Annotated in this window: 37 protein-coding genes (1 of these 37 running past the window's edge); 17 read left to right on the top strand and 20 right to left on the bottom strand. The window is 72.7% G+C overall.

Annotated elements, in window-relative coordinates; genetic code table 11:
* Nucleotides 1-125 carry the beginning of an FAD-binding oxidoreductase gene (locus PKF00_RS30065; RefSeq protein WP_271221048.1) on the bottom strand. It extends 1,303 nt beyond the left edge of the window, so 125 of the gene's 1,428 nt are visible here — the first part of the coding sequence; the start codon lies at nt 123-125; the stop codon falls past the left edge of the window.
* A 398-nt stretch (nt 126-523) separates the two neighbouring features.
* Here PKF00_RS30065 and PKF00_RS30060 point away from each other — a divergent pair, with 398 nt between their 5' ends.
* Together PKF00_RS30060 and PKF00_RS30055 are read left to right on the top strand one after the other, a co-directional pair.
* Nucleotides 524-1,549 (top strand): helix-turn-helix transcriptional regulator, encoded by a 1,026-nt coding sequence (locus tag PKF00_RS30060; RefSeq protein ID WP_271221047.1) that lies wholly within the window; start codon nt 524-526, stop codon nt 1,547-1,549.
* A gap of 267 nt (nt 1,550-1,816) precedes the next feature.
* Complete coding sequence (locus PKF00_RS30055) at nt 1,817-2,236, top strand: ester cyclase (RefSeq protein ID WP_271221046.1); 420 nt, start codon at nt 1,817-1,819, stop codon at nt 2,234-2,236.
* A 95-nt stretch (nt 2,237-2,331) separates the two neighbouring features.
* Here PKF00_RS30055 and PKF00_RS30050 read toward each other — a convergent pair whose 3' ends face one another.
* A complete protein-coding gene (locus PKF00_RS30050) occupies nt 2,332-3,003 on the bottom strand; it encodes a TetR/AcrR family transcriptional regulator (RefSeq protein WP_271221153.1) in 672 nt (223 codons plus the stop codon).
* Nucleotides 3,004-3,485: 482 nt separating this feature from the next.
* On the opposite strand from PKF00_RS30050, the gene PKF00_RS30045 reads away from it, so the two are divergent.
* Nucleotides 3,486-3,908, top strand: coding sequence for a hypothetical protein (locus PKF00_RS30045; protein WP_271221045.1), 423 nt, complete (start codon nt 3,486-3,488; stop codon nt 3,906-3,908).
* Between the two features lie 197 nt (nt 3,909-4,105).
* Here the strand turns inward: PKF00_RS30045 and PKF00_RS30040 are convergent, their stop codons facing one another.
* The 3 genes from PKF00_RS30040 to PKF00_RS30030 form a co-directional block, all read right to left on the bottom strand.
* On the bottom strand, nt 4,106-8,509 hold the full coding sequence (locus PKF00_RS30040; protein WP_271221044.1) for a caspase, EACC1-associated type: 4,404 nt from the start codon (nt 8,507-8,509) through the stop codon (nt 4,106-4,108).
* Nucleotides 8,510-8,513: 4 nt separating this feature from the next.
* A complete protein-coding gene (locus PKF00_RS30035; protein WP_271221043.1) occupies nt 8,514-8,894 on the bottom strand; it encodes an effector-associated constant component EACC1 in 381 nt (126 codons plus the stop codon).
* Between the two features lie 336 nt (nt 8,895-9,230).
* Nucleotides 9,231-10,466: a beta-ketoacyl-[acyl-carrier-protein] synthase family protein gene (locus tag PKF00_RS30030; RefSeq protein WP_271221042.1), complete on the bottom strand. Its 1,236-nt coding sequence runs from the start codon at nt 10,464-10,466 to the stop codon at nt 9,231-9,233.
* Nucleotides 10,467-10,544: 78 nt separating this feature from the next.
* On the opposite strand from PKF00_RS30030, the gene PKF00_RS30025 reads away from it, so the two are divergent.
* Complete coding sequence (locus tag PKF00_RS30025; RefSeq protein ID WP_271221041.1) at nt 10,545-11,177, top strand: TetR/AcrR family transcriptional regulator C-terminal domain-containing protein; 633 nt, start codon at nt 10,545-10,547, stop codon at nt 11,175-11,177.
* 49 nt (nt 11,178-11,226) lie between these two features.
* On the opposite strand, the gene PKF00_RS30020 is transcribed toward PKF00_RS30025, so the two are convergent.
* Entirely contained in the window at nt 11,227-12,027 is an 801-nt protein-coding gene (locus tag PKF00_RS30020; protein ID WP_271221040.1) for an alpha/beta fold hydrolase, read from the bottom strand.
* Between the two features lie 414 nt (nt 12,028-12,441).
* Between PKF00_RS30020 and PKF00_RS30015 the strand changes: the two genes are divergently transcribed.
* Together PKF00_RS30015 and PKF00_RS30010 are read left to right on the top strand one after the other, a co-directional pair.
* Nucleotides 12,442-12,978 carry a hypothetical protein gene (locus PKF00_RS30015; RefSeq protein ID WP_271221039.1) on the top strand — a complete coding sequence of 179 codons (537 nt, stop codon included), beginning with the start codon at nt 12,442-12,444 and terminating at the stop codon, nt 12,976-12,978.
* A 451-nt stretch (nt 12,979-13,429) separates the two neighbouring features.
* Nucleotides 13,430-16,261 (top strand): AfsR/SARP family transcriptional regulator, encoded by a 2,832-nt coding sequence (locus tag PKF00_RS30010; protein WP_271221038.1) that lies wholly within the window; start codon nt 13,430-13,432, stop codon nt 16,259-16,261.
* Between the two features lie 37 nt (nt 16,262-16,298).
* Here the strand turns inward: PKF00_RS30010 and PKF00_RS30005 are convergent, their stop codons facing one another.
* Nucleotides 16,299-17,108 carry a DUF1028 domain-containing protein gene (locus PKF00_RS30005; RefSeq protein ID WP_271221037.1) on the bottom strand — a complete coding sequence of 270 codons (810 nt, stop codon included), beginning with the start codon at nt 17,106-17,108 and terminating at the stop codon, nt 16,299-16,301.
* Nucleotides 17,109-17,528: 420 nt separating this feature from the next.
* Between PKF00_RS30005 and PKF00_RS30000 the strand changes: the two genes are divergently transcribed.
* The 4 genes from PKF00_RS30000 to PKF00_RS29985 are packed head-to-tail and all read left to right on the top strand — an operon-like array spanning nt 17,529 to nt 21,521.
* Nucleotides 17,529-18,581 carry an iron-siderophore ABC transporter substrate-binding protein gene (locus tag PKF00_RS30000; RefSeq protein ID WP_271221036.1) on the top strand — a complete coding sequence of 351 codons (1,053 nt, stop codon included), beginning with the start codon at nt 17,529-17,531 and terminating at the stop codon, nt 18,579-18,581.
* Nucleotides 18,582-18,598: 17 nt separating this feature from the next.
* Nucleotides 18,599-19,636: a FecCD family ABC transporter permease gene (locus PKF00_RS29995; RefSeq protein ID WP_271221035.1), complete on the top strand. Its 1,038-nt coding sequence runs from the start codon at nt 18,599-18,601 to the stop codon at nt 19,634-19,636.
* An 8-nt stretch (nt 19,637-19,644) separates the two neighbouring features.
* Nucleotides 19,645-20,709, top strand: coding sequence for a FecCD family ABC transporter permease (locus PKF00_RS29990; RefSeq protein ID WP_271221034.1), 1,065 nt, complete (start codon nt 19,645-19,647; stop codon nt 20,707-20,709).
* The gene (locus tag PKF00_RS29985) at nt 20,688-21,521 is read left to right on the top strand and encodes an ABC transporter ATP-binding protein (protein ID WP_271221033.1); all 834 of its coding nucleotides are present in this window, start codon (nt 20,688-20,690) and stop codon (nt 21,519-21,521) included. Before PKF00_RS29990 ends, PKF00_RS29985 begins: the two co-directional genes overlap by 22 nt.
* 46 nt (nt 21,522-21,567) lie before the next feature.
* Here the strand turns inward: PKF00_RS29985 and PKF00_RS29980 are convergent, their stop codons facing one another.
* The 12 genes from PKF00_RS29980 to PKF00_RS29925 form a co-directional block, all read right to left on the bottom strand.
* Entirely contained in the window at nt 21,568-22,662 is a 1,095-nt protein-coding gene (locus PKF00_RS29980; RefSeq protein ID WP_271221032.1) for a FecCD family ABC transporter permease, read from the bottom strand.
* On the bottom strand, nt 22,659-23,825 hold the full coding sequence (locus PKF00_RS29975; RefSeq protein ID WP_271221031.1) for a FecCD family ABC transporter permease: 1,167 nt from the start codon (nt 23,823-23,825) through the stop codon (nt 22,659-22,661). Before PKF00_RS29975 ends, PKF00_RS29980 begins: the two co-directional genes overlap by 4 nt.
* Before the next feature lie 110 nt (nt 23,826-23,935).
* Nucleotides 23,936-24,748 carry a siderophore-interacting protein gene (locus tag PKF00_RS29970; protein WP_271221030.1) on the bottom strand — a complete coding sequence of 271 codons (813 nt, stop codon included), beginning with the start codon at nt 24,746-24,748 and terminating at the stop codon, nt 23,936-23,938.
* A 9-nt stretch (nt 24,749-24,757) separates the two neighbouring features.
* Nucleotides 24,758-25,720 (bottom strand): ABC transporter substrate-binding protein, encoded by a 963-nt coding sequence (locus tag PKF00_RS29965; protein WP_271221029.1) that lies wholly within the window; start codon nt 25,718-25,720, stop codon nt 24,758-24,760.
* A 79-nt stretch (nt 25,721-25,799) separates the two neighbouring features.
* Complete coding sequence (locus PKF00_RS29960; RefSeq protein ID WP_271221028.1) at nt 25,800-26,609, bottom strand: siderophore-interacting protein; 810 nt, start codon at nt 26,607-26,609, stop codon at nt 25,800-25,802.
* A gap of 12 nt (nt 26,610-26,621) precedes the next feature.
* On the bottom strand, nt 26,622-28,298 hold the full coding sequence (locus PKF00_RS29955; protein WP_271221027.1) for an ABC transporter ATP-binding protein: 1,677 nt from the start codon (nt 28,296-28,298) through the stop codon (nt 26,622-26,624).
* Nucleotides 28,291-29,973 (bottom strand): ABC transporter ATP-binding protein, encoded by a 1,683-nt coding sequence (locus tag PKF00_RS29950; RefSeq protein ID WP_271221026.1) that lies wholly within the window; start codon nt 29,971-29,973, stop codon nt 28,291-28,293. Before PKF00_RS29950 ends, PKF00_RS29955 begins: the two co-directional genes overlap by 8 nt.
* Before the next feature lie 2 nt (nt 29,974-29,975).
* Nucleotides 29,976-30,185, bottom strand: coding sequence for an MbtH family protein (locus PKF00_RS29945; protein ID WP_271221025.1), 210 nt, complete (start codon nt 30,183-30,185; stop codon nt 29,976-29,978).
* Nucleotides 30,182-45,607: a non-ribosomal peptide synthetase gene (locus PKF00_RS29940; RefSeq protein WP_271221024.1), complete on the bottom strand. Its 15,426-nt coding sequence runs from the start codon at nt 45,605-45,607 to the stop codon at nt 30,182-30,184. Before PKF00_RS29940 ends, PKF00_RS29945 begins: the two co-directional genes overlap by 4 nt.
* 38 nt (nt 45,608-45,645) lie before the next feature.
* Entirely contained in the window at nt 45,646-47,106 is a 1,461-nt protein-coding gene (locus tag PKF00_RS29935) for a tryptophan 7-halogenase (protein WP_271221023.1), read from the bottom strand.
* Entirely contained in the window at nt 47,103-47,342 is a 240-nt protein-coding gene (locus tag PKF00_RS29930) for a phosphopantetheine-binding protein (RefSeq protein WP_271221022.1), read from the bottom strand. Before PKF00_RS29930 ends, PKF00_RS29935 begins: the two co-directional genes overlap by 4 nt.
* A 44-nt stretch (nt 47,343-47,386) precedes the next feature.
* Nucleotides 47,387-48,733 (bottom strand): lysine N(6)-hydroxylase/L-ornithine N(5)-oxygenase family protein, encoded by a 1,347-nt coding sequence (locus PKF00_RS29925; RefSeq protein ID WP_271221021.1) that lies wholly within the window; start codon nt 48,731-48,733, stop codon nt 47,387-47,389.
* Between the two features lie 256 nt (nt 48,734-48,989).
* Here PKF00_RS29925 and PKF00_RS29920 point away from each other — a divergent pair, with 256 nt between their 5' ends.
* The 4 genes from PKF00_RS29920 (at nt 48,990) to PKF00_RS29905 (ending at nt 52,864) form a co-directional block, all read left to right on the top strand.
* Complete coding sequence (locus PKF00_RS29920; RefSeq protein ID WP_271221020.1) at nt 48,990-50,126, top strand: isochorismate synthase; 1,137 nt, start codon at nt 48,990-48,992, stop codon at nt 50,124-50,126.
* A 328-nt stretch (nt 50,127-50,454) separates the two neighbouring features.
* The gene (kynU, locus tag PKF00_RS29915; protein WP_271221019.1) at nt 50,455-51,735 is read left to right on the top strand and encodes a kynureninase; all 1,281 of its coding nucleotides are present in this window, start codon (nt 50,455-50,457) and stop codon (nt 51,733-51,735) included.
* 102 nt (nt 51,736-51,837) lie between these two features.
* Nucleotides 51,838-52,047: a hypothetical protein gene (locus PKF00_RS29910; RefSeq protein WP_271221018.1), complete on the top strand. Its 210-nt coding sequence runs from the start codon at nt 51,838-51,840 to the stop codon at nt 52,045-52,047.
* Between the two features lie 133 nt (nt 52,048-52,180).
* The gene (locus PKF00_RS29905) at nt 52,181-52,864 is read left to right on the top strand and encodes an alpha/beta hydrolase family protein (protein WP_271221017.1); all 684 of its coding nucleotides are present in this window, start codon (nt 52,181-52,183) and stop codon (nt 52,862-52,864) included.
* A gap of 61 nt (nt 52,865-52,925) precedes the next feature.
* Here PKF00_RS29905 and PKF00_RS29900 read toward each other — a convergent pair whose 3' ends face one another.
* Entirely contained in the window at nt 52,926-53,657 is a 732-nt protein-coding gene (locus PKF00_RS29900) for a tyrosine-protein phosphatase (protein WP_271221016.1), read from the bottom strand.
* Between the two features lie 235 nt (nt 53,658-53,892).
* Here PKF00_RS29900 and PKF00_RS29895 point away from each other — a divergent pair, with 235 nt between their 5' ends.
* From PKF00_RS29895 to PKF00_RS29885, 3 genes are all read left to right on the top strand, one after another.
* Nucleotides 53,893-54,489, top strand: a complete 597-nt coding sequence (locus PKF00_RS29895) for a PadR family transcriptional regulator (protein WP_271221015.1) — start codon at nt 53,893-53,895, stop codon at nt 54,487-54,489.
* Complete coding sequence (locus tag PKF00_RS29890; protein ID WP_271221014.1) at nt 54,486-55,709, top strand: FAD-dependent oxidoreductase; 1,224 nt, start codon at nt 54,486-54,488, stop codon at nt 55,707-55,709. The genes PKF00_RS29895 and PKF00_RS29890 overlap by 4 nt, the downstream gene beginning before the upstream one ends.
* Before the next feature lie 323 nt (nt 55,710-56,032).
* Nucleotides 56,033-57,637, top strand: a complete 1,605-nt coding sequence (locus PKF00_RS29885; protein ID WP_271221013.1) for a multicopper oxidase family protein — start codon at nt 56,033-56,035, stop codon at nt 57,635-57,637.
* Nucleotides 57,638-57,671: the final 34 nt, after the last annotated feature.

The raw sequence follows: 57,671 nt of genomic DNA, 5'->3' as shown, positions 1-57,671 counted from the left end.
GCCTCGTCGTAACCGTCGTCCTCCCGAGTGACCAGAGGACCATGGAAGGCCATCCGGAGCCCTTCGAGCTTCTCGTCGTCCAGCATGTCGGTCTCGCCCGAGAGTGTCTCAACCTCGATGGGCATCGACTTCTCCCTCCTGATCGGCGGGCATTCCCTGATGCGGAGCCGTCCGCCTCCGCGGCGGGAGGCGCGGCGGCCCCTCGCCGAGAGGCGGGCGCACAGCACGCGCGGAAGCCGCAGGCACGGCGTGTCGACGCACCGTCGCCCGCGAGCCCGTACGGACCACCTGGAAGGGCCCGTGGCGGCGTTTTGAAATGTGCTCCCTCCCCTCAGGCTACGCCTGTCGCGTGGAGGCCTTCCGAGGGGCCCGGAGGCCGGGCCGTCTGGCTGGTCCCCGCCCCGGGGCGATCTTCGTGTGCCGGAGTCGCCAGCCGGCGCCTCCTGTGGCCGATGTAAGATCACGCATGAGGCGACGGGGAGTCCGCGTGGTCTCCGCCCGCACCGAAGCTGAGGGATCTCGTATGCGTGAGTCCAGCCTCAGACGGCTCCTGAGCGCGCTTCGCGAGTGCGAGCGGGCGGCCCCGGGCGAAGACCTGTTCCCCCGGATGCTGTCGGCGCTGTCCACGGTGGTGGAGACCGACGTCGTCGCCTACAAGGTCCTGGATCTGCGGGCCGGCCAGGTCGAGCAGCACCCCTGGCCTCCCGTCGCCCTTCCGGCGGAGCTGGCGCGGAACTTCACCCGGCTGTTCTCCCAGCATCCGTTCCTCGCCTCTCCTGGCTGGCCCGGCGGCCATGACTGCCCGCTCCGGCTCAGCGACCTGGTCACCCGCCAGCAGTGGCACAGCCTGGACATCTACCACGAGTTCTATCGCCCGCTGGGCGTCGAGTACCAGATGATGGGCGTTCTGGGAGTACAGCACGGCATGCTCACAGGCATCGGCCTCAACCGCGTCGACAGCGACTTCACCGACGCCGACCTGCAACTCCTCGAAGTGGCCCTTCCCCACCTGTCGGCTCTCCTGCGGGCCGCGCACGCCACCGCGTGGCTGGAGTCGGCGCTGGCCGCCCTCGACGCTCTCGACGACACCGCCCACGGCGTGCTCCTCCTCGGGCCGCACGCGACGGTCAAGGTCGCCAACCGCCTCGCCCACGTCCTGCTGACCGCCCATTTCCCCGGGCGCGTCCGTGACGGCGGCCCCCTTCCCGAGGAGATCACCGCATGGCTCGCGGCGCACCGCCGGACGCCTGAGCCGGGCGGCCCCGTCCCCGACTACACGGTCGAGCACGGCGGCCGCCGCCTGACCGTCCGTCTGGTCCCGTACCACTCCCACGGCGCGCTGCTCCTGTCGGAATCCACTCCCCCGTTGTCCGCCCGCGAGTCCGACGTGCTGCGGCTCGTCGCCGGCGGACGCACCAGTGAGGGAATCGCCCGAACCCTGGAGATCAGCCCTCGCACCGTCGAGAAGCATCTGACGAACATCTACGCCAAGCTCGGGGTCACCAACCGCACCGAGGCGGCCATGCGTGTCTTCGGCCGTAGTCCGTGACGCGGCCGCCGATGAGGAAAGCCGCGGCCGGTGAAGCGGGCGGCAGGGCGGGGGCGGGAAGGCGCCCGCGCCGGGACGGGGCCGTACGGCGGACTCGCCGGTGCCGGTGGACGTGCCCGGGTCATATGCTCGGGACTGGGGGGTTCGGCGAGGTGTTCGCCTCAGTCGTCGTGGCGATCAGCACAACAGGCCTCCTCTGGGAGGCGGCCGGCCGGGGGAAGGCGGCCGCGTCGCGTGCATCCACTCGCGGGGAGGAGGGGCGACACCATGACCGACGCCCGGGAAGTGCGCGACAAGTACACCGCCGCGTTCAACCTTCACGACATGGACGCGCTGCTGCGCACCGTCAGTCCGGCCGGGGTGACCGTCAGCCCGGAAGGCCTGTCCCAGGGGCGCGAGGAACTCTCCTCGTACCTCGGGGAGTTCTGGGCGGCCTTCCCTGACATCCACGCGGTGATCGTGGAGTCGTTCGACATCGGTGACGTGGCGATTGACGAGCTGATGCTGGTGGGCACCCACAAGGGACCGTACCCTCTGCCCGACGGCCGGGTGATCGAGGCGACGGGCCGCCCCGTGTCGGTGCGCTGCTGCTACGTCTGCACGGTCGAGGACGGGCTCATCGTGAGCCTGCGCCTCTACTTCGACCAGTCGGAGCTGCTCGCCCAGCTCGGCTCCCCGTGTGAGTGACCTCCTGCCGGCGCTCCCGCGCGGCTTCCTGACCCGTCGCGCGGTCTGGGCCGGGGAGGCGGGCGGCCGAGGAGGCCCGCGTCCGGGGCGGGACGCTAGGTGGCGGGGAAGTCGTACCACCGGGCGCTGTAACGCTCCCAGGTCGGCATGGCGCCGGGCAGTGCCGGTTGGCCGTGGTCGCGCAGGCCGTCGAGGGCTATCGCGAGCAGCCGCTCCGCCGCGTTGACCTCGTCTTCGGTGCGCCGGGGAAGCTTGCTGGCGAACTCGATCAGGTTGGCGACGTCGATCCAGCCGACGTCCCGCCGTACGGTGCGGTCGCGCTGGGCGTGCGCGACGAGCTCCTCCGACAGCCGGCGGCCGCGTTCGCTGGTGGCGGTCATCTCCGGGCTGACCGGGATGCTGCCGGCGATCGGGCCCAGCGCGCCGCCTCGCGCGTCCACGCAGCGGCGGACGAACAGGGCCAGCGCCCCCCATCCGTCGGTGTCGGCGGCCAGCGCCTCCTCCGCCGAGGCGATCGACTGCTCCATCGCGAGCACGCACAGTCGCTGGAGCAGCTCCTCCTTGCTGCCGTAGCGGCGGTAGAGCGTGCCCATGCCCACACCGGCCCGCGCGGCGACCGCGGACACCGGCGCGGCGCTGCCCTGCTCGGCGAAGACCTCCCTGGCCGCGTCCAGGACGAGCCTGTCGTTGCGTTCGGCCTCCGCCTGCCTGCCGTACCTGCGCTCACCCGGCCCGCCACGCCTGCGGGTCGGGTGCAGACCGTCCATGTCGTCCACGGACCGAAAGTCTATGGCGTTCGGAGTGACTCGTTCAGTCATGGTGATCGCACGGACTGAAACCCTCCGGCAGAGGGGACGCCTCAGCGGAACGCGTAGCCGCCGTCCGGGTAGAGCGTCGAGCCGGGGACGAGAATCGACCCGCCTCCCACGATCACCACGGGGATCGGCTCAGAGAGGTGCGCATCCGGTCGACGACCTCGCCGTGTCGTGGGCGATCCGGTCGAGGGCACGGGCGACGAGGCCGGGGGCGAGGGACGTAGGCGCCCTGCTTCTGGCACGACTATGTCATTTCACGAAATCTCATGAATAAAGGGCCAAGCTATATTAGACCCGGCAAACCCCCCCAGCCAAAGGATATAGTCGTGTACCAGACGAAACAGTCACACTTCCATCAACGCCGTATACCCAGAACCCTGACCACTGTCAAGACCCATGTCTCCACCATTCTCCACAGGCGTTTCCCGGCCATTATGCGAGGGACGCTGGGCCTGGTGTTCCTGTGGTTCGGAGCGCTGAAGGTGGCGGACGTCAGCCCGGTCAGCGACCTGGTCGCCGACACCCTGGCCTTCGTGCCGCTGCCGGCGTCGTTCGTGGTGCCCGCCCTGGGCGTGTTCGAGATCGCCGCCTCCCTGGCGCTGATCACCGGCCGGTGGGTGCGCCCGTTCCTGCCGGCGCTCCTGCTTCACCTGATCGGAACGTTCCTGGTCCTGGCGCTCCACCCCAGTGTCGCGTTCAAGGACGGGAACCCCCTCCTGCTCACGATGGAGGGCGAGTTCGTCGTCAAGAACCTCGTCCTGATCGCCGGGACGCTGATGGTGGCCGCCACGCTGCCCCCGCGGGGAGAGGCGGCTCATCCCTCGGACGGTCCGCCGGTTCCCGCCGCCCCGCGCTGACAGACCGAACCGCCGCGACACCCGTCACCCGTAGCGGTTCGGCTGTCAGGACGGAACAGCGGAAAGGCAGGTGAGAACACACGACGCCCGGACCTCGACATTCGCGGTCCGGGCGTCGTGTGTTCTTCCTCGCCGGGCGCGGGCCGCGATGCGGGTCGTCACCCCGAATACGGAACAAAGGCTCACGGAACAAAGGCTCATGGACAGGGAGGACTGTACGGTGCGCCGGAAACGTAGGTCCGCCATTCCTCCCGCGTGATCCCGCTTCCACTGTTCGCGCAGATCCAGGACGCGATCGCGTCCTTGTCGGTGTTCCAGAGCCGTACGGTGTTGTCCTCTCCCGCGGTCGCCAGGGAGGCGTCGACCGGACTGAAGGCCACGTCCCTGACGGGGGCCGTGTGCCCCTGGAGGGTGGCGACCGGTTCCGGGCTGCGGGGGTCCGTCACCTGGTACAGCCGGACCACCCGGTCGTCGCCGACGGTGGCCAGCCTGGTCCCGGTGCGGTCGAAGGCGAGGCGCGAGACGCTCCCCCTGGTGTCCGCCAGCGAGGACACGAGCCTGGGCGCCGCGCCGGCGGACACCTCCCAGAGCCGGACCGCCCCGTTGGAGAAGGCGGCCGCGAGCACCTTCCCCCGTGGGGAGAACGCGACGCTGTTCGCCCTCGCCGAATCCCCCGCGACGGAGGCGACGTCCCTGGGGCGGGCCGGATCCCCCACGTCCCAGACCCGGACCGCACCGGTCTCGGTTCCCGCGGCGAGCAGCCGCCCCGTGGGATCGAACCCCACACAGAGGGCTCCCGCCATGGGCCACTTCGACACGACGGCCCGGCGGCGTCCCTTCGCGTCGAGTGACCACAGCTCGATCCGGGAGGGGGCGACGACGGCCTCTCCGGTGTTCCGCATCGGTTCCATGGTCAGCGCGAGCATCCGGCCGTCCCCGCGAAGCGCCATGCCCGAGGCGGACTGCTGCGAACTGCCGTCGGACTCCCCGATCGGGACGGGACTTCGGCCCTTGAAGTGGTAGGGGTCGCCGTCCGCGATGCTGTTGGAGGTGTACAGCGTCGTGCCGTCCGGACCGAAGAGGGTCACCGACAGGGCGTCGCTCGTCTGCCCCTGCCCCACCGCTGCCTTTCTCAGCGCGGTTCCGCCGGAGACACGCCAGACGCGCAGGGCGTCCAGCCCCGTCGAGGCGAGAGTCTTACCGTCCGGCGAGAAGGAGACCGTGTTCGCGATGTCCGAGTGAACCCCGACGGGAAACGCGTCGAGCGGCCAGACGCGGACGACCCCGTCGTTTCCGCCGGTGGCGATCGAGTTCCCCTTCGCCGCGAAGTCCACGCTCCGGACGGCCCCGACATGGGGCAGGGAGAAGACGACCTTCTTCGAGGCCACGTCCCATATCCTCACCACGTCCTCGGAGGCGTAGGCGGCCCCCAGGCGGGAGCCGTCCTCGTTGAAGGACAGGCTCGCGGCATGGCTGGTGTCCTGGGCGCGTTCCAGCGCCGCGACCTTTCGCAGCGCGCCGATGTCCGAGACGTCGAAGACGGTGAGCTTCCCCTGGACACCGGAGATCGCCAGGCGGCGGCTGTCCCTGGAGAAGGCTGCGGCGTAGGTGCTGGCGGAGTCGGGGACGATGGACCTGAGCTTCGGGGTGCGGGGATCGCGCACATCCCACAGTCCCGCGTACGAGACGATCGGCGCCTCCAGCAGGGCCTTCCCGTCGGGTGAGAAGGCCAGCAGGTCGGCGGCGCCCCACATGTTCCCCTTCAGGACGGACGCGGGCACGCCGGGCGAGTCGCCGTCCCACAGAACGGTGGGCCCCCGGGGGCCGGAGACCGCGAGCACCCGTCCGTCGGGTCTCACCGCGGCGGTCCACGCCCCCGCCGTCGGCGACAGCTCCCCGACCAGGCGAAGGCGACCCAGATCCTGGACGTTCCAGAGCTGCCAGGGAGCCTCCCCCAGGGAGCCGACGAGGAGCATCGTCCCGTCGCCCGACCAGAAGAGCTCGCCGGGACCGCTCCTGGGAAGCCGCCCTCTGTCCAGGACGGCCACCTGGCGTCGCAGGCCCACGTCCCAGAAGCGAACGGTGTCGTCGCCTCCGGTGCTGGCGAGAACACGGGCGTCAGGGCGGAACGCCACATTCCTCACCGGGCCGTTGTGGCCGAGCAGCCGTATCGCGGTCGGCGACCCCGAGACGGACAGCAGGCTGTCGCCCGCCTCCCGGGTGGGCCGGATCCGGAAGGCGACGAGGCTGAGCTGCATCGCCAGGGACGGATCAAGGCCGCGTACGGCGTCCGCACGGGCGGCGACCTGCCGGGAGAGGGCGACGACGCGCTCCGCCTCCGCGTCCGAGCGCGCCCTGACGGCGATCCCCCCGCCTGTCACGGCAAGGATCAGCAGCACGACGAGGGAGGCGATCGCCTGGCGCCCGAGCCTGACACGTCGCCTCTCGGCCCGCCTCTCCCCGCGGTGGTTCTCGACGCCGGCCCGCAGGAACTCCTGTGCGAGCGGCCCCAGCTCGTCCGTGCGGCTCTCGGCCCACGTCATGGCCTCGTTCAGGCGCGGCCCGCGGTCGAGGAGGCTCGGGTGCCTGCCGTTCCTGTCCCACACCAGGGCGGACTCCTCGATGCGCTGGCGCACGAGGACGCCGCTCCGGTCCTCCTCGATCCAGGACCGCAGTCGCGGCCAGTGCCGGATCAGGGCTTCGTGGGTGATCTCGGCGAGGTCGCCGTCGACGGAGATGAGCCGGGCCTCGACGAACCTGCCGATGACGGCTCCCGCCTCCGGCCGTCCGGCCCGTTCGAGGTGCTCCTGCAGGTCGGCGAGCAGCACATGACGCCTGGTGTCCTCCAGGCCGTCCTCCACACGCACCATGCGGAGGAACATCCGCCGGACGAGCGGCTCGACTTCTTGGGGGAACTCGGCGAGGGTGGCGTCCGCCGTCTGGGAGAGGGATCTCGCGAGGCCTCCCGTGGCGCGGTAGCCCGCCAGCGTGAGGACGCCGCCCTGTCTGCGCTGCCAGGTCTCCATGAGCGCGTGCGACAGCAGGGGGAGAACGCCTCCCGGTCCTTTGGCCGTCGTCTCCCCGTCTCTGCCGCATTCCTCCAGAAGCAGGTCCGCCAGCCCTGTCTCCAACGTCAGCCCGACCAGCTCGGCCGGCTTCTCGATGACCTCGCGAAGCTCCGCCGTGGTCATGGGGGGAACCACGTCGGCGTGTTGCAGCGCGTGCAGGAGCTCGGGATGGTCCGCGCAGTGCCCGAAGAAGTCAGAGCGCAGGCCCAGCACCACCGTCACGTCGTGGCTCTCGCTCATGCTTCCCAGCGCTCCGACGAAGGCGAGCCGCTGCGCCGTGTCCTCGCACTCGGTGAAGACCTGCTCGAACTGGTCGACTATCAGCACCGTGCGGGAGGTCCCGAGGCCCGGATCCGGTTCGGAGCGCCCCCTTCGCCACGCCCCCTCGCCGAGTGAGGCCGGATCGCGTTCCAGCCGGGCGCGCATGACGCTCTCGTCGACCCCGCCGACGGCGGCCAGCCTCTGGGCGAGACGTCCCAGGGGATCGTTCCCCGGGGTCAGGTAGACGCAGGACAACCGCTCCCCGTTCGTCCCTCCCTGCGTGGAGGACTCAGAGGACAGGGCCGGGATCAGTCCGGCGCACAGCAGTGATGACTTGCCCGACCCGGAGGGCCCGGTCACCAACCACGGCCGACCGACGGACGGGTTCTCCCTGATCCGCTCGGACAGCGATCGGGTCAGCTCCCCGCGGCCGAAGAAGTAGACCCTGTCGTCGGGCCTGAAGGAGGACAGCCCCCGGTACGGGCTGTGCTGGCCGTCGTCGACCGAGGGCGGAACCCCGGGAGGAGCCGGGGAGACGTAGGCGGCGTTGTCCACGAACGGTTCCCGGTCCAGCCCGTCGGCCGCCTGGCGACGTGCCGGAGGAAGTCGCCTCCGGCTCAGGGCCCTGCCGAGGACGCGGGAGACGTCGTCCAGGGTCAGCAGCCTCGGGGCGAGGGGATCGCCTTCTCGCATGATCCGGATGAGCTCTCCGGAGAAGGCGGTGTGCCGCTCCCCCGGCGGCGCCCAGGCGAGTTGGTCGCGACCGGTGGAGGTCAGTAAATACGACCCGATCCACCCGGTGTTGTCGAACGCGTCGTCGGCGGCGCTTCCCGATATCCCCCGCGCGCGGCCGGAGAAACAGCAGTCGAGGACGACCAGCACGAGTCGGGCGCGACTTCGGGACAGGACCTCGCTCACCACCGAGTACGGGAGAGCCTGGTATCCCGCGGCTCCCTCGGTGAGGTCCGCGGTGGCGGCCGTCGCGAGGTGCAGCTCACCGCTGAGGCTCACCAGGCCGTGGCCGACGTAGTAGAAGACGAGAACGTCGGAGGCGTCCCTGGCTGTCCGCCGAAGGGTCTCGGCCACCTGCTGCGGCGTCTCCGCGTCCACCAGGACGGTGAGATTCGCGGGGTCGAGTCCGGCGCGCTCCACCAGACAGGCACCCAGGTCGACCACCGTCGTCCGAACCGAGGCGATCGGATCGAGCACCGAGTCCGGCCCGCACTTCCCCGATCCGACGACCAGCACCCGAGCCCCCTCGGCCGCGAGCATCCACCTAGTCTCCGGAGCCGTCACCGGAGGGTTCCTCTCCCAGGGCCTTGGTGAGTTGTCTCGTAAGCTCGCTGACCCCTCTGGCGGTCAGCGATTTCACCCCTTTACCGGTTACCTCAATCTGACTTTCGCCTTTTGTGAGCTTGATCGAGATCTCGCCGGGGCGCGTTCTCAACCAGGCGACCACCGCGCCGGATATCGCCGCGACCGCCCCGCCCGAGCCCAGGGCGATGCGAAGGGCGTCCATGGTCGGCCCAAGGCCGCCCTTCGGCGGAGGCCGCTCGATCACGCGCACCCGCCCGCGGATTTCCGGCTCCTCGGTCAGCCACGCGTAGAGCTCGCGGAGCTGGTCAGCGCCGGAGTCCATGGTCACGACGACGTCCATGCGACCTCACCCAATGATCGAAATCCGCCCTGCGGCACAGAAGGCCCCGTGAAGGGAAAGCAAAGATATCGCGATTTCACAATCCCCTCATGCGATAGGACCACATGAGCTCTTTTTGCCTTTTGTGAGCTTTCTGGCGAAAAAGAAATCGACCTCAAGGCGATCACCGAAAGCGCTGACGCGGAGTTATAAAGTATGAATTATCCCTATAATCTCACTTGACTTACTATCTGATGATGCGTGGCAGATTTGTGCTTCTTGAGTGGTCTCGTATGGAAGCCGCTCACCACACCGCCCGCCCCGGCTCCCCGCCGCACGCCCGAGGCCCCCGAGAGGTCAGGCGGCGGTGAAGAGCAGGGAGACGTTCTGCCCGCCGAATCCGAACGAGTTGGAGAGCGCCGCGCCGAGACGCCGTCTGCGCGGCTCCCCGGTGACGACGTCCAGCTCGACCTCCGGAGCCTTCCGCTCGAGGTTGAGAGTGGGCGGGATGACGCCGTCGACGACCGACAGCAGGGTGATGACGGCCTCGACGGCGCCGGCGGCGCCGACGAGGTGACCGATGCTGGACTTGGGCGCGGTGAGGACCACGTCGTCCCCGAGCGCCTGCCGGATCGCGGCCGCCTCGCCCACGTCGCCCACGACGGTGGAGGTCGCGTGGCAGTTGACGTGCTCGACGTCCGAGGGCCGGAGCCCCGCGGACGACACGGCCTTGAGGATCGCCCGGATCTGGCCCGAGCCCGTCGGATCCGGGCCGGTGATGTGATGGGCGTCCGCGGTGACGCCGAAGCCGGCCAGCCTGCCGATCAGGCGGGCTCCCCGCCCGGCCGCGAAGTCCGCGCTCTCCAGGACCATGACGCCCGCCCCCTCCCCGAGCACGAAGCCGTCACGGCCGACGTCGAACGGCCGCGAGGCGCGTTCCGGGTCGTCGTTGCGCTTCGACAGCGTGCGCGCCTGGGCGAACCCGGCGATGGTCAGCGGCGTGATGGCGGCCTCCGTGCCGCCGGCGATGACCACGTCGGCCTCGCCGGACCGGATCAGCCGGGCGGCGAGGGCGAGGGCCTCGGCTCCCGACGCGCACGCGGAGACCGGCGTGTAAACGCCGGCGCGGGCGCCGTACTCCAGGCTGATCCAGGCCGCCGGCCCGTTGGGCATCAGCATGGGGACCGCGAGGGGGGAGATCCGGTGGGGCCCCTTCTCCTCTATCAGGTCGTCCTGGTCCAGGAGGGTGCCGATGCCGGCGATGCCGGTGCCGATCACCACCGCGAGGCGGACGGGATCGACCTCGGGCTCGCCGGCGTCGGCCCAGGCCTGCCTCGCGGCGACGAGCGCGGCCTGCTGGCAGCGGTCCATGCGCCGGGCCTGGACGCGGGGCAGCACCTCGTCGGGGGAGACCGCCATGGGGGCGGCGATCCTCGTGGGCAGTTCGTCGGCGTGGCCGAAGGAGCCCACCAGGTCGTCGATCCTGCGCACGCCGGAGCGCCCGGCGAGCAGGCCTCGCCACAGGGAGTCGACGTCCCCGCCGAGCGGCGTGGTCGCACCCAGACCGGTGACGACGACGTCCTGAACGCTCATGCCGATCTCCTCATCGTGGAAGCAGTGGGTCCGGGCTTGCCCTCGCTTAGTTGTATCGCATACAAATATCGGGTGTCCATGAGCGAACCGCCCCGCAGCCGCGGCCGCCGCACCCGCGCGCAGCTCCTCGAACAGGCCGTGGCGCTCTTCGCCGAACGCGACTCCGGCTCCGTGAGCGTGGCCGAGATCGCGGCCGCGGCCGGCGCCCATCCGAACCAGGTCACCTACTACTTCGGGTCCAAGGACGCGTTGTTCGTCCACGCGGCGTTCCTGATGCTGCTCCGCGACGCCGAGCGGCTGGAGCCGATCGGCCGCAGGCAACGCACCCCCAAGGCGTTCCGCGAGGCGATGGCCCGCACGGCGCTGGCACTGCCCGCGGTGCCGATCGCCGTCCAGGCGATGTCGATCACCCGGCACCGGCCGGAGCTGCGGCCGGTGGCGCAGCACGACCTCGCCCTGCTGTTCCGTCAGGCGCAGCGGTACCTCACCGCGGTCCTCGAACGTCACGACTGGGTCATCGACCGGCCCGCCGAGACCGAGGCGCGGACCTTCTGGAGCGCCGTCCTCGGAGCGCGGCTGATCTCGGAGTCCGGCTTCGGCGGCCGTTCCAGCGACGTCGACCTCGCCGGGGTGCTCACCGTCCGCGCGAGGTCGGCGCACGAGCGGGCGACGCGGAGCACGCGCTCGCCCGCGGACGCCGCGCCGCCCTGACGGCCCGGCCCCGCCCGGTGCGGGGCCTGTCGTGGGGAGCGATCGTCTGTCACAGGCCCCGCAGAAAACCCGCCATCCGCTCGTGCAACGCGCGGGGGTCCTCGAGATGGAGATCATGACCGGCTCCGGCGACCACGGCGATCGGGATGTCGGGGCGCAGGTCGCGCATCCGGTCGCTCTCCCCGACGCCGACGATCCCCCTCTCCCCCAGCACCACCAGCGCCGGGCACCGGATCCGCCGCCACTCGTCCCAGTAGGACCGCTCGCACGCGGCGGTGAGCGACGCCACCACGACCTCGCGGTCGAAACGGGGCCACAGCCCCTCGTCGGTCTCCACGAGCCCGGACGCCCAGCCCCGTCCCACGCTCCCGCCCCCGAGGAAGTCGGCCGCCCGCTCCCGGTCGGGGAACGGCACCGGCCAGGAGTCCAGCCAGCCACCGATCTCGCCCGGCGCGGCGGGATCCGGCCGCCCGGGACCGGCCTCGACCAGGACCAGCCCCCTGACCAGGTCGGGAGCCGCCGCGGCGACCAGCAGAGCCGTGTTGCCGCCGAGCGACTGGCCGACCAGCGCCACAGGCCCCAGCCGCAGCGCGCCGATCACTTCGACGACGTCGGCGACGTGAGCGGCCCGGGAGACGTCGGCGGGACGCCTCTCGCTGTCTCCGTGCCCGCGCTGGTCGACGGCGACGGTCCGCCACTCCGGACCGAGCAGGTCCGCCACGGCCCTCCACTCGCTCGACGCCCCGGCCAGGCCGTGCAACAGCACGACGGCCGGGCCCGGCCCCCCGCCGTCCCGGCAGACCAGCCGGACCCCGTCACCGGTCACGACCTCACGCGCCGTTTCCTCCACCCGACGAGGCTAAAGGCCGGACGACCAGGTTCCGCCGCGTTCCGCCGGACGCGACGAGGACACCCGCCGGAGGTCAGGCGTCCGCGTTCCGCCGGTTTCTTCTCCTGACCTCTCCGCGGCCGGTGAAACGGCCGGGGTTTTCCTCAAGGAATGCCTTTCCCCATGCCGTCTCAGGGCTTTCGGGTGACGCGGCATGGACACCCGGCCGCGTTTCCCGCATTGGGGCCTCACGGCGGGAGGCGATCGGCGCGGAGCCTTTCCGCAGGCCTGGACACGCCGGGAGCGGAAAGCCGTCCGGCGACAACATATCGACAACATTCCATCCGCACCTCGACCGGAGCATGGGCGCGTCGGCTTCCCCGCCGTCGTCCGATCCGCCCACGAAGATCCGTCCCCGGTCAAGGAGTGGCTGCTGTGGATCACCGTTGCCCCGTCCCCGTCCCGCGTCTCCCGGCCCGCTTCTGGCGGGCCCTTGTCCTGCTGTCGGCCGTCGCGTGGCTGAGCGTCGGCCCCGCCGGCTCGGCTCATGCCGCCACCGTAACCACCACCGCCACCGCCACCGCGACCCGCCCGCTCACCGTCGCGAGCACCGCCACGGACGCCACCGCGCCCGTGTCGTCGGCGAAGGCCGCGGGCCAGCGAGTCCGCCGTGTCTGCGGCGGCGGCGCATGCGCCTTCTACTTCAGCTCGGCGACCACTCAGACGATCAGCACGTATCTGGACAAGCACGGCTGGGTCGTCGAGATCGCCGCGCAGATCATCTGCGTCAGGGTGCCCAACCGCGCCATCGCCGCGGCGTGCGCGGTCGCCACGCTCTATCCGTACGCCAGAGCGCTTCCCCACCTCAAGGACGCCTCCGAGCAGGGCGGCTGCTTCGTGGTGCGGGCGACTGTCCTGCCTCCCTCGGTCAGGTTCACCAGCGTCTCCCCCGAACACCGCTACTGCGGCTGACGAGCCGACAGAAGAAGGACCGACCGCCACCCGGCGACCACCGGGTGGCGGTCGCCGTCGAGCGGGAGACGGATCAGGGATCGAGTCGGGAGCCACGGCCGCACGGGGGGGCAAGACCCCGCCCTCCACCGCCCAGCGCCACCGTCCAGCGTCACCGCCCACCGCGTCGCCGCCGCGCGCCGACGTCACGACCGTCCGGCGTTCGACGGCATTCGGCGGGGCCGCAGTCAGGCCGTCGCCGATCTCCTCGGATCGCACCGACGACTGTTCATGAATTTCCGACCACAAGGAGAAAAAGCACCATATAGCACTTTTCTCGTAAGTGGATCTATATAAATAATTGAATGCTGTCAATTTCACATCACCGACTGCGATGATGTGGCCGCGAGGAGGTTGGTGAGCGCATTCGGACTTGAGGTGAAATATGGTCATTTTTCATCTTTTGGGACCAGTGGAGATCGTCACAGCGGAGGGGACGATCTCGGCCGGACCACCCCAGCGCTGCGCGGTGCTGGCGTCGCTGGCAGTGAACGCGGGCAGGCCGGTGACAGTCGAGACCCTCATCGACCGAATCTGGGAGGATCGGCCGCCTGAGCACGTCCGACGAGCCCTGCACGCCCACGTCGCCCGTATCCGGCGCCTGCTGGAACAGACCGGCGGCCCGGCGGGACCTTCGGCACGGCTGGTACGCCGCTCCGGCGGCTACCTGCTGGAGGTCGCCCCTGAGCGAGTGGACGTGCACCGGTTCCGGCACCTGCTCCAGGCCGCACGTGCCCCGAAGCTCCCGGACGTCGAGCGGGTGACGCTGCTGCGCGAGGCGCTCGGGTTGTGGCAGGGGGAGCCTCTCGGCGGTCTGACCGGGCAGTGGGCCGCCCGGACGCGGCAGAGCTGGCGTCAGCAGTACCTCGACGCGGTCACGGCATGGGCCCGCGCCGAGCTGCGGGTCGAGAACGCCGCCGCGGTGATCGGCCCGCTGACCGACCTGGTCGGCGAGAATCCGCTCCTCGAACCGTTGGTCGCGGTGCTGATGCGCGCCCTGTACACGGTGGGGCGCTCCACTCAGGCCGTCGACCTCTACTCCGTCACCCGCAGACGGCTGGTCGAGGAGCTGGGCGCCGAAGCCAGCGCGGAGCTCCGCCGGGTGCACCAGGCGATCCTGCGTGACGACCTCGACGGGCAGCGCCCGGCCGTGACGCCCCCGCACCCCAGGCCCGCATCCGTCGCCCTGGCCCAGCTGCCCCGGGACATACGCGGATTCTCCGGACGGAACGCCGAACTGGCCAGGCTCCACGCCGCCCTGCCCGCCTCGGACGAGCAGGCCGCCACCGTGGTCGTCAGCGCGCTGGCCGGCACCGCGGGAGTGGGCAAGACCGCGCTGGCCGTGCACTGGGCCCACCAGGTTCGCCACCGGTTCCCCGACGGGCAGTTGTACGTGAACCTGCGCGGGTTCGACCCGAGCGGTTCGATGATGGATCCGGCGGAGGCGTTGCGCGGATTCCTCGACGCCCTGCAGGTGACACCGCAGCGGATACCGATCGGCGTGGACGCCCAGTCCGCCCTGTACCGCAGTCTGCTCGCAGGCCGCCGGATACTCATCGTGCTGGACAACGCCCGCAACGCCGACCAGGTCCGCCCGCTGCTGCCCGGCGCCCCCGGCTGCCTGGCGCTGGTGACCAGCCGTAACCAGCTCGCCGGTCTGGTAGCCGACGGCGCCCTCCCGCTCACCCTCGACCTGCTCACCCCGGTGGAGGCACGGGAGCTGCTGACCCTGCGGCTGGGCGCCGACCGGATCGCGGACGAACCGCAGGCCGTCGAAGAGATCATCAGCCGATGCGCCCACCTTCCCCTGGCCCTGGCCGTCGTGGCCGCCAGGGCCGCCGCCCACCTCCGCTTCCCGCTGCACGCCCTGGCCACGGAGCTCGGCGACGTGCAGAACCGGCTGGACGTCCTCACCGGAGGCGACGCGGCCACCGATGTCCGCGCGGTGCTCTCCTGGTCGTACCGCACCCTCGCCCCCCAGGCGGCCCTGCTGTTCCGGCTCCTCGCCCTGCATCCGGGCCCGGACATCTCGGCCTCGGCGACGGCCAGTCTCGCCGGTCTTCCCAGGCGTCAGGTGCAGTCTCTGCTGGCCGAGCTGACCCGGGCGAACCTGATCGTCGAGCACGTTCCTGGCCGGTACGCCTTCCATGACCTGCTGCGCGCCTACGCCGCCGAACAGGCGCACGCCACCGACACCGACCAGCAACGCCGGGCCGCGATCCACCGGACGCTGGACCACTACCTGCACACCGCGTACGCCGCCGCTCTGCTGCTGCACGCGTGCCGGGACGCGATCCCCCTCGCCCCGCTCGGAGCGGGGGTCACCCCCGAACGACTCCCCGACCACAGGCAGGCGCTGACCTGGTTCACCACCGAGCATGCCGTACTGCTCGCCGCCGTCGAGCACGCGTCCGACGCCGGGTTCGACACGCACACCTGGCAGCTGGCCTGGACCCTCACCGACTTCCTCGACCGGCAGGGGCACTGGCACGACTGGATCGCCGCCCAACGCGCGGCCGTGACCTCCGGCCGACGGCTGTCCGATCCCGCCACGGAGGCCGGCGCCCACCAGCAGTCCGGCCACGCCCACATACAGCTCGGCCGTTTCGACGAGGCCCGCGCCCACCTCCAGGACGCGCTCGCCCTCTTCCGCCTGGCCGGCGAGAAGCCGGGGCAGGCCCAGACGCACTACAGCTTCGCCGTGCTGTCCGAGCGGCAGGGGCGCCACACGGAGGCGCTCCACCACGCCCGGCGGTGTCTCGAGCTGTTCGACGCGGCCGATCACCGGCACGGGAAGGCCCTCGCCCTCAGCACGCTCGGCTGGCTCCAGGCCCAACTCGGCGACCACCGGCGGGCCCTGACGAACTGCCAGCGCTCGCTCGCCCTGTTCCAGGAGATCGGTGACCTCCACGGACAGGGCGAGACGCTGGACCGCCTCGGTTACGTACACCACCATCTCGGTCATCACATCCAGGCCGTCGCGTGCTACCGGCAGGCCCTGGAGCTGCTCGGAGAGCTCAGGGACCGCTACTGGGAGGCGCGCATCCTCACCCACCTCGGCGACACCCACCACTCCGCGGGGGTCCCGAGTGCGGCCCGTGACGCCTGGCGAAAGGCGGTGGACATCCTCGACGACCTCGGCCTGCCCGGCGCGGACGGGGTTCGCGCGAAACTGGCCGCTCTCGAAGGGCTCTCCGCCCCCGCCTCACCACCTGACCCGCCCGGCAGGAGGAAGACTCCATGACGAGCCCAGGGGACTCCCGCGGAGGCCGGCCGGAGAGCTACCGCTCGCCCGCGGCCCGGAGGTGGGACAGGACCACCGGGTCGATCCGGCCTTCGACCAGACGGCCCTCGAGGTTCTCCACCCCGGCCCACTGGTCGAGCGTCGCGTATCCCAGCTGCTTCACCCGGGCCTCGATCTCCTCGGCCAGCTCTCCCCCCACCTCCAGCAGCGCCGCCGGGTCGGGCTTGCCGAACAGCAGTTCGTGGATCCCGAGCAGCCGCCCCAGCTCGGCCGCCGGATCCGGGTGATCGTCGACACGCAGGTCGCAGGCGACGTCGCCCCAGCCCGCGTAGCCCGCGCCCGCCTCGACCACGTACAGCGCCGCGCTCTGCCTGCCCCGGCGGTCGCCGCCCGCCGCGTCGCCCGCCGCGCGCGCGGCCGCCAACCGCCGGGCGAAGGGCAGCTCGGCCGACGCCAGCCAGGCCGACTCCATCGCCTCGACCACCTCGGGGCCGGTCAGCATGTTGCCCTGGACGGCGTAGCCGTCGCCGGCCGCCCCGCCCGCCCAGTCCAGGCACTCCTCGCCGGTGAAGGTCGCCCCCTCGCCCTCCGGACCGACCACCCCCAGCTGGCGGTGCGCCCGGCCCGGATCGGCGGCGGTCAGCCCGGCCACCACGTCCTGCGCGCGCACGCCGGTGCGCAGCATCGCCAGCCCCTGCGGGCGGAACGCCACGTTCGCCCACGCCTGGGTCGCCAGCGCCCCCGCGCCCGCCTCGGCCGCGGGCACGAGCGCCCCGGCCCCCAGGAACTTGCTCGCCACCGTGACCCCGTAGGCGTCGCCCGACCGTGCCACGATCGAAAAAGTCACCCGCCGACCGTATCGAGCCGCCCCGGCGGGGTCCATGCCTCCGGCGGATGATCGCGAGCCGAAGATCCACACCCGCCGTACGGCGGCCGCCGTCCCCGCCGCGTCCGATGCGACCGTGAGAACACCTCGCCGTCCGGCGTGATCGTGAAGAACACCGGGTCGTCCGGGATCGGGAGACCGCCGCGCCGTCCGGAGCGACCGTCCGTGTCACGACTCACATGCTGCTTTTGGGGGGAAAGCGCGTAGATAAGGCACTTTCAGCATGGTTTGAGAACTTGATATTACATAGGTTAGTCTTACCTAACTTCAACGTCCGGGTCCCGGCCCGTGCAGTCTTCCCCCTTTGCCCCGTCCTCGGCCCCACCCCTCCCCGTGGCGGCGGGACGCGACTGTGCGACCGACGAAACACAGGGAACATCCATGCCGTCCAGGTTCACCGGTGCGCGCCGCCCTGCGCTCACCCTCTCAGCGATCGTCGCCATGGCCGCCCTGGCCCTCGGCGGTTGCTCCTCCACCCCTGAGGAGAAGCCCGCCGCCGCCGCTCCGGCGCAGACCGGCGGTTCCGCGTTCCCGGTCACGATCGACAGCGCGCTCGGCCAGGCGAAGATCACCGAGCAGCCCGAGCGCGTCGTCACCCTCGGGCAGGGGTCCGCCGAGACCTCGATCGCGCTGGGCCTCACCCCGGTGGGGATCGAGAGCTACGCCTGGGGCAGCGACAAGACCGGTTACCTGCCGTGGATCCATGAGGCGGTGACCAAGGCGGGCGGCACCCTGCCGAAGCAGTTCGCGGGCGGCGAGGACATCGACTTCGACACGATCGTCGAACTCGACCCCGACGTCATCCTCGCGCCCTGGTCCGGCATCACGAAGGAGCAGTACGCCGTCCTGTCGGGCATCGCCCCGACCGTGGCCTACCCGGACCTTCCGTGGAGCACGAACTGGGACCAGCAGATCGAGATCATCTCCAAGGCGCTGGGCAAGCCCGCCGAGGCCCAGAAGCTGATCGCCGACCTCAGGAAGCGGCTCGCCGACGCGGCCGCGACCCGGCCCCAGTACAAGGGCGTCACCTTCTCCTACATCTACACCACCGGCCCCGGCACCCTCGGCGTGTTCAAACCGCGGGAGCAGCGGGTCGAGATGGTCTCCTCCCTCGGGCTCACGGTCGATCCGGTGGTGGACTCCTTCAAGGAGACCGAGGGCACCGACTCGGCCCTCATCGGCCTGGAGAACGCGCAGAAGCTCGCGGGCAGCGACGTGCTCTTCACCTTCTACACCGACGAGAAGACCCGCAAGGAGATCGAGGGGCAGAAGCTGTACGCGGCGATCCCCGCGGTCAAGCGCGGCGGCGTCGTCTTCAGCGCCGACACCCCCTTCGTCACCGCGTCGTCGATCATCAACCCGCTCACGGTGCCGTGGGTGATCGACCGCTACCTGCCTCTGATCGACAAGGCCGTCGCCACCGTCAAGCGCTGACACCGCTCCGCGTCTCGATGAGCACCGCCACCCGCGCGCTGCCGGGCGGCCCCGGCGCCTCTCGCGTCGGGGCCGCCCGGCAGGCGTCCCTCCTGGCCGCCGGACTCCTCGTGCTCGCGCTCGCCGTGCTCGCGAGCATCGCGTTCGGCAGTCACCCCACCTCGGCCGCGGACGTCCTGGACGTCCTCACCGGCGACGCGGCCCCGGAGACCGCCACGGTCGTCGAGAGCCGCTACCCGCGGACGGCGCTCGGACTGCTCGCCGGGCTCTGCCTCGCCGTCGCGGGAACGCTGATGCAGGGCGTCACCCGCAACCCCCTCGCCGATCCCGGGCTCTTCGGCATCACCTCGGGCGCGTCCGCCGGGATCGTCACCGCGACGGCCTTCCTCGGCGTTTCCGGCCCCTCGGCCACCCTGTGGTGGGCGCTGCCGGGGGCGCTGCTGGCCGGGCTCGTCGTCCACGTCGTCGGCTCCGCGGGCTCGGGCGCGGGCCTGGTGCGGCTCGTCCTGTCCGGCGCGGTCGTCTCCGCGGTGCTGAACGCCTACGTCCAGGCGGTGACCCTGAGCAACCCGCGGGTCTTCGACAGCTATCGCTACTGGGTGGTCGGCGCTCTGGGAGGGCGGGACTTCGACGTCGTGTTCTCCGCCCTCCCCCTGGCCGTCCCCGGCCTGCTGCTCGCCGTGCTGCTGGGACCGAGGCTCAACACGCTCGCGCTGGGCGAGGAGTCCGCGACGGCGCTCGGCGCGAGCCCCGCCCTGACGCGTTCCTGCGGTCTCCTGGCGGCGACGCTGCTGAGCACGGCGGCGACGGCCGCGGTCGGCCCCATCGCCTTCGTCGGCCTGGCCGTGCCGCACATCGTCAGGGCGCTCCTCGGCGTCGACTTCCGCGCGCAGATCGTGTTCTCGGCCGTCGTCGGCCCCGCCCTGCTGCTCCTGGCGGACGTCGTGGGTCGCGTCGTCCTGCGCCCGCAGGAACTGATGGTGGGCGTGGTGACCGCGTTCATCGGTGCTCCGGCGCTGCTGCTGGCCGTACGCAGGATGAGAGGCACAGGATGAGACGCGGCATGACACGGACACGCTCCGGCGTCCGGGCCCCCTCGCCGCGAGGCTTCGTCACGATCGGGCGCGCGGTGGCGGTCCCGGCCGCGCGCGCCTCCGTCGTCGTCGCCGTCGTCACCGTGGCGCTCCTCGTCGCCGCCGCCGTCGCCACGCTGTCGCTCGGACGGCTCGGCCTCTCCCTCGCCGACCTCGCGGGCGCCCTCACCAGGGGGGCGGAGGGCAAGCAGGCGTTCGTCCTCGAGCGCCTGCGCGGCCCGCGCCTGGTCGTGGCCGTCGGCGTCGGAGCCGCGCTCGGCCTGTCGGGCGCGCTTTTCCAGACGGTCACCCGCAACCCTCTCGGCAGCCCGGACGTGATCGGGCTCGGCGCGGGCGCGGGGGCCGGGGCGGCGGCCGTCGCGCTCCTGCTGCCCGGCGCGCTGCCCGCCTCCGCGGGCGCCCTGGCGGGCGGGGCGGCGGCCATGGTGCTGGTCCACGCGTCGACCGGGACCGGCTTCCGCGACCCGGGCCGTCTCATCGTCGCGGGCATCGGCGTCCACGCGATCGCCACCGCGTTCACCCAGTACGTCGTCTACGCGGTCGAGCGGGACAAGGCCACGGTGCTCACCGCCTACGTCAACGGCAGTCTGGCGGCGCGCTCCTGGGAGCACGCCGCGACGATCTGGATCGTCCTGCTGGCCGTCGTCCCGCTCGTCGCGCTCGCCTCACGACGCCTCGGCGTCTCCGAGCTCGGCGACGAGCTCGCCGCCGGACTCGGCGCCGAGCCCAGGAGCACGAGGGCCGTCGCCGTCACGCTGTCGGTCGTCCTGTCCGCGGGCGCGGTCGCCGTCGCGGGCCCCGTGGCGTTCATCGCCCTGACCGCCCCGCAGATCGCCAGACGGCTCACCGGCGGCCCGGGGCCGCATCTGACGCTGGCCGCGCTGGTCGGCGCGCTGCTGCTGACGCTCGCCGACCTCGCCGCGCAGCAGTCGCCCATCCCGGGCAACCTGCCCGTCGGCGTCTACACGCTGGCCGTCGGCGGCCTCTACCTCGGATACCTGCTGACCCGCGAATGGAGAAAGGGAAGCCTTTGAGCACCCAGGCAGTGCCGCGCGAGACAGGGCTGGGCACGCGGGGGGTGACGATCTCCTACGGCGGCGCCCCCGTCGTGCGGGACGTCAGCCTCGACATCCCGGACGGCGAGCTCACCATGATCATCGGGCCGAACGGGTGCGGCAAGTCGACCCTCCTGAAGGGGCTGGCGCGCGTGCTGAGACCCGACCTCGGGCGCGTTCTGCTGCACGGCCGGGACATCTGGTCCTACCGTGGAAGGGACGCCGCCCGCCACGTGGCCCTCCTGCCGCAGAACCCGATCGCACCCGAGGGCGTCGACGTGCGGGGGCTCGTACGGCGCGGCCGCTACCCGCACCACACCCTGCTCCGCCAGTGGTCGCCGGACGACGAGGCCGCGATCGGCTTCGCCCTCGAGCGCACCGGCCTCGACCAGCTCGCGGGGGCGCGGGCGAGCGAACTGTCCGGCGGCCAGCGGCAACGCGCGTGGATCGCCATGGTGCTCGCGCAGCAGACGGACCTGCTGCTGCTCGACGAGCCGACCACCTTCCTCGACATCGCCCACCAGTACGACCTGCTGGAGCTCTGCCGCGAGCTGCACCGGGACGGCAAGACCATCGTCGCCGTGCTGCACGACCTCAACCAGGCCGCCCGCTTCGCCTCCCACCTGATCGTGATGAAGCAGGGGCGGGCGGTCGCGCAGGGGCCGCCCGCGGAGGTGCTGACCCCGCGGCTCGTCGAGGAGGTGTTCGGGCTGGCCTGCGACGTCGTGCCCGACCCCCGGACGTCCACCCCGATGGTGGTTCCCCACCCCCGCACCCCGGCCGCGGGCTGACGGTCGTCGGGGTGACGGTCACCGGGTGACGGTCACCGGGGTACGGTCATCGCCTTCTCCACCCGGAGACCAGGACCCAGACCAGGTACACGCCGCCGAGGGAGCCGGTCATCACCCCGACGGGCAGCTGGGTGGGGGCGAACAGCCGCTGGGCGGCCAGGTCGCCGGCCACCAGCAGCAGCGCGCCCATGAGGCACGAGACGGCCAGGACGGGACCGGTCGCCCTGGTCAGCCTGCGCGCGAGCTGGGGCGCGGCGAGCGCGACGAACGGAACGGGCCCGGCGGCCACGGTCGCCATCGCGGTCAGGGCCACGCCCAGCAGCATGAGCAGCAGGCGGAAGCGCTCGACCGGCACGCCCAGGGCGGTGGCGGGCTCGTCCCCGAGCTCCATGAGCTTCAGCTTCCCGCCGAGCGCGAGGGTCACGGGGAGCAGGATCGCGAGCGCGGCGACGAGCAGGTGCACATGGCCCCAGCTTCGCCCGTTGAGGTTGCCGGTCATCCAGGTGACGGCGACGTGGGCGTCGGCGAACTCGGCCCGCGCGACCAGGTAGATGTTGGTCGCGACCAGGCCGCCGTTGATCGCGATGCCGACCAGGATCAGCCGGTAGCCGTGCACCCCGTCCCTGAAGGCGAGGAGGTAGACGGCGAGCGAGGTGAGCAGGCCGCCCGCGAGCGCGCCGCCGGCCACCGCCGCCATTCCCCCGCCGACCACGATGATCTGGATGAGAGCGCCGGTGGCGGCCCCGGTGGTGAAACCGACGATGTCGGGACTGCCCAGCGGGTTTCGGGTGAGACTCTGGAAGATCGCCCCCGCCACGCCGAGGGCCGCCCCGACCAGCAGGGCGGTCAGCGCACGCGGCAGCCTGAGCGTCTCGACGACGAACATGTGGGCTCTCTCGCCCGTTCCCGCGAGGGCGCGCAGGACGTCCCCGGGAGAGATCTGGTACTGGCCGGTTCCGATGGCGAAGACGGTGAGCGCGGCCAGGGCGACGGCGAGGGCGACGCCGGCCACCGCCGCCCTGCGGTCGACGCGGAAGGCGACGCCGCGCCCCGGGGTTCCGATCGTGAACCCGGGACGGCCTCCGGGGGCCGGGCGGGGCGTCGCGGGCCTCGGACGTCTCACGGCCTTCAGAGCGTTCACAGCTGGGCGATCCTCCTGCGGCGGACGAGGGCGAGAAAGACCGGCATGCCGATGAAGGCGGTGACCACTCCGGCCTCCAGTTCCGCGGGCCACAGCACGAGCCTGCCCACGATGTCGGCGACCAGCAGCAGCACGGGGCCGAGCAGCAGCGAGTACAGCAGCACCCAGCGGTTGTCCTGGCCGACGACGAGACGGGCCGCCTGCGCCACGACCAGGCCGACGAACCCGATGGGACCGACGGCCGCGGTGGCCGCGCCGCACAGCAGGGTGACGGCCACGACGCCCAGCGCCCGGGTACGGCCGGGCCTGACCCCGAGGGCCTGTCCCATGTCGTCACCGAGCGCGATGGCGTTCAGGGACTTGCCGAGCGACATCGCGATGACCAGACCGGCGAGCATGAAGGGGGCGACCTTGACCGCCACCGCGAGGTCGTGTCCGCTGAGCGCGCCGGTCCCCCAGTACCGGTACTGCTCGAACGCCTTGGGGTCGGTCAGCACGAACGCCTGGGTGGAGGCGGCGAGGGCCGCGCTCACGGCCGTTCCGGCGAGCGCCAGCCGTACGGGGGTCGCGCCCGTCCGCCCGCTTGAGCCGATGAGGTAGACGACGACCGCGGTGATCGCGGAGCCCGCGAAGGAGAACCAGACGAACTCCCCCAGGCCATGCAGCCCGAACAGGCCGATGGCGGCCGCGATGGCGATGACCGCGCCCGCCTCGACGCCGAGGATGCCGGGGTCGGCCAGCGGGTTGCGGGTGAGCGCCTGCATGAGCGCGCCCGCGAGGGCCAGGCTGGCGCCGACCCCGAGCCCGAGGAGGGTCCGGGGAACGCGCAGTTCCTGGATGACGTGGGCCGCGTCCGAGTTGTCGGGGTGCAGCAGGAGCCGTACGACGTCGCCGAACGGGATGGCCTTCGACCCGACGGCGAGGCTCGCGATCACGGCGAGGACCAGCAGCCCCGCGGCCAGCAGGGCGCCGCCCGCGCGCAACGCGTTGCCGCGGGCCCGTTCCCGCGAGCGCGCGGCGGCCACGGAGTCCACAGAGTTCACAGAGTCTGCGGCCGCCGCGGCGGGGATCCGCGCCGCTCCTCTGCCGTCGTCTCCGGACGGCGGGCCCGCCGTGTCCGTGACGTCCCCGCCCCGCCCCGGGACCGCCCGCCCGACGGTCATGCCGTGACCTCCACCGGGGCGGGGCGCGGGGCCCGCGGGGGCGGGGACGCCGTCACCGTCGTGACGACGAGGTGGGCGAGGGCGGCCGGCACTCCGGTGGCGAGGCCCACTCAGTCCTCGTCGTCTTCGTGGTGGTCGAGGTTGATCACGCCGCGCTTCCAGTAGCCGTCGACGTCGATGCGGTCCTTGGGGAGACCGAACTCGCCGCGCAGGTAACGGCGGATGGGCTTGAGCACGCCCGCCTCGCCGCCGACCCAGGCGAATCCCTCACCCTGGGGCCTGCGCACGCCGCGGATGGCCTTCTCCAGCAGGTCGCCGGTGCCCGGCTCGGCGTCGCCGCGGTACAGCCAGGTCAGGCTGACGTCGGCGGCACTGCTGATCTGCTGCTCCTCCCGGGCGTCGGCCACCTCGACGAACGCGAACACCTTGGCTCCGCTCGGCAGCGCCTCGAGCCAGCGGGCGAGGGCGGGCAGGGCGGTCTCGTCCGCGCCCAGCAGGTACCAGTCGTGGTGGAGCGGCACCATGACCGAGCCGCGGGGACCGATCACCCCGAGCCGCATGCCGGGGGCCGCCCTGTCCGCCCAGGTCGAGCCGGGACCGTGGCCGTGGACGACCATGTCGACGTCGATCTCCAACGCCTCGGGGCGGTGGTGGCGGATGGTGTAGTCGCGGAAGATCGGCCTGGGCGAGCCCGGCGGCGGCGGTTCGAGGCCGTCGGGGCCGAGCCTGGGCATCACCGGCAGGTCGGCGCCGGGCTCGGGGAAGCAGAGCTTGACGTGGTCGGCGGGCGCGGCCTCCTGGAAGTCCTCCAGGTCGGGGCCCGTCAGGGTGACCCGGACGGTGGTCGGGGTGATCCGCTGGACCCGGCTGACCTCCAGCAGCCGTGGTTTGAGGGGGTACTCGACGATCGTGACTTCAGACATCGTGGATCCTTAGGCGAGCTTGGCGAGGATGGCTTCGATCTGGCTGACAATCTCCAGAACGCCCTTGTAGCTGTACTGGTAGCCGTACTTGATCGGGTGGACGTGCCCCTCCTTCGCGGCGGGGAGCAGTTTCCAGGAGCCCTGGTCGAGCAGCTTCTGGGTGGCGGGGTCGACGCCGCCGTCGGGTTGCGCGCCGTACAGGACGACGGTGGTGTCCTCCAGCTGGGAGACCTGCTCGAAGGAGAGCCGCACGCCGCGGTTGGCGCGCTCGGCGGTCGCGACCTTGGAGAACTTCAGCCCGGCCTCCTCCATGAACAGGCCGGGCCAGGAGACCGGGGAGTTCGCGACGAAGCCCTCGGGGCCGCCCTCGACGTAGTCCCACGTGGTCTTCGCCAGGACGGCGGAGTACTTCGACTTGATGTCGGCGATCTTCGCCTGGTACTCGGCGATCTTCCCGGCCATCGCGTCCGCCTTGCCCAGCGCCCCGGCGATCTCGGGAAGGGCCTTGCGGACCTCCGCGGGGTTCTCCGTCACGAAGAAGACGGTCGGGGCGATGGCGCTGAGCTTGTCGTAGCCGAAGTCCTCGGCCCTGCGCTGGGTGCTGATGATGAGGTCGGGCTGGAGCTGGGCGAGCTGCTCGTAGTTGATCGACGTCTCGTCGGCGCCGACGACGGGGATGGCCTTGACCTTCGCCCAGTCCTCAGGGGAGTAGTCGCCCTCCCATTCCTGGAGGATCGCGACGGGGGTGATGCCCAGCTCGAGCACGGCCGCGGTCGTGTTGAGCAGCGAGACGACCTTCTTCGGCTCCGCGGGGACCGTGACCGGCCCGTTGGCGGTCTCGACGACCCGCGTGGCGGCCGCCTGGGAGGGGTCGGCCGCCGCGGGCTTCTCCGGTGAGGAGGAGCCGCACGCACCGGTGAGGGCCACCAGTGCGGCTGTGACGAGGCCGAGAACGGCCCTGCTGAGATGCATCCCGCGTCTCCTGGATCATTAAAAGTTAGGTAAGGCAAACCTAAGTAAAGAGATAGGAGTTTGTCACGTCAAGTGCGTCTCACAGTTCGTCGACCTCACCGTGACTCCAGTAGCCGGCGAACTCCACGTCCTCCTTGGCGAAGCCGCGTTCGCCCACCAGGTGCCTGCGCACGGCCTTGACGGCCGCGGACTCCGCGGCCACCCAGGCGTATCCCCTGCCCTTGGGGAAGACCGCCCGCCGCACCGCTTCGGGCAGCAGGTCCGTGCCTCCGGCGGGCCTGCCGTCCCGGTGGAGCCAGGTAAGGGTGAGCTCACCCGCGCTGCGCAGCGGTTGCCGTTCCGCGGCGTCGGCGATCTCGGCGAAGACCATGACGGGCAGACCCTCGGGCAGCGACTCCAGGATCGCGCCGATCGCGGGCAGCCCCGTCTCGTCGCCGACGAGCAGCACCCAGTCGTCCTTCGGCAGCGGCAGGTAGGTGCCGACGGGACCGTAGATCCCGACGACGTCGCCGGGGCGGGCGTTGAGCGCGAACCTCGACCCCGGCCCCTCGTCGCCGTGCAGGACGAAGTCGACGTCCACCTCGCCGGGGCGGATCTCCCTGATCGTGTAGAGCCGCATGTCGGGCCGTCGCTCCGGCGGCACGGCCCGCAGCCGCCGGTACCAGTCGGGGCCGATCGGCACGACGGGACCGTCCGTGCGCCCGCGGGGAAAGAAGATCTTGAAATGCTGGTCGGGCAGGTCCGGGACGAAGCCGTCCAGCGCGAAGGTGATCCGCGTCATCCGCGGCGTGACGGACGCGACGCGGACCACCTCCACGCGGGGGAACTGCCAGGCCTCGGGTTCCCGCTCGTCGACGAGGTCTGGGTGGGGGCGCCGGACACTGGACATGGACGACTCCGATCAGTTCTCGTGCCGGGTGTCGAGCACGCCCGCGCGCAGCCCGACCAGGCGCGGCAGGAGCTCGATGGTCGCCGGGCGGTGGGCGATGACGATGAGCGTGCGGCCCTCGCGCAACCGGGCGAGCGCGGTCTCCAGGTCGCGCGCGGTGACCGGGTCGATGTCGGCGGTGGCCTCGTCGAGGATGAGCACGGCCGGATCCGCGAGCACGGCCCTGACCAGCCCGAGGATCTGCCGCTCCCCCGCCGACAGGTCGTCGGCCGGGGTGTCCAGCCCCTGGGGCAGGGCGGCGGCGAACGCGGTGATGCCGAGCGCCTCGAACGCGGCCTCCATCTCGTCCCGTCCCGGCTCCCCGGGGGCGAGGGCCAGGTTGTCGGCGACCGAGCCCGACACCATGTGCACCTCCTGCGGGATCAGCGCGATCCGCCTGCGCACCTCCTCCCGCGAGGCCTCCCGGAGGTCGACGCCGCCGAAGGTGACCCGCCCCGAGTCGGGCGGGTAGAGGCCGCCGAGGATCTTGGACAGGGTCGTCTTGCCCGAACCGGTCTCTCCGACGAGCCCCGCGTGGGCCTCCTCGGAGAAGCGCACCGACACCCCGCGCAGGACCTCGGTGTCGCGTTCGTAGCGGAAGGTGACGTCCTGCGCCAGCAGCTCTCCCCTGGCGGGAAGCGGCAGGACGCCGTCCGGCTCGGGGGCGCCGGCCGACAGCAGGTCGAGCAGGCGGGCCAGCCCCGCCCGCACGGTCTGGATCTCGCCCGCCAGCTGGGACAGGTCGCCGAAACCCTCGAACAGGTTCCTGCCCGCCAGCACGAACACGACGACGGTCGCGACGCTCAGCCGCCCCTCCGCGGCGAGCCACGCGCCGAAGACGAGCAGCACGGCCATCGCCGCCCCCTCGACGAGGGTGATCGCGCCGATCCGGTTCTCCACCAGGACCGTGCGCCGCTGGGTGGTGAGCGTGGCGAGGTTGTCCCGGTCGAACCGCTCCATCCACGCCGGCAGGCCGCCGACCGCGCGCAGCTCCTCGCGGACGTCGAGGGTCTCGGCGAAGGTCCCGGCCATGGTGGCCTCCGCCCCGGCGTGGGCGCCGAAGGCGGGCCCCGCGCCCCGGGCGAACCAGCGGGTGATCAACAGCGCGGGCGGCAGGAACACCGCGACGACCACGAGGGTGAGCGGCCACGAGTAGCCCAGCAGCATGACGATCGTGAAGGCGAGGGTGGCGGTGACGCCCAGCAGGTTCGGCAGCGCCTCGCGGACGAACATCGCGAGCTCGGCGATCTCCCCGGTCGCGCGCTGGAGCAGCGAGCCGCCACGGTGCGCCTCGAGGAAACGCAGCGGCGCCTCGGCCAGCCGTTCCGCGGCGCGCTCGCGCAGGCCTCGGACGACGTTCTCGCCCGCGACCGCGAGCGTGCTCGCGGCGAACCTGGCCAGCAACGCCTGCGCCACGACCAGGGCGGCCAGCAGCGCGACCGCCGTGAGCAGCCTGTCGCGGTCGCCGGCGACCAGCGCCTCGACGGCCAGGCCGATGAGCGGCGCGAGGGCCACGAGCGCGGCGCTCTCGGCGAGGCTGAGCAGGAGCGCGGCCAGCAGCCGCCCCGAGTGGGGCCGCATGTAAGGCCAGGCGCGGCGCAGCAGCCGCTCGTGCGACGGCTCGTCCGACAGCAGGAGGACCTCAGCCATGGGAGACCTCCACGCCGGTCAGATCGAGCACGCGGTCGGCGGCGTCCGCGACGGCGGCCCTGTGGGTCACGAAGACGACGGCGGTCTCCGGCGACCACCGGCGCAGCCGGTCGAGGACGTGCCTCTCCGTGGTCTCGTCGAGCGCCGAGGTGACGTCGTCGAGGAGCAGCACGGCGGGGCGGCCGAGAAGCGCCCGGGCGAGCGCGAGCCGCTTCACCTGACCGCCGGACAGGGCTCCGCCGCGCTCCCCCGCCTCCGCGTCGAGAGGGAGGTCGATCGCGGCCGCGTGGCAGGCGGCGCGCAGCTCGTCGTCGTCCAGGTCCCGGCCGAGACGCAGGTTGTCGGCGAGGGTGCCGGACACCAGGACCGGCCGCTGCGGCACCAGGACGAGGCGGCGGGCCACCTCGTCGCAGGCGGCCGCGCGCAGGTCGGTCCCGCCGTACGACACGGTTCCCTCGGACGGGTCGGCGCGGCGGCACAGCAGCCGCAGCAGCGTGGACTTGCCTGAGCCGCTCGGCCCGACGACGGCGAGCACCTCGCCCGGCCGCACCGAGAGGGACACGGGTCCGAGCACGCGCCGCTCTCCGCGCAGGACCGTCACGTCCTCGCAGACGAGCGTGCCGTGCCCGGGCAGCGGGACGGGGTCGGCCGGGTCGGCCGTCGCGGGGCGCAGCGCGAGGATCTCCCCGATCCTGCGGGCCGCGACGACGGCCTGGCCCCGGTCGGCGAACCGCTCGACGGCGACGCCGACGGCCAGCGTGAGCGTGACCATCCACGAGGTGAACGCGACGAGACCGCCGACCGTGAGGTCGCCGGACAGCACCGCGAGACCGCCGAACCCGATTCCCGCGACCACCGCGAGCCTCGGGATCATCGGCCCGAGCGCCGACCAGGTCGCCGAGATCCCGGCGGCCCGCGTCGTCGCCCTGGCCACCCGGGCGCTGTGCGCGTGGTGACGCCCCAGCAGGACGTCCGCGCCGCCGAGGCCGCGCAGCGCGCCGCCCGCGGTCAGCAGGTCGGCGACGGCGTCGGCACGGGCGGCGTGCGCGTCGGACAGCTCGGCGAGCGCGGGCTCGAACCTGCGCGGGAACAGCACGTTGACCAGGACGAGCGGCGGGAGCATCGCCAGCGTCACGTAGAGCAGCACGGGCTCGAGCACGGCGAGCGTGGGCAGGACGAACGCGAACGTGGTGGCGATGACCGCCCACGTGGTCAGCCCGTGCACCCAGACGCGCACCAGGTCGACGTCCCTGGTGGCGCGCATGGCGAGGTCGCCCCGGCCGCCGGATCCTGCGAGGTCGTCGTCGCCGAGCGCGGCCACGTGCCGGGCGAGACGGTGCCGCAGGCTCACGCCCACCCGGGCGTCCGCCAGGTTCGCCCACCACTGCCAGCCGAGCAGCCCGGCCCATTGGGCGGCGGCCACCGCGAGGACCACCATGGCCCACGAGACGGTGACGCCGACGTCGGCGCGGGAGACGCCGTCGTCGAGGGCCCGCTGGACGCACCACGGGATGGACAGCAGGGCGATCTGCCGGACGACGGCCGCCGTCACGGCGGCGGCCAGCGTGCGCCACTGCGCCAGAAGGCACTGGCGCAGCAGCGACGCGGGCCGCGGGGAAGAGGGCGATCCGCGGCCGGCGGCGCCCGTGGAGGGAGCGGGGGCGGAAGCGGGCAAGCTCAGCCGCCCATCTCGGTGACGAGGCTCAGCGGCCGCATGTCGGTCCAGTTCTCCTCCACGTACGCCAGGCAGTCGGCGCGCGAGGCCGGGCCGTGGACGCTCTCCCAGCCGCCGGGCACGTCGGCGAAGGCGGGCCACAGCGAGTGCTGGCCCTCGGCGTTCACCAGCACCAGGTAGGAGGCGTCGGCGTCTTCGAAGGGGTTGGTCATCGGGGGTTCTCCTCGGATGCGTCGGTCAGGACGGCGGCGAGCGCTCGGTCGACGATGGGGCCGATCACGGTGAGCGCCCTGGGGGTGAGCAGTTCGGCGTGGGTGAAGTCGACGTCGTGGTTGACGATCGCCCCGTCGACGTGGCTCGCCCACTGGAGGTGGTCACCGGTCTCCACCCGGTCCTTCATCGCCGTGACGACGAGCAGGTCGCCGTCGTAGCGGGCGTAGTCGGCGCCGAGCAGCAGGCCCATGCAGGCGCGGTGGACGGTCGCGATGGCCCGTACGGTCGCGTCGTCGAAGTCGGCGAGCACGCCCGCCGACTCGCGCAGCCCCTGCAGGAACTCCTCGGTCTCAGCCCTGCTGAGCTCGTCGAGCTCCTCCGGGGTGCGTGCCGCCTCGTCCTCGGCGTCCATCGGGAAGGTGTCGAGCACGCCGAGGAAGGCGACCTCCTCGCCGCGCTCGCGCAGGGCCGTCGCGATCGCGTAGGCGACCTGCCCGCCGAAGGACCAGCCGAACAGGTGGTACGGCCCCGCGGGCTGCACGGCGGCGATCCGGTCCGCGTAGGCCCGGCCGAGGTCGCGGAGACTGGCAGGGCTGAAGTCCTCCCCGGACAGCTGCGGCGCCTGGATGCCGTACAGGGGCCTGCGCTGGTCCAGGTGCGGCAGCAGCCCGCCGTACAGCCAGGCGAACCCGGCGGGCGGGTGCGCGCAGAACAGCGGCGGCAGGTCGCCACCCGCCCGCAGCGGCAGGATCACGTCGAACCCGCCCGGAGCGCCGCCCGCCAGGTGCGCCGCCAGCTCGGCCGGGGTCGGGCTGGCCATGACGGCGGCCAGCTTGAGGGGCGTCCCGAGCTCGGCCCTGACCCGGGCGGCCAGCCGCATGGCGAGCAGCGAGTGTCCGCCGAGTTCGAAGAAGCTGTCGTCGATCCCGACCCTGGGCAGGCCGAGCACCTCGGCGAAGACCCGGCACAGCGCGGCCTCGCGCTCGTCGCGCGGCTCGCGGGACGACACGGCCGCCGCGAAGTCCGGCGCGGGAAGCGCGCGCCGGTCGAGCTTGCCGTTGATGGTCAGCGGCAGCGCCTCCAGCGGGACGAAGGCCGAGGGGACCATGTAGTGGGGCAGCCGCTCCCGCAGCGCCGCGGCCAGGTCGCCGGGGCCGTCCCCCGAGGGCACGACGTAGGCGACCAGGCGGGTGACCGGTCCCGGCTGGGCGACGACCGCGACCTGGCCGACGCCCGGCTCCGCGGCCAGCACGGCCTCGATCTCGCCGAGCTCGACCCGGAACCCGCGGATCTTCACCTGGTCGTCGGCCCTGCCGAGGAAGTCGAGGTTGCCGTCGCCGCGCCACCGCACGACGTCACCGGTGCGGTACATCCGCTCGCCCTGCTGGAACGGGTCGGCGACGAAGCGTTCCGCGGTGAGGCCGGGGCGGTCGAGGTAGCCGCGGGCCAGCCCGATCCCGGAGACGTACAGCTCGCCCGCGACGCCGACGGGCACCGGGCGGAGCCGGTCGTCGAGCACGTAGACGCGGGTGTTCCAGATCGGGCTGCCGATGATCGGGGTGACGCTGTCACGGGTCCCGCCGCCGAGCGTGTTGATGGTGTACTCGGTCGGCCCGTACAGGTTGTAGCCGAGGGTCCCCTCCGTGGTCCGCAGCGTCTCCCACAGGGCGTGGCCGACGGCCTCGCCGCCGAGCAGCACGAGCGGCGGCACGTGCCCCTCCAGCAGCCCGTGGTCGACGAGCTGCTGGCCGTAGGACGGGGTCACGTTGACGACGTCGATGAGGTGTTCGGCGCAGTAGGCGGTGAGCGCCTGCGCGTCGCGCCGCATCTCCTCGTCGAGGACGTGCACCTCGTGCCCCTCGACCAGCCAGAGCAGCTCCTCCCAGGACATGTCGAACGAGAACGACACGGTGTGCGCGATCCGCAGCCTGCGCCCCGCCTCCGCCACGACCGGGTCGAAGATCTCCGCCCGGTGGTTGAACTGCATGTTGGTGAGCCCGGCGTACGGGACGACGACGCCCTTCGGCCGCCCGGTCGAACCGGAGGTGTAGATCACGTAGGCCGGGTGGCTCAGCGGGAAGTCGAGCCCGAGGTCGTCGCCGGGCAGGTCGTCCAGGTCGCGCAGCTCGTCCGGGGTGAGCACGCACACCGGACGGGCGTCGGCGATCATGTGCTCGATCCGGTCCGCGGGGTAGTCGAGGTCGAGCGGCAGGTAGGCGGCGCCGGTCTTGAGCACCGCGAACAGCGCGGCGACCATGTCGGCCGAGCGCGGCAGCGCGAGCCCGACGATCCGCTCGGGCCCCGCGCCCCTTCCGGCGAGCATCCTGGCGATGCGGTTGGCGCGGGCGTTCAGCTCCGCGTAGGTGTGGCGCAGCTCGCCGAAGACCAGGGCGACCTCGTCCGGCGTGCGGGCCGCCTGCTCCTCCAGCAGCCGGGCCACGGTCTTGTCCGGCAGCGGGTGCGAGGTGTCGTTCCAGTCCTGGAGCACCTGCCGCCGCTCGTCGGGGCCGAGCGGGTCGAGGCGGCCGACGGGTGCCGCCACGTCGTCGGCGATCTGCTCGAGCAGCCTGACGAACCGGGCCAGCATCGCCTCCGCGAGCGGCCGGTCGAACACGTCGGGACGGTAGGCCAGGGACACCTTGAGCCGTTCGTCCGGGGTGACGACGAGGGTCAGCGGGTAGTGGGTGCCGTCGACGCTGTCCATCTCGGCGATGCCGTACGACTCGGTGATCCTGAGCCGCTCGTCCTCGTCGTCGCCGAAGTTGCGCAGCACGTACAGGGTGTCGAAGAGCTGGCCGAGACCGGCCGCCCGCTGGATCTCGCCCAGGCCGAGATGCTCGTGCGCGAGCACGGCCGAGCGGTCGCGCTGGAGGCGGGTGAGCAGGTCGAGCAGCGTCTCCTCCGGGTCCACCGTGACCCGCACGGGGACGGTGTTGAGGAACAGGCCGATGGTCGACTCGACGCCGGGCACCTCGGCGGGCCGTCCGGAGACGGTGCTGCCGAACACGACGTCCGAACGCCCCGTGACCCCGGCGAGGACCATTCCCCACGCGGCGGTGAGCAGCGTGTTGAGCGTGAGCCTGTGCCGTCTGGCCTGGGCGGTGAGCGCCGGTCCGAACCCGTCCGGCAGCTCGGCCATGACGGCGTCCGGGATGACCGGGGTCAGCTCGCCGCCGCCCTGGCCCAGCAGCGTCGGCTCGGCCAGCCCGGCCAGGGCCTGCCGCCACGCCGCGAAGGCGGCGTCCGCGTCCTGCCGCGACAGCCACGCCAGGTAGTCCCGGTACGGGGTCACCCTGGCGGGCTCGCGCCCGTCGTAGACGTCGAACAGCTCGCGCAGGAACAGGCCCTCCGACCAGCCGTCCCACAGGATGTGGTGGTGGATCATGATGAGCAGGTGGTGGTCGTCGGCCAGCTTGACCAGCGTGAACCGGACGAGCGGCGGCCTGGCCAGGTCGAAGCGCCGGGCGCGGTCCTCGGCGAGGATCCGCGCGACCGTGGCCCGCTGCGCGGGGTCGGCGAGGAAGCCGAGGTCGACGCCCTCGACCGGGACCTCCTCCGCGACGGGCTGTCCGGCGACGGCGGTCAGGTCGATCTCGGTCAGCGGCAGCTCCGCCTCCCCGGGAACGAACTGGACGGCGCGGTCGAGGCCGTCGTGCCGGAACCCGGCGCGCAGGTTGGGGTGCCGGTCGGCGATCCGCCGCCAGGCCTCGCGCAGCCGGTCGGCGTCCATCGGGCGGCGCAGTTCGAGGAAGTTCTGCACCGTGTAGACGTCGAGCGCGCCCTCGTCGACGCTGGCGTGGAAGAGCAGGCCCTCCTGCAGCGGCGCCAGCGGCAGCACGTCGACCGTCCCCGGGGGCAGGTCGTCGATCTGCTCCTGGGTGAGCGAGACGAGCGGCAGGTCGCCCGGGGTCAGGACGCCGGCCAGGACGTCCGGGTCCGCCAGCGCGGCGAGCACGGCGGTCCACCGCTCCGCGAGGCCGGCCAGGCCGTCGCCGTCGAGGACGGTCGAGGTCCAGGTGACCCGCAGCCGCGGCCCGTCGGCCCTGTCCTGGGTGACGGCGTCGATCTCCAGCCCGTACGGTGAGACGCCGGAGCCGAGCTCGGGGAGCTCCTCCGCGGCGATCTCCCAGTCCTCGGCCCTGCCGACGCCGAACCGGCCCAGGTAGTTGAACAGGATCTCGGGGCGGGGCGACGAGGCGAGCACGGCCGCCGTCTGCGCGTTGAGGTGGCGGAGCAGGCCGTATCCGAGGCCTCCGTCCGGCACCGCCCTGAGCTGCTCCCTGATCCGCTTGAACGCCGCGACCGCGTCTCCCCTGCCGGGGTCGAGGCGCACCGGGTGGACGGCGGTGAGCCAGCCGACGGTCCGCGACAGGTCGAGCTCGGAGTGCTCGCGCCCGTGTCCCTCAAGGTCGACCAGCACGGGACCGTCCGTCCGCAGGGCGTGGGCGAGCGCGGTGAGCAGCAGCGCGTTCATTCCGCCCCGCGCGGCCAGCAGGCCGCGGGTGAGCTCGGCGTCCAGTGTCGTCTCGTGCACGGCGGGCGTCCCCGAGGACGGCAGGCGTCGTCCGCCGAGCCCGGACGCGCCGGGGGCGAGGGTGGCGAGCCAGTGGTCGAGCTCGGCCAGCCGGTGGGGGGCCTGCGCCTCCTCCGCGAGCCTCCGCGACCAGCGGCGCAGGGAGACCGGGACGGGGGCGAGGTCGCGTCCTTCGATCGCGTCCGCCAGGTCGGGCAGCAGGAACCGCCAGGACACGCCGTCCACGACGAGGTGGTGGGCGACGACGAGCAGACGCCCCGGCTCCTGGCCGAGGTCGAACCAGACGGCCTGGAGGACCGCTCCCCTCGCGGGGTCGAGCCGGTCGACGGCGGCGCGGTACTCGGCGTCGAGGTCGGCCATGGACGTGACCCTGCGCACCTCGACGGCGGCGTCCGCGGGCGTCTCGGCGGTGACCTCCGCCGACCAGACGGCCGGATGCGGCCTGTCCAGTCGGAGCCGCAGGGCGTCGTGGCGGCGTCTGAGGGCGTCGAAGGCGGCGGTGATCCGGTCCTGGCCGAGTCCTGCGGGCACCTGGAGCAGCCGGGCCTGGTGCACGCCCTCGACACCGGCGCCCTGCTCGCGGAGCCAGTGCATGACCGGCAGCAGCGGCAGCGGTCCGCCCGCCTCCTCCGCGGCGTCGACGGCGACGTCCGCCTGGGGGGTCTCCGCCCTGGCGACCGCCGCGAGACCGGCGACGGTGGGGTGCTCGAAGACGTCCTTCGCGGCGATCGTCAGCCCGGCGGCGCGCGCCCTGGCGACCAGGGTGATGGACATGATGCTGTCGCCGCCGAGGCCGAAGAAGTCCTCGTCCGGGTCGACCGCGTCGAGGCCGAGCACCTCGGCGAAGGCGGCGGCCAGGGTCTCCTCCCTGGACGTTCCCCGCCTGGCCGCGCCCGTGGCGGTGGGGGACGCGGCGGGGGCGGGCAGCGCGCGCCGGTCGAGCTTGCCGTTGACCGACAGCGGCAGCGCGTCGATCGGCACGATCACGGACGGCACCAGCTGCCCGGGAAGCCGGGCCGCCAGCTCGGACCGCAGGACGGCCGGGTCGAGCGGCGCTTCCGCGCCGTCGCCTCCGCCTCGGGGCGAGCCGACGACGTAACCGATCAGGCGGCCTTCGACGGCCGCGGCGGCCGCCTGCCGCACACCGGGCAGGGCGTGCAGGGCGGCCTCGACCTCGCCGAGTTCGATCCGGTGCCCGCGGATCTTGACCTGGTCGTCGGTGCGGCCGAGGAACTCCAGCGTGCCGTCGGCCCGCCAGCGCGCCAGGTCGCCGGTGCGGTACATCCGCTCGCCGGTCCTGAACGGGTCGGCGACGAAGCGTTCGGCGGTCAGGCCGGGACGGTTCAGGTAACCGCGGGCGAGCTGGTCCCCGGCCAGGTAGAGCTCGCCGGGCACGCCGATCGGCACCGGCCTCAGCGCGGCGTCGAGCACGTGCGTCCTGGTGTTCCACACGGGGCGGCCGATCGGGACCGTCGCCGTGCCGGGGTCGCCGGCGTACTCCTGGCAGGTGACGTCCACGGCGGCCTCGGTGGGGCCGTACAGGTTGTGCAGCGGCACGTCGAGCAGGTCGCGGAAGGCCGCGGCGAGGTCGGCGGGCAGCGCCTCGCCGGAGCAGACGACGTGGCGCAGGCTCGTGCAGCCGGGCACGCCGGGGTCGGTGAGGAAGGCGCGCAGCATGGACGGCACGAAGTGCGCGACCGTGACGGACCGCTCCCGGACGAGCCGGGTGAGGAGGGCGGGGTCGCGGTGGTCGCCGGGCCTGGCCAGGACCACGGCCGCGCCCTCGCACAGCGCCCAGAACAGCTCCCACACCGACACGTCGAATCCGGCGGGGGTCTTCTGCAGCACCCGGTCGGCGGCGGTGAGGCCGTACTCGGCCTGCATCCAGGCGAGGCGGTTGACGATCGCCCTGTGCTCGACCGCGACGCCCTTGGGACGCCCGGTCGAGCCCGAGGTGTAGATGACGTACGCGGGGTGACCCGGCGCCGAGGCGTCGGGGAAGGGCCGGTCGTCGCCTGCCCCGCTGACGACCCGGCTGACGTCCTCGGCGGACAGGAGGCGGACCGGGCGGGCGTCGGCGAGCATGAGCTCACGCCGCTCGGCCGGATGGTCGGGGTCGATCGGCAGGTACGCCGCGCCCGTCTTGAGCACGGCCAGCAGGGCGACCATCAGCTCCGCCGACCGGGGCGCGGAGATCGCGACGATCGTCTCCGGGCCCGCTCCGTCCTCCGCCAGCGTCCAGGCGAGCCGGTCGGCCCGCCGTTCCAGCTCCGCGTACGTCAGCTCGGTCCATGTCAGGCCGTCGGAGCCCGGGGCGACGACGGCGGGGGCGTCGGGGGTGCGCCGGGCCCGCGCCCCGATGAGACGGCTGAGCGTGCCCGCCGCCACCTCGTGACCGGTCGCGTTCCACGTGCCGGTGAGGAGCTCGCGTTCCGCGGGGGACAGCACGTCCACGGCCCCGGCCGTCAGCTCGGGGTCCGCGAGGACCTGGCGCAGCACGTGGACGAGGCGCTCGGCGAGCAGGCCCGCCGTGGCGTCGTCGAACAGGTCGCGGGCGTAGATCACCGACAGGTGGGTGCGGTCTCCGTCGTCGACGGCGTTGAAGGCGAGGTCGAAGCGCGCGTGGACGCTGGTGTCCGGTTCGAGCTCGCCGAGGCCGTGGGCGGCCGCGGCCCGGTGGTACTGGGTCATGACCTGGAACAGCGGGTGCCTGGCGAGCGAACGGGCAGGGGCGACGATGTCGACGAGCCGCTCGAACGGCAGCTCCTGGTGGGCGAGCGCGGCCAGCTCGGTCTCCCTGACGCGCTCGAGCAACGTGCCGAAGGACGGGTTCCCCGACAGGTCGGCGCGCAACACGAGCGTGTTGACGAACAGGCCCATGACGTCGTCGAGGGCTTCGTCCTGGCGGCCCGCGACGGGGACGCCGAGCGGGATGTCGGTTCCGCCGCCGAGCCTGCCGAGCAGGAGGGCGACGGCGGCCTGCAGGACCATGAAGGGCGTGACGCCGGCCCGCCTGGCGAGCGCCGCGATCCCCAGGTGGACGTCCTCGGGAAGCTCGCGCCTGACGGTGCCGCCCCGGTGGGTGGGGGTGTGCGGCCTGGGCCGGTCGTACGGCAGCGCCAGCTCGTCGGGGATCCCGGCCAGCGCGTCCCGCCAGTGACGCTCGGCCTCCTCGGTCGGAACGGCCTGCTGCCAGAGCGTGTAGTCGGCGTACTGGAGCGGGGGCTCCTCCCAGAGCGGCGGACGCCCGGACAGCCTGGCGTCGTAGGCGGTGGCCAGGTCGCGCAGGAACACGCCCTCCGACCACTGGTCGCTCGCGATGTGGTGGAAGACGGCGGACAGGACGAGCCCGCCGTCGTCGAGGGTGAACAGCGTCCCGCGCAGCGGCGGTTCGGCGGGGAGGTCGAAGCCGTGGGCCTCGGCCTCCGCCAGGTCGGCGGCGAGCCGCTCCCCGGTGCTGCCCGCGGTCACGAGCGGCGGGTCCTGGTCGAGGATCCGCTGGTACGGCGTGCCGTCCACGTCGGGGTAGGCGGTGCGGAGGATCTCGTGCCTGGCCGCGACGTCGTGCCAGGCGGCGCGCAGCGCGGCGGCGTCGGTCCCGGCGTCCAGGTGGAGACGGAAGGGGATGTTGTAGACGGGGCTTGGGCCTTCCAGATGGTGGAGGAACCACAGCCGCCGTTGCGCGGCCGACAGCGGCGTCCGCTCCGGGCGTTCGGCGCGGGTGAGCGGCACGCGCCCGGTCCTGCCGAGCCTGGGCATCAGCCTGGCGACGGTCCTGGCCTCGAACAGGTCCCTGATCGCCAGTTCCGCGCCGAGCGCGCGCCGGATGCGGTTGACGGCGCGGGCCGCGAGGAGCGAGTGCCCGCCGAGGCCGAAGAAGTCGTCGTCCACGCCGACGGCGGGCACGTCGAGCAGGTCGGCCAGCACGCCTGCGACGATCTCCTCCCGCTCGTCCCGGGCGGCGCGTCCCGCCGTCCCGCCCGTCCCCGGGGCGGGGAGGGCGGCGCGGTCGAGCTTGCCGTGGACGTTCATCGGCAGCGCGTCGAGCGTGACGACCGCGGGAACCATGTACGAGGGCAGGCCGAGCGCCTCGGCGTCGACCGGTCCCTCGGCCACGACGTAGGCGACGAGCCGGTCGTCCCTGACGATCACCGCGGCGCGGGAGACGTGCGGCTGCGCGGTGAGCGCGGCCTCGACCTCGCCGAGCTCGATCCGGTAGCCGCGCACCTTCACCTGGTCGTCGGTGCGGCCGAGGAACTCCAGCGTGCCGTCGGCCCGCCAGCGGGCCAGGTCGCCGGTGCGGTACATCCGCTCGCCGTGCTGGAACGGGTCGGCGGTGAACCGCTCGGCCGTCAGGCCGGGACGGTTCAGGTAGCCGCGGGCCAGGCCGGTTCCGGCGATGTACAGCTCGCCCGCGGTGCCGGGGGGCACGGGCCGCAGCCCGCGGTCGAGCACGTAGACGCGGGTGTTGGCGATGGGCCGCCCGACGACCGGGGTCGGGCTCTCGTCGAGGGCCGCGCCGAGCGTGTCGACGGTGTCCTCCGTCGGCCCGTAGTAGTTGTGCGTGATCACGCCGGGCGTCTCGCGGAAGCGGCGCCACAGCGCGTCGGGGACGGCCTCGCCGCCGAGGAGCACGAGCACGGGCAGGTGCGGCCCTTCGAGCAGGCCGCAGTCGACGAGCTGCTCGGCGAAGGTCGGGGTGACGTCGAGGGTGTCGATCCGCCGTTCGGCCGCCAGGGCGACGGTCGCCTCCGCGTCGCGCCTGGTCTCCTCGTCGAAGACGTGCAGTTCGTGGCCGCACAGCAGCCACAGCAGCTGCTCCCAGGAGGAGTCGAAGGAGAAGGAGGCGGTGTGCGCGGCGCGCAGCCGCCGCCCGCCCGCCGCCTCGACCGCCCGGGCGAAGACGGTGTCGCGGTGGTCGCGGTAGAGGTTCGTCAGGCCCTCGTGCGCGATCTGCACGCCCTTCGGGCGTCCCGTCGAGCCGGAGGTGTAGATGACGACGGCCTGCTGCCGGGGATCCCGCGTGACGACGGGGTCGGTCTCCGGGCCGCCGTCGGCGTCCGGGAGCTTGGTGAGGACGAGCACGGGCCTGGCGTCGGCGAGCATGAGCTGCCGCCGTTCCTCGGGGTAGTCGAGGTCGATCGGCAGGTACGCCGCGCCCGTCTTGAGGACGGCGAGCAGCGCCACGACGAGGTCGGCGGATCGGGGCAGCGCGAGCGCCACCAGCGTCTCCGGGCCCGCGCCGAGGCCGGTGAGGGCGTGGGCGACCCGGTTGGCGCGCCGGTTCAGCTGGTCGTAGGTGAGGGAGGTCTCGCCGAAGACCACCGCGGTCGCGTCCGGCGTGGCGGCGGCCTGCGCCTCGAACACGTCGACGACGGTCCCCTCGGGGATCTCCGCGCCGGTCGCGATCCAGTCGCCGAGGACCTGCTCCCGTTCCAGCAGCACGTCGATCTCGCCGACCGCGCCTCCCTCGGCGATCTGCTCGAGCACGCGGACGAACCGGGCGGCGACCGCCCCTGCCTCGTCCTCGCCGAACACGTCCGGCCGGTACTCCAGGACGAACCGGGGTCCGCCGCCGTCGGGGCCGAGCACGGGATTGCCCGAGGGCAGCACGAGCAGGGTCATCGGGTAGTGGGTGTAGCCGCGGTTGCCCGCGCCGGTCACCGTCGTCTCCCCGCCCGCGGGCCCCTGGCCGACCGGGTAGTTCTCGAAGACGACCAGCGTGTCGAAGAGCGTGCCGGCTCCGGCGAGGGCCTGGATCTCGGCCAGGCCGAGATACTGGTGCTCCAGCAGCCTGGCCTGCTCCGCCTGGATCCGGGCGAGCGCGGCGGGCGCGGACTCGCGGGGGTTCAGCCGCACCCGCACCGGGACGGTGTTGCTGAACAGGCCGACCATGTTCTCGACGCCGTCGAGGTGGGCGGGGCGGCCGGAGACGGTCGCGCCGAAGGCGACGTCGTCACGCCCGGTGAGCAGGCCGAGCAGGATCGCCCACGCGCCCTGGACGACGGTGTTGAGGGTGAGGCCGTGCCTCCTGGCGAACGCGCCGAGCCTGTCTCCGACGGCGGCGGGCAGTTCGACGGGCACGTCCCTGGGCGTCACCGGGACGCGCGCGGGTTCGGCGCCGCCGACCAGCGTCGGCTCGGTCAGCCCGGCCAGCGCCTCCCGCCACGCCGCGACGTCGGCGTCCCGGTCCCGCCGCCCCAGCCAGGACAGGTAGTCGCGGTACGGCGGAGCGGGCTCGGCCGTGCCGGAGACCAGCTCGCGCACGATGAGCGGGGTGGACCAGCCGTCCGCGACGAGGTGGTGGGCGGTCAGCAGCAGCCGGTGGCGGCCGGGCGCGAGCCGGACGAGCAGGCAGCGCAGCAGCGGCGAGCCGGTGACGTCGAAGCGGTGGGCCAGCTCCGCGCGCTCGACCTCTTCGAGGCGTTCCGGCTCGCCGGTGAGGTCGATCTCCCGCCAGGGCAGGTCGGCCCGCGCCGGGATGACCTGGACGGGCCGGTCGAAGCCCTCGGACAGGAACACCGCGCGCAGGCTGTCGTGCCTGGCGAGCAGCCGCCGCATCCGCTCGCGCAGGCCGTCGACCGGGCCTGTCAGGTCGAGGTGGGTGAGGGAGGTGTAGACGTCGAACTCGTCGAACCCGGCGTGGAAGAGCAGGCCCTCCTGCAGCGGCGACAGCGGCAGCACGTCGGCCGTGCCCGCGGGCAGGCGGTCGACCTCCCGCTGGGTGAGCTCGACGAGCGGCAGGTCGGACGGGGTGAGCGCGTCGGCCGTCTCGGACAGCTCGGCCAGCGCGGCGTCCCAGCGCTCGAGGAGGTCCGTCAGGTCCAGCACGTCGCGCGGCGAGGACCAGTGGACGGCGAGCGAGGGTCCCTCGGGCGTCTCGTGCAGGAAGGCGTTGACCTCCAGCGCGTACGGCGCGGCCATCTCCGGGTCGTCGGCCGCGGTGAAGGCGTCTCCCTGGGCGAAACGGCCGAGGTAGTTGAACAGGATCTGCGGCCCCCGCAGCCCGTCGAGCAGGCCGCGCAGATGGCGCAGGACGCCGTATCCGAGGCCGCCTCCCGGCACCGCCCTGACGGCCTCCTTCACTCGCCTGAGCACGTCGGCCGGGGTGTCCGCGCCGCCGAGCCTGACGCGGACCGGGTGCTCGACGGTGAACCAGCCGACGGTGCGCGACAGGTCGAGTTCGTCGACCAGGTCGCGGCCGTGGCCCTCGGTCTGCACCAGCAGCTCGTCCCTGCCGACGGCGCGGGCCAGGGCGGCGAGCAGCAGCTCGTCCATCCCCGCGCGGCAGCGCGCGGCGGCGGCGAGCAGGGCGGCGGTGCGGTCCGGCGGGAGCGTGACGGAGGTCCGGACGGCGGTGCCGACGGTGTCGCCCGGCCCCGGCACGCGCGCGCCGAGGATCGGGTCGGGGCGGTCGAGCACGCCGGTCCAGTACGGCAGCTCGCCGGACACGTCCAGGCCCGCCACGGTGGTCGCCCAGGTGCGCAGCGAGGTGCCGACCGGCTCGAGCGGACGCCCCTCGAGGGCGGCGCGCAGGTCGGGCAGCAGGATCCGCCAGGACACGCCGTCGACGACGAGGTGGTGGACGGTGACCGTGAGCCGCTCCCCCGTCCGGGTGACGGCGACCATCCGGCCCGCCGCGGGGTCGAGGTCGTCTCCCGCGTCGACGACGTCCGCGGCGCGGACCGCGCCGCGGGGCCGGACGTCGAGGGTCCAGTCGGGGTTGAGGCGGGCGCGGAGCGCGTCGTGGTGGTCGAGCAGGGTCTGCACCGCCTCGTGCAGCCGCCGCTCGTCGAGGTCGGCGGGCACGTCGAGGGTGACCGAGTGGCTGTAGGCGGAGGCCGCCCCGCCGAGGTCGCGCAGCCAGGCGACGATCGGCGTGACCGGGACGAGCCCGACGCCGTCGTCGGCCCGCGCCTGCCGTACGGTCCCTGCGGCGGGGGCCAGTCCCGCGACGGTCTTCAGCTCGAAGACCTGCCGCGGCGTCACGGCGACGCCCGCCTTCCTGGCGCGTCCGCAGACCTGGATGGAGGTGATGCTGTCGCCGCCCAGTTCGAAGAAGTTGTCGTCGATCCCGACCTCGGGGAGGCCGAGGACCTCGGCGAAGATCCCGCAGAGCGTCTCCTCGACGGCGTCGCGCGGCGGGCGGCCCGTGGCGGTGAACTCGGGGGCGGGCAGGGCGCGCCGGTCGAGCTTGCCGTGCTCGGTCAGCGGCAGCTCGCCGAGCACGACGACGGCGGCGGGCACCATGTATCCGGGCAGCCGCGCCGCCAGGACGCCTCGCACCCGGGCGGAGTCGAGGCCCTCGCCGACGACGTAGCCGACCAGCAGGCCGCCCCGCACGGCCGCCACGGCCTGGGTGACTCCCGGCGTGGCCGCCAGGGCGGCCTCGACCTCGCCGAGCTCGACCCGGTGCCCGCGGATCTTGACCTGGTCGTCGGTGCGGCCGAGGAACTCCAACGTGCCGTCGGCCCGCCAGCGCGCCAGGTCGCCGGTGCGGTACATCCGCTCGCCGGTCCTGAACGGGTCGGCGACGAAGCGTTCGGCGGTCAGGCCGGGACGGTTCAGGTAACCGCGGGCCAGCCCGCCGCCCGCGACGTACAGCTCCCCCGCCACGCCCGGCGGCACGGGGGCGAGCCCGGCGTCGAGCACGTACGCGCGCGCGCCGCCGACCGGGCGTCCCACGATCGGCTCCTGGCTGTCGTCCAGCCAGGCCCAGAGGGCGTCGACGGTGAACTCGGTGGGGCCGTACAGGTTGTGCGCGCGGAGGCCGGGGGTCTCGCGCAGCCGCCGCCACAGTGCCGAGGGCACGGCCTCGCCGCCGAGCAGCACGAGGCCGGGGCGTCCCGGCCTGTCGAGCATGTCGGCGTCGGCCAGCTGCAGGCAGAACGACGGGGAGACGTCGATCACGTCGACGCCGGTGAAGGAGGCGGGGTCACGCCGCTCGTGCTCGTCGAAGACGACCAGCTCGTGTCCGGAGACCATCCACAGGAACGGGCCCCAGGCGGAGTCGAACGAGAACGCGTACGAGTGCGCGACCCTGCGGCGGGGCCCGCCGTGCAGGGTGCTCCTGTGGTGCTCCCACAGGTTGGCGAGGGTGGCGTGGGTGACGGCGACCGCCTTCGGCTGCCCGGTCGACCCCGAGGTGTAGAGCACGTAGGCCAGCGACCCGGGGAGCGCGGTCACGCCGGGCGCTCCTTCGGGGCGGGCCGAGGCCTCCGCGAGGGTGTCCGGGGTGACCGTGAGCACCGGGTCGGCGTCGGCGAGCAGGAAGGCCCGCCGCTCGGCGGGCAGGTCCGCGGGGAGCACGAGGTGGGCCGCGCCTGACTTGAGCGCGGCGAGCTGGGCGACGACCATGCCGGCGCCGCGCGGCAGTTCGAGGGCGACGATCCGCTCCGGCGTCGCGCCGCGGTCGACGAGCAGCCCGGCGAGGCGGTCGGACCGGGCGTCCAGCTCGGCGAAGGTGAGGCCCGCCGGGGAGGCGTCGGCGCGGTCCCGCACGGCGACGGCGTCGGGTGTGCGGCGGGCCTGGGCGCGGAACGCCTCGACGAGGGTCGTCCGGGTGACGGGCGTCCCGGTCGCGTTCCAGCCGCCCAGGACGAGGCGACGCTCCTGTGGCGTGATCAGCGGAACGTTCGCGACGGGCGTGTCCGGCGCGTCGGCGAGCGCGGCGGCGAAGGCGAGGAAACGCCGGAGGTGGGCCTGGAGGTCCTCCTCGGCGCACCTGCCCGCGTTGCCGTCCAGTTCGAGGACCAGCACGTCCTCTGGGGTCTTGTAGAAGGAGAACTCCAGGTCGTCGACGGGGCCCGCGGCGAGGTTGCGGGCGACGCCGTCGATTCCGGCGAAGGAGAGGGCGTAGTCGAAGGCCTTGACGTTGACCGAGGGGCCGTACAGTTTGCGCCCCGAGCCGACCAGGTCGAGGTCGCGCTGCAGGTCCTCGCCCCGGTAGTGCTGGTGGGAGCGGGCCGCGGCGATCTCGGCCGCCGCCTGGCGGGTGAGGGCGGTGAGCGTCGGCGCGGTCGCGGGCGCGAGCCTGATCGGCAGGACGTTGACGGCCATGCCGGGCACGCGCATCGTCCCCGCGCCGAGCCGTCCCGCGAACGGCATGCCGAGGACGACGTCGGCGACGCCGGTCATCCGGTGGGTGTAGGCGGCGGTGACGGCGGCCACCACGTCCGCCCACGTCCCGCCTGTCGCCCTGGCGACCCCGAGCAGGGCCTGCCCGGGGATCTCCGCCCGTTCGCGCAGGAAGCCGTACGTCTGCGGGCCCGAGGTCGTCTCCGGGACCTCGGGCCGGTCGGCGAACCTGGCGCGCCACCAGGCGCGGTCCTCCTCCCGTCTGCCCGAGGCCCGGTACTCCGCCTCCTGGCCGAGGATCGCCGACAGCGGGCCGAACGGGCTGTCCCCGTACGGCCTGCCCGCGACGAGCGCCGTGTAGACCTGGGCGATCCGTCCGGCCAGGAGGGTGAAGCTGTAGCCGTCCATGACGATGTGGTGGAAGCGCTGGTACCAGAGGTAGCGCTGGTGCCCCACCTCGTACAGGACCTGGGCGAACAGCGGTCCTCGCAGGACGTCGACCGGGGTGGCGAGGTCCTCCCTCATGGCGCGGAGCGCGTCCTGCGGGTCGCTGCGGACGACGTCGAGGGTCCACGCGGGCCCCTCGCCGAGCACCTGCCACGGACCGTCGGGGCCGTCCACGATCCGCACGTTCAGGGCCTGCGCCTCGCCGATCCCGATCCGCACGGCCCTGCCGAACAGTTCGAGGTCGAGGGGGCCGCACAGCTCGACGTACTGGCCGACGTTGAAGCTCGGGTCGGCGGGGTCGAGGCGCTGGGCGTACCACACGCCCAGCTGGGCACCGGTCAGCGCGAGCACGTCCGCGGGCAAGGGGAACCTCTTTCTCGGATCTTGTCTTTCGGGGCGGCCTAGGCGCCGCTGAACTCGGCCCAGCCGAGGCCGTCACGCGCGGGCACGAGCCCGCCGGGCAGCAACGGGGCCTCCGGCGTCTGCTCGCCGAGCACTCCCCTGGCCTGGATCTGGTTCATCTCCTGCATCACGTCGGTGACGACGGGGGTGCCGAACAGGTGGAACATGCGCTCGCCCGACTCGGTCTGCATGGTCCCGGTGCGCTCGACCGCCTCCGCGAGGTTGCGCGAGGACAGGGCCAGCTCGCGGGAGTGCACGCCGCCGACGAGCGTGGTGAAGGCCTCCAGGTCGGTGGCCTGCATGCCGGTGACCTTGCGCGCCTTCCAGAAGTAGTTGTCCTCGCTGCTCTGCATGTCGTAGAACGCGGACAGGAACTCGTAGAAGACGGCGTACTCGCGGCGGTAGCGGCCTTCGAACTCGCCGAAGGCGCGCTCCTCGGCGAGCTCTCCCGCCAGGACGCTGTTGATCGACCGCGCGACGAGCAGCCCGGCGTAGGTGGCCAGGTGCACGCCGGTGGAGAACACCGGGTCGATGAAGCACGCGGCGTCGCCGACCAGCGCCATGCCGGGGCGCCAGAAGCCGCTGTTGGAGTAGGAGTAGTCCTTGCGGGTGCGGATCTCGCCGTAGACGCCCTCGGTGACCCTACTCGCCTCGGACAGGAAGTCCTTCACGATCGCGCAGCGGTCGATGAGGCCGAGCAGCGCCTTCTCCTGGTCGCCCTGGAGCCTGGCCGCGTGCTCGCGGCTGATGACGGCGCCGACGCTGGTGAGGGTCTCGCTGAGCGGGATGTACCAGATCCAGCCCTCGTCGAAGGCCGCGCACAGGATGTTGCCCGCGTCGGGGCCGGGAAGGCGCTTGCCGCCCTCGAAGTAGCCGAAGAGCGCGATGTTCTGGAAGAACTCCGAGTAGTGCCGCTCCCCGCCGACGCCCTTCCAGATGCGGCTGCGGTTGCCCGAGCCGTCGACGACCCAGCGCGCCTCGACGGTGTGCTCGGTTCCCTCCGCGTCGGTGTAGCGCACGCCGGTGACGCGGTCGCCGGAGGTCGTGACGTCGACGACGGTGGCGTTCTCGCGGACGTCGACGCCCTGCCTGGCCGCGTTCTTCAGCAGGATGTCGTCGAACTTCATCCGCTCGACCTGGTAGGCGAACGACGTCGGGCCGGTCAGCTCGGGAGAGATGGCGAACAGGAAGTTCCACGGCTCGGGGTTGGTCCCCCACCGGAAGCTGCCGCCGCGCTTGACCGTGAACCCGGCCTTCTCGATCTCCTCGGTCACGCCGAGCAGGTTGCAGATGCCGTGCACGGTCGCCGGGAGCAGCGACTCGCCGATCTGGTAGCGGGGGAAGGTCTCCTTCTCCAGCAGGATGACGCGGTGGCCGCGGCGGGCGACCAGGGCCGCGGCGGTGGATCCGGCGGGCCCGCCGCCCACGACCACGACGTCGGCGCTGTGTTTGACGCTCACCGGTTCTCCTCCATGCGGTCGCTGATCAGCTGCCACCAGGCGGCGACCGTGGGGTGCTCGGCGAGCTCGATGAAGGTGGTGTGGACGCCGGCGGCCCGCCAGCGCTCGACGAGGCTCATCACGCGGATCGAGTCAAGGCCGCGATCCAGCAGGTTCTCGTCGTCGGAGATCTCCGCCGGGGGTTCGGAGAGGACGTCGGCTACGTCCCCTCGGACGCGCTCATGGGTCAGCGACATGGAACGACCGTTGCTTTCTCGCTCGGTGGTGAGGGGATGGGTGGTCAGTTCAGGGCGGGCACGGACTCGGAGTCCACGCCGGAGCGGCCGTTCGCCCGCTTGTCCTCCGCGATCGAGCGGACGATGTCTCCCGCGCGGACGGCCACGTTGGACAGCAGCGAGGACGACAGGCCGTGGGCGTACTCGGTGCCGCCCTGGAGGTAGATCCCGGCCGTGACGGACGGGTCGGTGAGCACGCGGTAGTCGGCGCCGACCTGCAGGCGTCCCTGCCCGTCGACGCGGCAGTGCTCGGCCAGCTCGCCCAGCAGGCTCAGGGGGTCGGCGGGGCGGTAGCCGGTGGCGAAGACGACGGCGTCGCAGTCGAGGACGGTCTGCTGTCCGGTCGGCAGGTGGTCGACGTGCACGCGCACGCCGTCGGTGACCCGGTCGACGCCCGCGACGCGGGAGACGTTGAGGATGCGCAGCCGCTGCCTGCCCGCGACCTTCTCCTGGTAGGCGCGCCGGTAGAGCTCCTCGATGAGCTCGAGGTCGACCACCGAGTAGTTGGTGTTGCCGTGGTAGTCGAGCAGGGCCTGCCGGACGTGCTCCGGCGCGGCGCGGAACTCGTCCACGGCGTCCGGGTCGAAGATCTGGTTGACGAAGGGGCTGTCGTCGGCGGGGCTGTAGCCGTAGCGGGTGAAGACGGCGCAGACCTCCGCCTGCGGGTAGGTCCTGTGCAGGTGGTCGACCACCTCGGCGGCGCTCTGACCCGCGCCGACGACGACGAAGCGCCGCCGGGTGAGCGGGGGCAGCGCGCCCAGCCGCGTCAGCAGGTCGGCGTTGTGCCAGACCCGTTCCGAGGCGTGCACGCCCTCGGGCAGCCACGGTCGCAGGCCGACGCCGAGGACGAGGTTGCGGGCCCGGCCCAGCACGTCGCCGTCGGCGCCGAGGACCTCGACCTGCCCCGCCTGGCCGTGCGCGTCCCGCACCGGCCTGGCGCCGTGCACCGCGGTGCCGTAGGCGACCTGGTGCTCGAAGAGCGCGGCGACCCACTCCAGGTAGTCGTGGAACTCCACCCGCGTGGGGAACAGCGTCTTGTGGTTGATGAAGTCGGCCAGCCTGCCCTTGGCCTGCAGGTAGAACAGGAACCCGTACTCACTGGCCGGGTTGCGCATGGTGACGAGGTCCTTGAGGAAGGAGACCTGCAGTGTCGTCCCCTCGAGGAGCATCCCCCTGTGCCAGCCGAACCTCTGCTGGCGCTCGACGAAGGCCGCCTCGATCGCGAGCCCCGTCGCGTTGTGCTCCCGCAACGCCACGGCCAGCGCGAGGTTGGCCGGTCCGAAGCCGACTCCGACCAGGTCGAGGGGCCGCGGGGATCGCGCTGAGGATCCCTGCGCGGGGGATGTCGACATTCCGCTCCTCGTGTCTGCGGGCATGGTTGAGCGCCCTTCGAAAAGGGGCTTGCGTGAAGGTCTGACTGAAAAACTTACCGTTGTTAGTTAGGTAAGCCTTACCTAGGTTCTACTTCGCCCACCCCTACGTCAAGGGGCAATTGCATGTGAACCAGATCACAATGGACAAGACCTTTACAAACCTTGGCAGGTCGTGAAAAATTAGGTTAGCCTTACCTAAGTTTCTCTGCGGGGTCGTGCACCGGAAAGGCCCGTCTTGGCCATCGCATACGAAGCGGTCACCGCCTCCGAGCTGCTCCAGGAATACCGTCCCGGCCTCTCCTGCCTGTTCTCCTCCCCCCAGCACACCCTGCTCGGCCAGGGCGTGGCCGACGTGGTGGCCCCGGCGGCGACGCTGCGCGAGCTGGCGGGCCGGGTGCGCGAGAGAGCGAGCCTCGTCATCGGGGCGGTGCCGTTCGACGACCCGGGATCGGCGCACCTCGTCGTGCCCGGGCGGACCCGATGGGCCGACCCGTTCGTCTCCTGCGACACCCCGGCCGCCGAGCCCGCCCCGCCGTGGCGGATCGTCCCCGTGCCCAGCCCCGCCGACCACCTCAAGGGCGTCCGGCGCGCGCTCGACCTGCTGGAGCGGGGGACCCTGGACAAGGTCGTGCTCGCCCGCTCCCTCGAGCTGACCCGGCAGGAGCCCGTCGACGTCGTGACGATGGTGCGCCGCCTGGCGGGCCGCGATCCGCACGGCCACGTCTTCGCGGTGCCGTTGCCCGCGGGCAGGACCCTCGTGGGCGCCAGCCCGGAGCTCCTGGTCTCCCGCTCCGGTCCCGCGGTGGTCGCCAACCCGCTCGCGGGCTCCGCCCCGCGCGGCGCCGACCCGGCCGAGGACCGCCGCCGCGCGGCGGCCCTGCTCTGCTCCGCCAAGGACCAGCAGGAGCACGCCGTCGTCGTCGAGGCGGTGGCCGACACGCTCGCCCCGCACTGCCGCGCGCTCAGCGTGCCCTCGGAGCCGTCGCTCGTCTGCACGGCCACCATGTGGCACCTGTCCACCAGGGTCACGGGGCGTCTCACCGACCCGGACACGACCTCGCTCGACCTGGCCGTGGCCCTGCACCCCACGCCCGCCGTCTGCGGCACGCCCCGGGCCGCGGCCCGCGCCGCCATCGCCGAGATCGAGCCGTTCGACCGCGGTTTCTACACCGGCATGGTCGGCTGGTGCGACGCCTCAGGCGACGGCGAGTGGGCCGTCGCCATCCGCTGCGCCGAGGTGAACGGGACCGGCGTCCGCCTGTTCGCGGGCGGGGGAATCGTCGCGGGGTCGGTTCCCGAGGACGAGCTCGCCGAGACCTCGGCGAAGTTCCGCACCCTCCTGGACGCGCTGGGCCTCAACCCCCTGACGTAGAGTCGTCACGACCGCTTCGCCCTTCCCGGGAGCCGAGCGCTTCCACGGCCCCGTGCGCGAGACCCTACGGGACTCTTTTCGTTCGGAAGGCGAAAGCTGAAATATCGACGCCAATCAATGCTTACATCTCGGCATGGCCATTGATGTGGCATTCCTTTAGTCCGTGGCGCACCACCATCATGGGGTGGCGAGCTGGGAGAGGCGTCCGGGACGGCGTCGAGCCCGGCAGCGGCTCCAACGGCCTGGCATGGCTGGAACGTGACAGGGCCCGGATGATCTCACCCGAGCCGCGGCCGGCCAGAACCCGCATGCGAAGAGAGAGACGGACATGATCCACCCGTTGAAATCCGGCCCGCTGACGTCGACGGAAGAGGACGCGCTGCGGCGCGACGCCGAGGACCCCGGCCACCGGGACCTCTTCCTCGTTCCGCCCGCCGAGGGGGGCGCCCATCCCGACAGCGCCTACCTGGCCGGCAACTCGCTCGGCCTGCAGCCCCGGGCGACCCAGGCGGAGCTGCTGGAGGACCTGGCCTCCTGGGCCAGGCTCGGCGTCGAGGGCCACCTGGAGGCGGAACGCCCCTGGGTGCCGTACCACGAGCAGCTCACCGGACCGGCCGCCCGGCTGGTCGGCGCGCTGCCGGAAGAGACCGTGATCATGAACTCGCTGACGGTCAACCTGCACCTGCTGATGGTGTCGTTCTACCGACCGCGAGGCGAGCGGACCCGGATCGTCATCGAGGACACCGCCTTCCCCTCCGACAGTTACGCGGTACGCAGCCAGGCCCGCTTCCACGGCCTCGACCCCGACACCGCCGTGGTGCGGCTCGGCGGCGGCCAGGACGTCCTCGACTTCCTGGAGCGCGAGGGCGACACGGTCGCGCTGGTGATGCTCGGCGGGGTCAACTACCTCACCGGCGAGCTCATGGACATTCCCGCGATCACCGCGGCCGGGCACGCGGCCGGCGCGATCGTGGGATGGGACCTCGCGCACGCCGCCGGGAACGTTCCGCTGAAGCTGCACGAGTGGGGGCCGGACTTCGCCGCCTGGTGCTCCTACAAGTACCTCAACTCGGGACCCGGCGCCCTCGGCGGTGTCTTCGTCCACCAGCGGCACCTGGGCGACCCCGCGCTGCAGCGGTTCGAGGGCTGGTGGAGCACCGAGCAGCGGACCCGCTTCCAGATGGCCCCGGTCTCCCGGCCGCCCGCCAGCGCCGACGCCTGGCAGATCTCCAACCCGCCGATCTACGCGATGGGCCCGGTGCGCACCTCGCTCAACCTGTTCGACCAGGTGGGGATGGCCGAGCTGCGGGCCCGCAGCGTGCGGCTCACCGGATACCTGGAGAGCCTGCTCGACGAGGTCACCGCGACCCGGCCGATCAGCGTGGTCACCCCGCGCGACCCGGCCCGCCGCGGGTGCCAGCTGTCCCTGCGGATCGACCACGGCAGCGCCGCCGAGCTGACCCGGCGGCTGCGCCGGGAGCACGGGGTCGTCACCGACGCCCGCGAGCCGGACGTCGTCCGGGTCGCGCCGACCCCGCTCTACTCGAGCTACCACGACTGCTGGCGCGCCGCCGCCGCACTGGCCGACTGCGTCCAGGAGAGGTCATGACATCCCCTGTCCCGGCCTCGCGACGCGATCCGCTCGGCCGACGCGATCGCCGAGACGGCGCCGGCCGACTTCACCGAGACGCGCGACAAGGTCGCCTCGCCGGTGTTCCGGCCGGCCAAGGGGATCGAGCACCGGCTGGAACGGGCGCCGCCCGGCCGGTACGCGTCGCGGCATGAGCTGGTGCCGTTCTCCACGGTGCCCTACGCTCAGGTCGAACGCCGGGTGCGCAGGCGGCAGCGGCTGATCGCGGGGGCCGCCGTGCTCGCCGGGGTGATCGCGGCCGGCGTGGCCGGGATCGGACGCGTGTCGTGACGCGGCCCGGGGACTCCTGCCTCCGCCGGGCCCGCCCCGCGGGCTCACCGGCGTCCCCGGGCAGGCTTTCCGGCCGGTCCGCGCGCCGTCACCACCCTGGTCCGACATCACACCGCCTTCCCGGAGACGATTCATGGAAGACCGTTCCGTACTGACCCGCCCGGCACCGGGCCCCGACCGAACCCTGCGGTACGGCGAGGACGCCGACCAGGTGGCCGACCTCTGGCACTCCGAGGGCCCCACGGTGGCGCTGATCCACGGCGGGTTCTGGCGTCCCGAATACGACCGGGCCCACCTGCGGCCCATGGCGAACGCGCTGCGCGGAGCGGGGTGGAACGTCGCCTCGATCGAGTACCGCCGCGAGCCCGGCCGCCCCGGGCCGACGTTGGACGACGTCCGGAGCGCGCTCGGCGAGATCGGCCCGTCAGTGGTCGTCGGCCACTCGGCCGGCGGTCACCTCGCCCTGTGCGCCGCACCGGACGACGTCGCCGTCCTCGCTCTCGCCCCGGTCGCCGACCTGCGGCTCGCGCACCGGCTGGACCTCGACGACGGCGCGGTGGCCGACTTCCTCGGCGGTCCGCCGGACGACCGGGCCGCCCTCGACCCGGTACGACTGCCCGGGCGGCCGGGCCGGGTGACGATCGTGCACGGCGCCGGCGACGAGCGCGTCCCCCTCGACGTCTCGGAGTCCTACGTCTCCGCCCACCCGGCGACCTCACTGGCGCGGATCCCCGACGCCGGCCACTTCGTCCTCATCGACCCGGAAAGCGAAGCCTGGCCGATCGTCCTGCGGGAACTGACCGCCCTCGTGTCCTAGGACGTCGTTCCCGAAGTTCCCCGCGCTCCTCGAGGTTCCCCGCGCTCCTCGAAGCGGGCGGTCACGGCTCCAGGAGCCGCGCGCGCAACGCCGCGACCAGGTCGTCGCCGACGCCCAGCCGATCGGCGGCGTAGCCCCTGACCGAGCCGTGCTCCGCGGCCAGGTCCGCCAGGAAGAGACGCATGATCTCGCCCGGCGCCTGGCCGTAACCGGGCCACTTCAGCGTCCGTCCCGGATGGTCGGCGCGCCAGTCGGCGGCCAACCGGTCGGCGGCGAGCTGGGTGAGCGCGAAGTCGGCGACGACGGCGTCCTCGTCGACCCCCAGCAGGGACAGGACGAGAGCGGCGAGCAGGCCGGTGCGGTCCTTGCCCGAGGCGCAGTGGATGACCAGCGGAGCGCCGTCGTCCGAGGCGACGACCTCCAGCGCCCGCCCCAGCTCCTCGACCCCGTCGAGGGCGACCTCCGCGTACCTGTCGGCGAGGAAACGGGCGACGCCGACGTCCGGGCCGAGCTCCGCCTGGTCGTAGGGCCGGTGTTCGACGCTGAGATTGTGGTAGACGAGCCCGTCGAAGTGGGGCACCCGCCCCCTGGCCTCGACCTCCCAGGGGTAGCGCAGGTCGATCACCGTGCGCACCCCCAGGGCGAGAAAGCGGGTCCAGTCCTCGCCCCGCAGCTTGGACAGCGAGTCGGACCGGTACAGGCGGCCCCACCGCACCGACCGGCCGTCCTCGGTGCGGTAACCGCCCATGTCACGAAAGTTGCGCAGGCGCTCGAACGCGATATGCCTCTCCACCCGGGCCACCCTACGGCTCCGCCCTGCCCGCGCGACGCCCTCGGCGGCGCGGTCGCCGTCACGGGCGGCACGGTCGTCCCGCCGGCGACGCCCGCGACGGCGGCGTTCTGCGGATCCCGCCGTCGTGCCGGAGGATTCTCCTGACACCGCTTCGGCGGGCGTCGTCACAACTGAATAGTTGACACTGACTAGAAAACTCTAGATAGTTGTAACTGACTAAAGGAATGGGGGCGTCGTGGAGAAGCGACGCAAGGTGGCCAACCCGCTCGCACTGGCGGTGCTCGCCGAGCTCCTGGCCGAGCCGATGCATCCGTACGAGATGGGTCGGCGGTTGCAGGAGCACGGCAAGGACCGCAGTTTCAAGTACAACCGAGGCTCGCTCTACATGGTGGTCGAGCAGCTGAGGAAGGCCGGCTTCATCATCGAGCAGGAGACGGTGCGCGACACCCAGCGGCCCGAGCGCACCGTCTACGCCCTCACCGAGGAGGGCCGGCAGGAGTTCTACAACTGGATGCGAGAGCTGGTCTCCGCGCCACGGCACGAATACCCGCACTTCGGGGTCGCCCTGTCGTTGCTGAGCCTGCTCTCCCCCACCGAGGCGGCCGAGCTGCTCGACCGGCGGCTGGCGGCGTTGACCGCCGAGGCCGCCGAGATCCGCGCCAGCGTGCGGGGCGCCGTCGACGGCGGCGTCACCTGGGTGTTCCTGGTCGAGGAGGAGTACCGGCTCGCGGTGCTGGACGCCGAACGCACCTTCATCACGCAACTGATCGAGTCGCTCAAGCAGCCCGACTACGTCCGGGCCTGGCAGGAGATCTTCGGGAGTCGAACATGACAGCAGTCAGGACAGCACTGGTCATCGGCGGCGGGATCGCCGGTCCGGTCGCGGCTATGGCACTGCAGCGGGCCGGCATCGAGTCGACCGTCTACGAGGCGTACACGACCACGGCCGACGGCGTCGGCGGCCAGCTCACGATCGCGCCGAACGGGCTCGACGCGCTGCGGATCATCGGCGCGGACGAGGCGGTGCGGACCATCGGCCTGCCGATGAACCGCACGATCATGACGGACGGCCGCGGCAGGCCGATGGGCGAGTTCCCCGCCCTGACCGGCCTGCAGCCCAGCCGCGCGTTATGGCGGCCCGACCTCTACCGGGCCCTGCACGACCACGCCGTGGCGCACGGCGTCAGGCTCGAGTACGGCAAGCGTCTCGTCGGCGTCGACGAGACGCCGACCGGCGTCACCGCGCGGTTCGCCGACGGCAGCACCGCGACCGGAGACGTGCTCATCGGCGCGGACGGCATCAGGTCCACGGTCAGGAAGCTGATCGACCCGAAGGCCCCCGGCCCCGACCACGTCCCCCTCCTGAACTTCGGCGCCGCGGCCGACGTCTCGATCCGCGGGGCGTCGGACGCCGCCTACTTCTCCTTCGGCAAGCGGGCGTTCCTGGGCTACTGGGCGCAGCCGGACGGCACGACCGCGTGGTTCGGCAACGTCCCGCACAAGGAGCCGATGTCGATCGCCCAGATGCGCAAGACGCCGACCGCCGAGTGGCTGAAGCGCCTGCGCGAGATCTTCGCCGACGACGTGCCGGGGCGCGAGCTGCTCCAGCACACCAGTGCCGACCAGCTGGTCACCCTCGGCTCGCTGGAGATCATGCCGAAGCTGCCCCACTGGTACCGCGGCCGCCTGGTGCTGGTCGGCGACTCCGTGCACGCGCCCTCCTCCAGCTCGGGGCAGGGAGCCTCGCTCGCCATGGAGAGCGCCATCCAGCTGGCGCGCTGCCTGCGTGACCTCCCCGACGTGACGTCCGCGTTCGCCGCCTACGAGAAACTCCGCCGCGACAGGGTCGAGAAGGTCGCCGCGCGCGCCGCGAAGACCAACAACAGCAAGGCGCTCGGTCCCGTGGCCATCGCGATGATGGGCCTGATGATGCCCATCGCGATGAAGACCTTCCTCAACCCGGAGAAGACCCTCGGCGGCGAGCAGCGCTACCGCATCGACTGGGCCGCCCCGGTCACCGCCGAGACCCAGCGCTCGGCCAGCAGGACGTAGGCACGATCGTGCTCCCACCGGGGTCGGCGCCTCGCCCCCGGTCCGCTCACCAGGGCGCCCTCCTCCATGGCACGTTCCAGCGGTGGATCACGCGTGCCCTACGGGAGGGCGGTCACCGCCGTTCCCCTCGGGGGCGCGGTCACCGCCGACGGCGGCCCGGAGACCGGTCCCGCCGTCACGCGGGACCCCCGGCCGCGGGCCGCCGCCGCCCACGCCTCCGGCTCGACGGGACGTCCGAGCCGATCCACCGCTGATCCGCGACGACATCGAAGGCGGCCGCCGCCGGCGGGCGCCGACCCACGGACCCGACCGGGACGGCAACATTGACCAAGCCGCATGAGGACCCGCGGGCGGCGGACGCCCAGCCGACGACACCGCCTCCCGCCCCGCCCCCCACCGCGTCGGCGACGCCGCGACGGCTCACCCGGCGACGTCTGCTCAAAGCAGGGTTGATCGGAACGTCGGCGACGATCGCGGCCTGCGCCGCGGGGGCGGCGTGGCTGTGGACGACCTCGGACATCGACACCGCGGGCACGATCCGCTTCGTCAACCGCCTGGCCGTCCCTCCGCTGGACACCGGCCGCCGCGACGGGTCGGGGCGGCGCGTGTTCGATCTGCGCGCCGCCGTCGGAAGCCGGCGGCTGCGTCCCGGCAGGCCGACCCCCACGTGGGGGTTCGACAACGGCCACCTCGGACCGACGCTGCGCGCGGCCAGAGGTGAGACGGTCGTGGTCAACGTGCGCAACGAGCTGACCGAGACCACCACCGTGCACTGGCACGGCATGCATCTGCCCGCCTCGATGGACGGCGGACCGCACCAGCCGATCCGCGTCGGCGCGACCTGGTCCCCGAGCTGGCGGATCGACCAGCCCGCCGCCACGCTCTGGTACCACCCTCACCCGCACGGCCGGACCGGTCAGCACGTCTACCGCGGCATGGCCGGAATGTTCATCGTCGACGACCCCTCGGGCGGGCCGCCGGGGCTGCCCGGACGGTACGGAGTCGACGACGTCCCGGTCATCGTGCAGGACAAGAACTTCGACGGCGACAACCGGTTCGACGAGGCCAGCCGGCTGATCGGCGGGGTCGGCGTCCTCGGAGACACCGTCCTGGTCAACGGCACGATCGCGCCGTACCACGACGTCACCGCGGAACGGACGCGGTTACGCCTGCTCAACGCGTCCAACGCCCGGACCTACCGGTTCGGGCTGTCCGACGGGCGGCCGTTCGCGCTCGTCGGCACCGACGGCGGCCTGCTGCCCGCGCCGCACACCACCGACCGGATACAGCTCTCACCGGGAGAACGCGCCGAGATCGTGGTGACCATGCGCCCCTCGGAGCGGCTGGTGCTGCGCAGTCACCCGCCCGAGCTCGGCGCCGACTTCTGGACCTCCCGCCTCACCGGCGGCGACGACACCCTGGACGTTCTGGAACTGCGGGCCGCCCCCCGGCTGACGCCCTCCCCCGCCCTGCCCGGCGTCCTGGCGGAGCCGCCCCGGATCGGCTCGGCGGACGGCCGGGTCGACCGCCGGTTCGAGCTGGCCAACTTCATGATCAACGACAGGGTGATGGACATGAGCCGGATCGACTTCGGGGTCGCCAGGGGCGTCACCGAGGTCTGGGAGATCGTCAGCACCGACCTCCTCCCGCACAACTTCCACGCGCACGGCACCCGGTTCCAGGTCCTGTCGGTCGGCGGCGCCGCCCCGCCTCCCGAACTGCGCGGCTGGAAGGACACGATCTACGCTCCCCGGCAGGTTCCGATCCGCGTCGCGGTGCGCTTCGGCGACCAGGCCGACCCGAACACCCCCTACATGTTCCACTGCCACCTCCTCTACCACGAGGACCAGGGCATGATGGGGCAGTTCGTCGTCACCGAGCCAGGCCGGTCGCCCGGCAGGCCCGCCCTCCACGACGGCCACGGCTGAACACGACGGCCACGGCCGAAGCCGCCGCGACGAC

The organism is Streptosporangium carneum, assembly GCF_027922005.1.
GTDB lineage: Bacteria > Actinomycetota > Actinomycetes > Streptosporangiales > Streptosporangiaceae > Streptosporangium > Streptosporangium carneum.
The sequence above is the reverse complement of the archived record's forward strand: the minus strand, read 5'-3'. Positions and strand labels throughout refer to the sequence as shown.

Bases quoted from the DNA above. Each gene is read 5' to 3' on its own strand.
- PKF00_RS30000 (WP_271221036.1), top strand. From the start codon at position 17,529: ATGCCGTCCAGGTTCACCGGTGCGCGCCGCCCTGCGCTCACCCTCTCA.
- PKF00_RS29930 (WP_271221022.1), bottom strand. From the start codon at position 47,342: ATGTCGCTGACCCATGAGCGCGTCCGAGGGGACGTAGCCGACGTCCTC.
- PKF00_RS29960 (WP_271221028.1), bottom strand. From the start codon at position 26,609: ATGTCCAGTGTCCGGCGCCCCCACCCAGACCTCGTCGACGAGCGGGAA.
- PKF00_RS30055 (WP_271221046.1), top strand. From the start codon at position 1,817: ATGACCGACGCCCGGGAAGTGCGCGACAAGTACACCGCCGCGTTCAAC.
- PKF00_RS29905 (WP_271221017.1), top strand. From the start codon at position 52,181: ATGGAAGACCGTTCCGTACTGACCCGCCCGGCACCGGGCCCCGACCGA.
- PKF00_RS30030 (WP_271221042.1), bottom strand. From the start codon at position 10,466: ATGAGCGTTCAGGACGTCGTCGTCACCGGTCTGGGTGCGACCACGCCG.
- PKF00_RS30050 (WP_271221153.1), bottom strand. From the start codon at position 3,003: ATGGACGGTCTGCACCCGACCCGCAGGCGTGGCGGGCCGGGTGAGCGC.
- PKF00_RS29985 (WP_271221033.1), top strand. From the start codon at position 20,688: ATGGAGAAAGGGAAGCCTTTGAGCACCCAGGCAGTGCCGCGCGAGACA.
- PKF00_RS29965 (WP_271221029.1), bottom strand. From the start codon at position 25,720: ATGCATCTCAGCAGGGCCGTTCTCGGCCTCGTCACAGCCGCACTGGTG.
- PKF00_RS30025 (WP_271221041.1), top strand. From the start codon at position 10,545: ATGAGCGAACCGCCCCGCAGCCGCGGCCGCCGCACCCGCGCGCAGCTC.
- PKF00_RS29945 (WP_271221025.1), bottom strand. From the start codon at position 30,185: ATGACCAACCCCTTCGAAGACGCCGACGCCTCCTACCTGGTGCTGGTG.
- PKF00_RS29970 (WP_271221030.1), bottom strand. From the start codon at position 24,748: ATGTCTGAAGTCACGATCGTCGAGTACCCCCTCAAACCACGGCTGCTG.
- kynU (WP_271221019.1), top strand. From the start codon at position 50,455: ATGATCCACCCGTTGAAATCCGGCCCGCTGACGTCGACGGAAGAGGAC.
- PKF00_RS30045 (WP_271221045.1), top strand. From the start codon at position 3,486: ATGCGAGGGACGCTGGGCCTGGTGTTCCTGTGGTTCGGAGCGCTGAAG.
- PKF00_RS29890 (WP_271221014.1), top strand. From the start codon at position 54,486: ATGACAGCAGTCAGGACAGCACTGGTCATCGGCGGCGGGATCGCCGGT.
- PKF00_RS30060 (WP_271221047.1), top strand. From the start codon at position 524: ATGCGTGAGTCCAGCCTCAGACGGCTCCTGAGCGCGCTTCGCGAGTGC.
- PKF00_RS29925 (WP_271221021.1), bottom strand. From the start codon at position 48,733: ATGTCGACATCCCCCGCGCAGGGATCCTCAGCGCGATCCCCGCGGCCC.
- PKF00_RS30035 (WP_271221043.1), bottom strand. From the start codon at position 8,894: ATGGACGTCGTCGTGACCATGGACTCCGGCGCTGACCAGCTCCGCGAG.
- PKF00_RS30040 (WP_271221044.1), bottom strand. From the start codon at position 8,509: ATGCTCGCGGCCGAGGGGGCTCGGGTGCTGGTCGTCGGATCGGGGAAG.
- PKF00_RS29995 (WP_271221035.1), top strand. From the start codon at position 18,599: ATGAGCACCGCCACCCGCGCGCTGCCGGGCGGCCCCGGCGCCTCTCGC.
- PKF00_RS29990 (WP_271221034.1), top strand. From the start codon at position 19,645: ATGACACGGACACGCTCCGGCGTCCGGGCCCCCTCGCCGCGAGGCTTC.
- PKF00_RS29975 (WP_271221031.1), bottom strand. From the start codon at position 23,825: ATGACCGTCGGGCGGGCGGTCCCGGGGCGGGGCGGGGACGTCACGGAC.
- PKF00_RS29955 (WP_271221027.1), bottom strand. From the start codon at position 28,298: ATGGCTGAGGTCCTCCTGCTGTCGGACGAGCCGTCGCACGAGCGGCTG.